This window comes from Paraburkholderia sediminicola (genome assembly GCF_046030555.1).
GTDB lineage: Bacteria > Pseudomonadota > Gammaproteobacteria > Burkholderiales > Burkholderiaceae > Paraburkholderia > Paraburkholderia sediminicola_E.
The window spans coordinates 1-57,671 of sequence record NZ_JAQQCH010000019.1 but is presented as its reverse complement, the minus strand read 5'-3'; the positions used below and the strand labels follow the sequence as shown (position 1 = coordinate 57,671).

The following is a 57,671-nucleotide window of genomic DNA, read 5'->3' as shown; positions in this document are numbered from 1 at the left end:
GCGCGTCGAGCGCTCCGGCCTCGTCGGTCCACGTTTTGCGGAAGCCGAGGCAGCGGAACACTACGCGCTCGAATGGGCACGGCAGTGGATCGACCGTGAATGCCGCACGCAGGCGGCTGCAGAGGCTGCACCCGCAGTCAACGCAGCCGCGGCGGTGGCGCGTCCGTTGCCGGCCATGCGCCATGTGCCCGAACCGGTCACGGCGAATCATGGCGGACCTTTGCACGGTCCGCTCAATGCGTTCCGTGGTCCGCTGCGCCGTTACCCAAGTGAACCGGCCGCACCCGCGACTGAAAGCAGTGCATCAGATCGTTTTCCGTCGTACCCCGAACTCATTTCCCATGCGGGATGAGTGCGGCGGCTAGTGAGGTTGTAAGCGCAGCAGCTAGAACAGCAGATAAAAAAGCAGCACCCCGCGGCCGGTAGGAGCAACCGCCGCAGGTTCCCGCTTCATCCGTGGTGAATCATTGGTGTTACCTGACTGGCGTTGAATGTCGATTGACGTTGCCAGGGCGTTGCTTTGGCGCTGATTCAAGGTTGTGCGCCGGCATCGTTCACCGGCGCTCCTCATCATCGGCGCGCGTCAGTCGCGTGCTTCATTTGCGCCCATATGTGTCGTCGAAGCGCACGATATCGTCTTCGCCGAGATACGAGCCGGACTGCACCTCGATCATTTCGAGCGGCATCTTGCCAGGGTTCTCGAGACGGTGGGTGACGCCGAGCGGAATATAAGCCGATTCGTTTTCGGAGACGATGAAGCGCTCTTCACCCCGCGTGACGAGCGCGGTGCCGCGCACGACAATCCAATGTTCCGCGCGGTGATGATGCATTTGCAACGAAAGCCGCGCACCCGGCTTCACGACAATGCGTTTCACCTGGAAGCGCTCGCCAGTGTCGACGGAATCGTAGTTGCCCCACGGGCGATGCACCTTGCGATGGTTGGCTGCTTCCAGCCCGCCATCGTTGCGAATCCGTCCGACGATCTTCTTGACGTCCTGCACGCGCGATTTATCCGCGACCAGAATTGCATCGGCCGTTTCGACCACTACGAGATCCTGCGTGCCGACGCAGGCGATCAGGCGTCCTTCCGAATGCGCGAAGGTTGAGGTCGCCCCTTCAAACATGACGCGGCCGCGGCCCACGTTCTGATCGGCGTCTTTCTCCGAGATGTCCCAGATCGCGTCCCACGAACCCACGTCCGACCAGCCCGCTTGCAGCGGTACGACTACGCCGGATGCGGCAGCCTGATCATTGCCCAGTTGCTCCATCACCGCGTAGTCAATCGAATTCGACGGCGAGGCGCTGAACGCGTCGCGTTGCAGGCGGAAGAAATCGCCGTCCGCTTTGCCGCCCGCGAACGCTGCGTCGCAGGCTTCGTAAATCGCCGGCTGGAAGTGGCGGATCGCCTTCAGCCAGGTCGATGCGCGCATGATGAAAATGCCGCTATTCCACCAGTATTCCTGCGATTCGATATAACGCCGCGCCAGTTCCAGATGCGGTTTTTCGACGAAACGATCGAGCTTGTGCGCGCCGATCTTGTCGGCTGCTTCGCCGTCTGTTTCATGCGTGTCATTAGGCGTACCAAGCGCCGCGCCGATGCGGATATAACCGTAGCCCGTTTCCGCACGCGTCGGCACGATGCCCATCGTCACGATATGGCCGGCTGCCGCATGCTGCACGCCGGCGGCCACTGCCGCATGAAAGCCGTCGATATCGGTCACCGCATGGTCGGCCGGCATCACGACCATGATGCCGTCTTCGTCCTGCGCGGCAATCGAAAGGGCGGCCACCGTCAGTGCCGGCGCCGTGTCGCGTCCCGCGGGCTCGAGAATCAGCCGGGTCGGCTTGCCGCTCGTGCGCAATTGCTCGGCGGTCGTGAAGCGCTGCTCTTCATTGGCCACCACGATCAGTTGCTCGGCGAGCGGGTGGTCGGCTTCCAGCCCGTCGAGTCGGCGGGTGGTCGATTGCAGCAGCGAGTCGGCGCCGAGCAGACCAATCAGTTGTTTCGGATGCTGCTCGCGCGACATCGGCCACAACCGTGTACCGGAGCCGCCCGCCAGAATCACGGGATGAACTTTGAGTTTGACGTTAAGTGGCATAGCTTGCGTGGACCGGGTGTCGGCGGGCGTGGCCGTAACCGGAGCTGTCATGATGGACTCCTCGAGGCTGGGGGTGAATGCGTCGAGTTTTATCACGAAGTAAGGAATCAATAAAAGCGTGTTAAATAGAAACTATATAAAACGCTTAATAAAATTATCCGTTTCGTGAAGAAAAAATGTCCGCCTGATTTTTAAAAAATAAAAATTACACGAAAAAAATCGCGGCCAATTTTTTTATCTGACGAATTGACGCAGAATGGGGACGAAAGACGAGACGTAAGCTTCGTAGGAGAACGGACAGATTGGCTCGCCGCGGCTCCCAGAAAGGCACAAAAAGGTCTTTAAAACGCCGAATTCGGTAACAATTGCCGCACAAAATTCAGAAAAAATGCCGAAACTTTGACCGATACAATTTGAGATATTTTGCGGTCTTGCGGCGCGAATTTTAATATAGCTTTATCTATACCTGTACAAGGGTATTCACTCATCCAGACACGCATTTTCCGAATCGGCCGATTGGGCAATTTTTAGTTCGGAAAGCATCAGGGCAATTAGCACCGGTTCAATCAGATTCGCGTCGCGCATTTATCTGGCAGACGCGGATACCGGCGTTGTGCGCCCGGCGGTCTGATGGGCGTGACGGAAATTCAACCAACCAATGGATGGCACTTGACTGACGAACTGAGGGGCGGCGCATGCTGAGCGTTCTATCGAGAATCATCGACATCGCCATGGTCGCGCTCGGCGCCGCCATCGCGACGGCCGTGCACAGCGGGAAATTGGTGTGGCTGGACGACGTCCAAAGCGTGTCGCTCGCGTTCGATTGCCTGTTGGTGGTGGTGTTCTTTCCTGCGCTGGGTATCTATCAGTCGTGGCGCGGCAAGCCGCTCTACGACCTGCTGTGCCGCGTCGCGGGTGGCTGGGTGATGGTGGAGGTCACCGGCATCCTGATCAGCTTCAGCCTGCACCGTTCCGACAGCCTGTCGCGTCTGTGGCTCTTCTATTGGGCGGTTGCCACGATCGTGCTGCTGATCGTCACCAAGGTGATCGTCTATTCGATCCTGCGCGGACTGCGCCGCGAAGGCTTCAATCAGCGCGCGGTAGCGATCGTGGGTGGCGCGCCGTATGGGCGCTTCCTGATCGAACAGATGCGCAGCCGTCCGGAAGCGGGCTTTAGCCCTGTCGTGGTGTTCGACGAGGACGGCACGATCAATCCGTATGAAGACCCGGATGCGAGCGACCTGATCGAAGGCGTGCCGGTCGAGCGGGATTACGCGCGGATGCTTCAGCTGGTGCGTCAGCGGGCGATTCGCGAGTTGTGGCTCGCGTTGCCGATTTCGAAGGAGAAGGCGATTCACCGCTTCGTGATGGACCTGAAGAACGACTTCGTGAACATCCGCTTCATTCCGGACGTGCGCAGCCTCACGCTTTTCAATCAACCGATGGTGGATCTGCTCGGCGTGCCGGCGATCAACCTGGCCGCCTCGCCGATTACCGATCTGCGTGTGCTGCCCAAGCGCGTCTTCGATCGTCTGTTCGCGCTGGCGGCATTGACCGCGCTGTCGCCGGTCATGCTGGTGATCGCCGTGATGGTGAAGGTGAGTTCGCCAGGCCCGGTGTTCTTCCGCCAGAAACGCAAAGGCATCGACGGCAATCAGTTCGAGATCTACAAGTTTCGCTCGATGAAGATGCACAAGGAAGAGGCCGGCAAGATCACCCAGGCCACACGGCGCGATCCGCGCATCACCGCGGTCGGCGCGTTCCTGCGGCGCACCAGCCTCGATGAATTGCCGCAATTCATCAACGTGCTGCGCGGCGAGATGTCGGTGGTGGGTCCGCGTCCCCATGCGCTCGAACACGACGATATCTACAAGGATCTGGTGAAGGGCTACATGCACCGCTACCGGATCAAGCCAGGCATCACCGGGTGGGCACAGATCAACGGTTATCGCGGCGAAACCGATCGCATCGAAAAGATGATGGGCCGCGTCAAGCTCGATCTGTACTACATGCAGCACTGGACCTTCTGGCTCGACATCAAGATCGTCGTGCTCACGCTGTGGAAGGGCTTTGCGGGCAGCAACGCTTACTGAGCGGCGTATTGAACGTTTATCGAGCCGCGGCCGCGCAACGCATCGCGTGACCGCTCTCCTGAATCAACTCCATTTTCCGAGGTGTAATACATGAACCTGACGATCATCGGTAGTGGCTACGTAGGCCTCGTGACGGGCGCTTGTCTGGCTGACATCGGCCACGACGTGTTCTGTCTCGACGTCGATCAGCGCAAGATCGACGTGCTCAACAACGGCGGCGTGCCGATCCATGAACCGGGTCTGCAGGAGATCATTGCGCGCAATCGCAAAGCGGGCCGCCTGAAATTCTCGACCGACATCGAAGCCGCGGTCGCGCACGGCGACATCCAGTTCATCGCCGTGGGCACGCCGTCCGACGAAGACGGTTCGGCCGATCTGCAATATGTGCTCGCCGCCGCGCGCAACATCGGCCGCCATATGACGGGCTTCAAGGTAATCGTCGACAAATCGACGGTGCCGGTCGGCACGGCGTCGCGCGTGCGCGACGTGATCGCCGAGGAACTCGCCGCGCGCAACGCCGGCCACATGTTCTCCGTGGTGTCGAATCCGGAGTTCCTGAAAGAAGGCGCGGCGGTGGAAGACTTCACGCGGCCCGATCGCATCGTGCTCGGCTGCGATGAAGACGTGCCGGGCGAAAAAGCGCGCGAGTTGATGAAGCGCCTCTATGCGCCGTTCAATCGCAATCGCGAACGCACGCTGCACATGGACGTGCGCTCGGCCGAGTTCACCAAGTACGCGGCCAACGCGATGCTCGCCACGCGCATCTCGTACATGAACGAGCTCGCGAATCTGGCGGACCGCGTCGGCGCGGATATCGAAGCGGTACGCCGCGGCATCGGCTCTGACCCGCGTATCGGTTACGACTTCCTGTATGCCGGTTGCGGCTACGGCGGTTCGTGCTTCCCGAAAGACGTGCAGGCGCTGATTCGCACGGCAGCCGACCACAAGGCCAATCTGCGCATTCTCGAGGCGGTGGAAGCCGTCAACGACACGCAGAAAAAGATCCTTGCGCACAAGATCGTCGATCGTCTGGGTGAAGACCTGTCGGATCGCACCTTCGGTGTGTGGGGCCTCGCATTCAAACCGAACACGGACGACATGCGCGAAGCGCCGAGCCGCCCGTTGATCGCGGAACTGCTGCGCCGCGGCGCGCGCGTGAAAGCCTATGACCCGGTCGCGATCGACGAATCGAAGCGCGTGTTCGCGCTCGATCTGAAGGACGTGCCGCAACAGCACGCGCGCCTGTCCTTCGTGAACGAGGAGATGGACGCGGCCGAAGGCGCCGATGCACTCGTGATCCTGACCGAATGGAAGGTCTTCAAGAGTCCGGATTTCGGTTCGCTCAAGGAGAGCCTCAACACGCCGCTGATTTTCGACGGCCGCAATCTGTACGAACCGGACGCGCTGCTCGAACTCGGTATCGAGTATCACGCGATCGGCCGTCAAGCCGCGTTGCGCAATGCGCCGGCGAAGGTCGGCGCGAACGGTCTGCCGGTCACGTCCGCCGCGGCGCGTTCAGCCGACGCGGTCGAGGCCGGGCAGTAAGCCGCCGCGTTGCCACGCATCGTTAAGGAGCCCGCTATGTTCGCCAACGTTCTGATCGTCTGCCACGCCAACGTGTGCCGTTCGCCCGCAGCCGAGATGCTGTTCAAGGCCCGGCAGCGCGCGCCGTCGCGGTCGTCCTCAGCGCCGATCGCGTTTCATTCGGCGGGTCTCCGTGCCGCGAACGGCCACGGCATGGACCCGGTGATGCGGCGCCTGCTCGACGAGCAGGGCGTCGCTTCCGGCATCCACTATTCACGGCGCCTCGACCGCCAGCTCGTGCGTTCCGCCGACCTGGTGCTGGTCACCGAGCGCGCGCAGGTGGGCGCGGTCGAAGCGCTCGATCCGGCTTCGCGCGGCAAGGTCTATCCACTCGGGAAATGGGAAGGCGACTCCGACGTCGCCGATCCGCACGGCCACGTGGAGTCCGACTATAGGGAGAGTCTCGTGCTCATCGAACATCTGGTCATGGGATGGCTGAAGAAAATATGCTGATGAAAAAACTCACTGCACACACTTACGCGAACCTCAACTCGACGGGTTTTAAGTCGAAATTCGCCGCCACGCTTTTGCTGACGTCCTTTCTGTCGGCCTGCGCTACCGCTCCTGGCAATTACCTGGACACATCCCGTCTGAAAGACGACGGTCAGCATCAAGGTCAACAAGCGAACGAGACCTACCCGGTCCATATGATCGACGGCCCGCTGGTTGCGGCGCAAGCGCAGGCGCAAGCCGCCGCCGCGGCGCAGCAGTCGTTGCCGACTTCGCGCTTTACCGACCCGTCGCAGTATGTGTACCGGCTCTCCCCGCAGGACATTCTCGGCATCACCGTGTGGGACCACCCTGAATTGACCACCCCGCAGGGCAGCACGCTGTCGGCGGGCGGTAACACCACCCAGTCGATCGGCGGTGCCTTGCAGCAGCCGTATACCGCCGCGCTGCCGGGTCAGGCCGACCCTTACGGCCAGACCGTTGCCGCCGACGGCACGATCTTTTTCCCGTTTGTCGGCCGCATCAGGGCCGCGGGCAAGACGGTGGGCGAGTTGCGCGATCAATTGAGCTCCGGTCTCGTGCGCTACATCCGCAATCCGCAGGTCGACGTGCGCGTGCTGTCGTATCGCGGCCAGAAAGTGCAGGTGACCGGCGACGTGAAGACGCCGGGCCCGCTCGCCATCAGCGACGTGCCGCTCACGCTGGTTGACGCGATCACCCGCTCGGGCGGCACCAACACCGACGCGGACATCCAGCGGGTGCGCCTCACGCGCAACAACAAGCTGTACGTGCTCGACGCCAACCGCATGCTCGACCAGGGCGACACCACGCAGAACGTCATGCTGCAAAACGGCGACGTGATCAACGTGCCGGATCACACCGACAGCCGCATCTTCGTGATGGGCGAGGTGAAGACACCGATCCAGGTGCCGATGCTGAAGGGTCGCCTGACGATCGCTGACGCGCTCACCCAGGCCGGCGGCATTCTCGACACGGACGCCAATCCGCGCCAGATCTTCGTGATGCGTGGCATGCGCGAACATCCGACCACGCCGGACGTGTACCGCCTCGACATGACGCAGCCTGACGCGATCATGCTGTCGTCCCAGTTCCAGTTGCAACCGATGGACGTCGTGTATGTGGGCACTGCCGCTTCGACCACGTTCAACCGTGTGTTGCAGCAAGTCCTGCCGAGCGTACAGACGCTGTTCTACCTGAAGCAGTTGACGAAATAACCATCTGAGCCGTCGACAGGCCCGCGCCGCTCTCTTAGGGCGCGGGACCGAAGCAAACGCCGAAGCAAAAGCAGCAGTCAACGCTGACGCAACCGATACGGGAAGCGAATTGTGAGCAATCAAATCACTCCACACATGGCCGGTCCGATCAAGACCGAAGAAGAGGACGTCGTCCTCGGGCAACTGGTCCAGGTGATCCTCGACGACATCTGGTGGCTGATCACGATCGCCGTGGTGATCGTCGCACTGGCCGCCGCGTACTGTTTCCTCGCCAAGCCGATCTATTCGGCCGATGCCCACGTGCGCGTCGAGCAGTCCGATAACACCTCGCAGGCGCTCACGCAGACGCAGACCGGCGCGGCGATTACCACCGGCTCGACTTCGCTGCCGACCGACGCCGAAATCGAAATCATCAAGAGCCGCGGCGTAGTCGGTCCGGTGGTTCAACAACTGAAGCTGAACTTCAGCGTCGTGCCGAAGACGATTCCGCTGCTCGGCAGCATCGCCGCGCGCATGGCGACACCGGGTCAGCCGGCGCGGCCGTGGCTGGGTTTGTCCTCGTACGCGTGGGGCGGTGAAGACGCCGAGGTCGATTCGATCGACGTGGTGCCCGCGCTGGAAGGCCAGAAACTGACGATGAAGGTGTTCGACGACCAGCACTACGAACTCTACGCAGATAACGGGTCGCTGTTGTTGCGCGGCCAGGTCGGTCAGCAGGAGCAGGGCGGCGGCGTGACGATCCTCGTCAGCAAGCTGGTGGCACGTCCGGGTGAAGAGTTCACCGTGACGCGTTTTAACGACCTCGACGCGATCACCGCGTTCCAGTCGGCGATTACCGTGCAGGAGCAGGGCAAGCAGACCGGCGTGATCCAGATCTCGCTGGAGGACAAGAGCCCTGAGCACGCCGCCTTGGTGGCCAATGCGCTCGCGCAATCGTATGTGCGTCAGCACATTTCGAACAAACAGGTCGACGCGAGCAAGATGCTCGACTTCCTGAAGAGTGAAGAGCCGCGCCTGAAGTCCGATCTCGAACGGGCTGAAGCCGCGTTGACTGCGTACCAGCGCCAGTCCGGCTCGATCAATGCGAGCGATGAAGCCAAGGTCTATCTCGAAGGCAGCGTGCAGTACGAGCAGCAGATCGCCGGTTTGCGTCTGCAGATGGCACAGCTCACCGAGCGCTATGGCGACGACCATCCGATGCTCGTGGCCGCGCGCCAGCAGATGGCCGAACTGGAAGCGCAACGCGCCAAATACGCTGACCGCTTCCGCGATCTGCCGGCAACCGAAGTGAAGGCCGTGCAGTTGCAACGCGACGCGAAGGTGGCGGAAGACATTTACGTGCTGCTGCTTAACCGCGTGCAGGAGTTGTCCGTGCAGAAGGCCGGTACCGGCGGCAACGTGCATATCGTCGACCAGGCGATGCGCCCGGGCGCGCCGGTCAAGCCGAAGAAGGTGCTGATCCTGTCGGCGGCGGTGATTCTGGGCCTGATTTGCGGCACGGGTTTCGTGTTCCTGCGCCGCAATATGTTCAAGGGTATCGACGACCCCGACCATATTGAGCGCGCGTTCCATCTGCCGGTGTACGGCCTCGTGCCGTTGAGCGCCGAACAGGCCTTGCTCGAAAGCGGTTTCGAGCGCGGCGGCGAACGCCTGCGCTCGGTGCTGGCGAATGCCCGGCCGAAGGACGTCACGATCGAAAGCCTGCGCAGCCTGCGCACCTCCATGCAGTTCACGATGATGGACGCGAAGAACCGCATCGTCATGCTGACCGGTCCGATGGCCGGCGTCGGCAAGAGCTTCCTGACGGTCAATCTGGCGGTGCTGCTTGCGAACTCAGGCAAGCGTGTGCTGATGATCGACGGCGATATGCGTCGTGGCGCGCTCGAACGTTATGTGGGTGGGGCGCAGGAAAACGGTCTGTCGGAATTGCTGAGCGGGCAGATCTCGCTCGAAGAAGCGATCCGCACCTCGAACGTCGAAGGCTTGAGCTTCATCTCGTGCGGCCGCCGTCCGCCGAATCCGTCGGAACTGCTCATGTCTCCGCGTCTGCCGCAATACCTGGACGGCCTCGCCAAACGCTACGACGTGATCCTGATCGACACGCCGCCGGTGCTGGCCGTGACCGATGCGTCGATCATCGGTGCGTATGCCGGTGCGACCTTCTTCGTGATGCGCTCGGGCGTGCACAGCGAAGGCGAGATCGCCGACGCATTGAAGCGCCTGCGCGCCGCGGGCGTGCACGTGCAGGGCGGCATCTTCAACGGGATGCCGGCGCGCGCGCGCGGTGGCTACGACCGCAGCTATGCAGCGGTCCAGGAATATCTGAGCACCTGAGTCTGAGCCGATTGTTCTAAGCCCAGCGCAAACACGATAAACAAGGACATCACGATGAAAGTGACGGTACTGGTCCCGACTTACCGCCGCCCGGCCGACCTGGCGCGCTGCCTTGCGGCGCTGCAACGGCAGTCGCGCGCGCCGGACGAAGTGGTGGTGGTCGCGCGCGCCGACGACGAAGCGACCCACGCCTGCCTGCGCGATCCCGCCGTGCCGGGCACGTTGCGGCTGTCTGTCGCGCTGGTGGAAGTGCCAGGCCAGGTCGCGGCCCTGAATCGCGGACTGGATGCGGCCAAGGGAGACGTCATCGCGATCACCGACGACGACGCCGCGCCGCACGTCGAGTGGGTCGAACGTATTGCGGCCGCATTCGAGAGCGACGCGCGCCTGGGCGCACTGGGTGGGCGCGACTGGGTGCATGAAAAAGGCCGCGTGCTTGACGGCGAGCAGCCGCTGGTCGGCAAGGTCACGGCGCACGGCAAGATCATCGGCAATCATCACCTGGGGGTCGGCGGCGCACGCGAAGTCGACATCCTGAAGGGCGCCAACATGAGCTACCGGCGCGAGGCAGTGCGCACGATCCGCTTCGATCAACGACTGCGCGGCGCGGGCGCCCAGGTCCACAACGACATGGCCTTCAGCCTGAGCGTGAAGAACGCCGGCTGGAAGCTGATGTATGACCCACGCGTGGCCGTCGACCATTTTCCGGCCGAACGTTTCGACGACGACCGGCGCGACGCGCAAACCATGACGGCGTTACGCAATGCCGCCTTCAATTTTCATCTGATCCTGCGCGACCAGTTGCCGCCGCTGCGGCGCGAAACCGCGTGGTGGTGGTGGACGCTGGTCGGCACGCGCGTCTATCCGGGCCTCACACATGCCGCGCTCGCGCTGGTGTCGAAACAGGCGAGTCTGAGGTTGTCGCGCTGGCGCGCGGTGCGCACCGGCGCGCATGAAGCGCGGCGCGCGCTGTCCCGGACCGCATGACCCTGCGTGAGCGCTGGGTGAGCCCCGCGTGACCCAATCGTCCTGCACGTTCTTGCATCGGCACTTGCGCCTGCGTGCGCACGCCGATGCTCCTTTCCACCGGCAGAGCGGAGTGTCTGCATGAGTACGAAAGTTCACGTTCATCTGTTTTACGGCGCCGACCCGCGCTTTTACCGGCCGGGCGACGACATCGGTTGTCTGTACGGCTATCACCACGCGGAGTCCGATGCGTTCGCACTGACCTATTCGGAGGACGCCCGCGAGAGCAAGCCGGTGCGTTTGCTGCGCCGCGCGCTGAAGGCGGCGCTCGGGTTCGACTTCATCCATACGTGGCGCAACCGCGCCGAGATGCTGTGCTCGGACGTGATCTGGACGCATACCGAGCAGGAATGGCTCTCCGCTGCGCTTATGCTGCTGCTGAGCGGCCGCAAGGCGGGGGCGGACGCTGCACCCCTACTGCTCGCGCAAAGCGTGTGGCTGCTCGATAAATGGCCTTCCTATGGGATTTTGCGTAGCTGGCTGTACCGCAAGCTGATGAAGCGCGCCGATCAGCTGACTACGCTCGCCAGCGAAAACGCCGAGCTGTGCCAGCGCTATTTCAACCGCGACGCGAAGCATCTCCACTACGGCCTGAACACACAGGACTTCCCCGTGAAGGCCCCGACCGAGTGGAAGCCACATACGCCGATCCGCATCGCCGCGATCGGCAACGATCGCGACCGCGACTGGGAGACCCTGATCAAAGCCTTCGGCAACGATACGCGTTACACGGTGAAGCTTGCGACACGCCGTCGCATTCCCGCGTCGCTGCGTGCGCCGAACGTCGAGATCGCGCTGTTCTCGGGCATCAAAAAGCAGCACGAACTCTACGACTGGGCCGACGTGATCGTCGTGCCGCTGCGGCCAAATTCGCACGCCTCGGGCATCACCGTGATGCTGGAAGCGGCAGCGGTCGGCAAGCCGATGGTAGTCACCAACGTCGGCGCGTTACAGGATTATTTTCCGGCGGGCGAGGCGGCTTATATCCCGCCGTTCAACCCACAGGCGTTGCGCGAGGCGGTGGACCAGCTCGCGGCCTCTCCCGCGGATGCGTTGCACCAGGCACAGGCGGCGGCTGCCGGTTTGCTGTCGCGCGATCTGACCACGCAGAACTATGCGATGCAGCACGTGAGGATTACCCAGGAGATGCTACGAGTGCGCGCAGCCGCGCGTGGACGCGTGACGGCAGGCGCGGCCGACGCCGAGGCGACAACCTCGCGCGCCGCGCCGGCCTCTGCCACGGCGAACCCGCCGGCGCGGGTCCGCGCGGGCAGCCAGGGATCGGCTCAACGTCCTGCGCGCGAATCACGCGGAGGTCTCTGAACGATGTCGACAATCACGCGAGCCGGTGGCGACGGCGCTGGGCGGACCCTGTCCGGCGCTCGCAAGGAGTGGCTGCCGGAGGCCTTACTGTGGCTGATCACGGCGATGCTGATCGGCGCGCATCAGGGCACGGTGCTCACGCTCGGATTCCCGGTGCTCGCGATCCTGACGGGCCTCTGGCTTTATTTCAGAAGTCCGGCGCGCTACATCGGTTTCATGTGGTGGCTGTGGTTTCTGAGCCCCGAAGTGCGGCGTCTCGCCGACTGGTCCAAAGGCTCGTTCACGCCGACCAGCCTGATCCAGATCGCGCCGCTCGCGGTGACGATGATCAGCGGGTTTTCCTTGCTCCGTTACTACAAGGTACTTTCGCAGCGGCGCGGCCTGCCGGTGCTGCTGATTCTGATGGGGCTTGCCTACGCGTTCATGATCGGCGTGATGTCGAGCGGGCCGCTCGCCGCGACCTATGACCTCGCGAACTGGCTCTATCCGATCCTGATCGGCTTTCACATCATGGCGCATACGCGTCAGTATCCGAAGTACCGCGACACCATCGTCAGTACCTTCATCTGGGGCATGCTGGTGATGGGCGGCTACGGCCTGATCCAGTTCTTCATCATGCCGCCGTGGGACGCGCTGTGGATGCTGGGTTCGCAGATGAATTCGCAAGGCGACGCCGTGCCGATGGGCGTACGCGTCTTCAGCACGATGAACTCGTCGGGACCGTTCGCGTTCGCGATGATGGGTGCAATGGTCTACGTGATGGCGGCGACGCACCGCGTGCGGTGGGTCGCGGCGGCGCTGGGCTTCTTTGCGTTCGCGCTGAGCCTCGTTCGTTCGACGTGGGGCGGCTGGGTGATCGCGCTTCTGATCCAGCTGGTCAAGTCGAACAACAAGGTGCGCGTGCGGATCGTGGCGAGCGCGGTGCTGCTTGCCGGCCTCTGCGTGCCGCTGCTCACGGTCGGCCCGGTCGCCGAGCGGATGCAGGCGCGCCTGAACACGCTCGTCAACCTGAGCGACGACCAGAGCTATGCCGCGCGTAACGAGTTTTACGCGACCTTCGCGAAGACCGCCTTTACCGACGTCTCCGGCGAAGGCATGGGCGCGACCGGTACCTCGACCAAGCTCTCGAACGACGGCGGTCAGCTCGGCCAGTACGGCAACTTCGACAGTGGCGTGATGAACATCCCGTTCGTGCTCGGCTGGCCCGGCACGCTGCTCTACATGTCCGGCATCGTCTGGCTGGTGGTGCGCGCGGCGCTTGCCTCGTTCAAGCTGCGCAACGACAAATTCGTTTCCGCCTGCCTGAGCCTCAGTCTCGCGACGTTCGCGATGCTGGTGTTCACCAATTCGCTGGTCGGTACCGGCGGCCTGCTGCTTTTCATGAGTGTTTTTTCGATCCTTTCCGCGGTGCACTACGAAAAGATGAACCGCAGACGCACGCTATTTCTCCACGGAGGCACTGATTGAGAGTCGCCATTGTCACGCACGTCGTGCGCCATAACGACGGCCAGGGGCGCGTCAACCACGAGATTGCGCGCGCCGCTCTCGACGAGAACATCGGCGTGACGCTGGTCGCGTCACATGTCGCGCCGGATCTTCTTGCCCATCCGAACGTTCGCTGGACACCCATCAAAATCGGCAAATGGTGGCCGACCAATCTGCTGCGTCAGCAGGTGTTCGCGTTCAAGAGCGCGATGTGGCTGCGCGCGCATCGCCGCGAATACGACGTGCTGCACGTGAACGGGTTCATCACGTGGATGCCCGCCGACGTCAACACCTCGCACTTCGTGCACAGCGGCTGGTTCGGCAGCAAGTACTACCCGTTCGGGCTGACGAAAGGCGTGTGGTCCGCGTATCAGTCGGTTTATACGCGCTGTAACGCGCTGCTCGAACGCTGGGCTTACCGGCGCTCGAAGGTCATTACGGCGGTGTCGCAAAAGGTCGCCGATGAAATTCGCGCGATCGGGTTGACGCCACATAACCGGGTCGACGTGATTTACAACGGCGTCGATACGCGAGGTTTTGCGGCCGCAACGGGCGATCGCGCGAAGTTCGGATTGTCCGCGGACGCATTTTTGCTGCTGTTCGTGGGCGATTTGCGCACGCCGCGCAAGAACCTCGGCACCGTGTTGAAGGCGCTCACGCATCTGCCCGAACACGTGCAGATCGCGGTGGCCGGGTTCCTCCCGGGCAGTCCGTATCCGGAAGAGGCCAAGGCGCTCGGCATTGCGCATCGCGTGCATTTTCTCGGTCTGGTCAAGGAAATGCCGGTACTGATGCATTCGGTCGACGCGTTCGTGTTTCCGTCGCGCTACGAGGCGATGAGCTTGTCATTGCTCGAAGCGATGGCTGCGGGCCTGCCGGTGGTCACGGCGCGCACGGCGGGCGGCGCTGAAATCATCACGCCGGAATGCGGCATCGTGCTCGACGACCCGGACGATCCCAAGGCATTGGCCGGGGCCGTCGCGCGCCTCGCCGACAACGACGACGCGCGCCGCGCGATGGGCGTCGCCGCCAACGAACTTGCGACTGGCTTCGGCTGGGCGCGTATGGCGGCGCAATACATCGCGCTATACCGGCAACTGGCGGGGCAGCAGAAAGACCGCCGACGCAGCGAATCGGAGGCCGCGGCGGTCGCCAAGACCGACGCGCTGACGCTGAACACGCTGGCCGGGCAGAAGGGTGCGGAATGAATGCGCGCCCTGACAGGGAACGACAGCGGGACCCGAATGCCGACCAAAGCGCGGACCAAAGCGCAGACCCGCAGGTGGGTCGTTTGGCGAACCGGCTGTCCGAAACATCCCGCAATCCACTACAACTCTCAGAACGCACAGGGGCAACAATCATGACGACGAGTTCCATCAAATCGCTGCAGATCGGGATGCACTGGTTTCCCGAGCGCGCGGGCGGCCTCGACCGCATGTACTACTCGCTGGTCGGCGCGCTGCCGGGCGCGGGCGTCGCGGTGCGCGGCGTGGTCGCCGGCTCGGCGAAAGTTGCAGCGGACACCGGTGGCGCGATCAACGGTTTCGGCTCCGCGGCGCAATCGCTGCCGCTGCGGCTGATGGCGGCACGCCGCGCACTGCGGCAGGAGATCCGCACCTCGCGTCCCGACGTGATTTCGTCGCACTTCGCGCTGTACACGTTTCCGGGTCTCGACGTGACGCGCGGCATTCCGCAGGTTTCGCATTTTCAGGGACCGTGGGCCGACGAGAGTCACGTGGAAGGCGCCGATTCGCTCGGCCAGCGCGCCAAGCGCTATCTGGAGCAATCGGTGTATGCGCGTTCATCGCGGCTGATCGTATTGTCCGAGGCGTTCGGCAAGATCCTGACGTCGCGCTATCGCATCGCACCGGACCGCGTGCGCGTGGTGCCGGGTTGCGTGGACGTCGAGCAATTCAATCTACCGATCACACCGGCCGAAGCGCGCCTGAGGCTGCAATTACCGCAGGACCGGCCGATCGTGCTGGCGGTGCGGCGTCTGGTGCGCCGCATGGGACTCGAAGATCTGATCGATGCGGTGAAGCTGCTCAAACGCACCGAACCCGACGTACTGCTGCTGATCGCGGGCAAGGGACGGCTCGAAGGCGAATTACAGGCGCGGATCACCGAGTCCGGCCTTGACGACAATGTGAAACTGCTGGGCTTCGTGCCCGATCAGCATCTGGCTGCGTTATATCGCGCGGCGAATATCAGCGTGGTGCCGACGGTGGCACTCGAAGGCTTCGGGCTGATTACCGTTGAATCGCTGGCTTCGGGCACGCCCGTGCTGGTGACGCCGGTGGGCGGCCTGCCGGAAGCGGTGGCGGGCTTGTCGCCGAATCTGGTGCTGGCGGAGACGGGCGCGAAGGCGATTGCGGAAGGTCTGGCAGGCGCGTTGAACGGTTCGCTGAAGTTGCCGGATGCCGATGCTTGCCGCCGCTATGCACGCGAGAACTTCGACAACTCGGTGATCGCGAAGCGCGTGGCGTCGGTGTATAGCGAGGCGATCGCGGCGGGTGGGGTGCACTGAAGGCTTTACGACGCAGTAGAAAAAAGGCCTGAATCGTAACGATCAGGCCTTTTTTGTACCGGATGGCGGCTGCGCAAACAGCCGCTACTCAGGATCAGAACGTCTCGTGATGCTCATTGCGCCCAAGGTCCGCGTGAACCATCATGTGGCACAGCTGTTCCAGCGTGGTTTCCGGCTTCCAGCCGAGCTTCTCGTGCGCCTTGTCCGCGCAACCGATCAGCAGCTCCACTTCCGCCGGGCGGTAGAACTTCGGGTTCACGCGCACCAGCGTCTTGCCGGTGGCGACGTCGATACCGGTCTCGCGCTCGTCCTTGCCCGACCATTCGATCTGGTAGCCCGCCGCGGCGAACGCCATGCGCACAAAGTCGCGTACCGTCTCGGTGCGGCCGGTGGCGAGCACGAACGTATCGGGTTCGTCGGCTTGCAACATGCGCCACATGCCCTCCACGTATTCGAGCGCGAAGCCCCAGTCGCGCTTGGCGCTCAGGTTGCCGAGTTCCAGCGCGTCCTGCTTGCCGAGCTTGATCTTCGCGACCGTGTCCGTGATCTTGCGCGTCACGAATTCGCGACCACGTAGCGGCGATTCATGATTGAACAGAATGCCGCTGCTGGCGAACAGGTTGTACGACTCGCGGTAATTGATGGTCGACCAGTGCGCGAACAGCTTGGCAACGCCGTATGGGCTGCGCGGATAGAAGGGCGTGTCCTCGCGTTGCGGCACCGCCTGCACGAGACCGAACATTTCCGATGTCGACGCCTGATAAAAACGCGTCTTCGGATTCAGAATGCGGATGCCTTCGAGCAGATTCAGCGCGCCGATGCCGGTCACTTCGGCGGTCGTCACGGGCTGGTCGAACGAGACACCCACGAAGCTCTGCGCGGCAAGGTTGTACAACTCGTCGGCCTGCGCGCCTTCGAGCAGGCGCAGCGTGGAGCCGAGGTCGGTCAGATCGTGTTCGACCAGACGCAGATTCGGATGATCGAGCACGCCAAGCTCACGAATGCGCCAGAAGTTGACCGAACTCGTGCGCCGGTAGGTGCCGGTCACGTGGTAGCCCTTGTCGAGCAGTAGTTTGGTCAGATAGGCGCCGTCCTGTCCGGATACGCCGGTAATGATCGCTTTGCGTGGTTGGCTCATAGCTTGCCTTCGATATTGGTAAAAGAAAAAAGAACTTCAGAGCGTGCCGTTCAGCAGTCGCCGCACCAGCGGATCGACGACCTGAAAATCCTGTTCAGCCTTGAGCCGGTACAAGCCCGGTTTCGGATGCGCACCATCGGACATCAGCATCTTCCAGTCCGGCAGATTGCTGATGTACGCGAACTGATCGACGAGCGGCACCTGCTGTTCGGCCGCCACGCGGCGCGTCATCGCCACCATCGCGGCGAGCCGCGCGTTGAGGCGGTTGTCGGGCATCGGGTTCGACGTCTGCAGAACCGGCTCTTTGCCGAGCGCGCGCGCGGTTTTCACGAGCGTTGTTTCGGCCGCGTAAAACTGCTCGGGCGTCTGGTTCTGCATCACTTCGTTGATGCCGTAGTTGATCAACACGATCTGCGCGGACGAAGCGGCGAGCCGTTCCTGCCACGGCAGACCGGCGGTGGGGCCGGCGCGGCGGTTGCCGGTACCGTCACGCAACTGGGTGGCCATCGTGCCGCCCACGCCGTAGTTCGTGACGCGCACCCGCTCGCCGTACCTCGCTTGCAATTCGTCCTGCAGATACGCCACGGCGTTTTGCGCCTGCGGGCCGCAATGGCCGTCGCTGCACGTAATGCCGAGCGTGGTCGAATCGCCATACGCGTCTACCAGTACCTGCGTGGCGGCACGACTGCCGGCATAGGCATCGAATGCCGGCGAAATCAGCACCGACGCAGCGACCGACATGCTCGCTGCCAGCCACGCGCGGCGCCTCATGCGCGGCTTTGCGGCGCTTGCGACGCGCCCCCTGAGACGCTACCCGCCGACGCAGGGGTTTTGCCTGCGGAGCCGAAGATCAAGCGCTTTTCGAACGCGAACCACGTGATGCTGGCGTAGGCAAGGGTGATGGCAAGCGCCAGCGCCGCCGTCAGATAGCGGTTCAGATGCAGCGGCCACAGCGTGTACAGCACGCTCAGGTGAATCAGATAGATTGTGTAGCTGATGGTGCCGATATAGACCAGCACAGGGTTGCACAGCAGCCGTTTGACGATGCCCTTGCTCTGCAGGGCGATGACCACGACGGAAGTACAAAGCACCAACGAAATGCTGTACAGCCCGGCATTCGACAGCGGCGTATTCGCCGCACGGAACCGCGGGTAATGCAGATGCAGCCATGCAAGCACGGCCAGCGCGGCAAAGAAGCCGAGCACGGCGAGGCCCTTGAACGGTTCAAGCGCGTTGCGATCGCGCCGTACGGCAACCGCGAGCAGCGCGCCGGCCGCGAGCAGATCCATGCGGAACGGCGTCAGATAATAGATCGGCCAGAACGAGTCGAACCAGGGCGTGGCGACCGCGCGCAGCACCGGCACCAGAATGATCAACGCGGCCGCCACGTAGCCGAGCACTCGCTCGGGCAGCAATAGAATCACGAACGGCCAGAAAATATAGAACTGCTCTTCAACGGCCAGCGACCACAGCACATTCAGGCTGTCGTGACCGCTCTGATTGAGCGCATCACCGATATTGGTCGCGAAGAACGCATACCACTGCCAGTGCTGTGCCCAGCCAAAGCCGAACAGAATCGACGACACCACCATCAGCAGCAGATAAGGCGGCAGGATGCGTCGCGCCCGGCGCGCATAGAAATAGCCGAAATACGACTGCTCACGCGCCTTGCGTTCAAGCAGGATGCCGGTAATCAAAAAGCCGCTCAGAACAAAAAACAGATCGACGCCCATCCATAGCGGCGCTTTCAAGGCGTGCTGGGCGAATACCGCGAGCACGGCGATGGCGCGCAAGCCATCGAGCTGCACGATGCGGCGGGAGTGAGAAGGCGCTGAGGGCAGTGCACTAGCAGTCATGAACCGTCCATGGTGTGAAGCGGATGGGCCAGGCGAAGGATCGCGCGCGCCTTCTCAAGTCAGGAACAGGGCCTGAGAAAACAGGGGCGCGCCCGTTTCGCGTCGCAACGGAAGTGCATTCGATTCTAGGGAAAATAAATTGATGAAAAAACGGGAATGAATTGGATAAGTGAATCAGATTGCAACAGGGTGTTTCGTTATCCATTCGGAATTGATTTTTATGCTTGTGCCTTGAGGCTGTCGCAATGCGTAAGAAGTGCAGCCGGCATCAGGCTGCATCGGTAAAGATGATGGGCGGAGGCGCCGCTGGGCGCACGAAACCACGTCTATTTTCATTTAATCTATTTTTAAATCATTTTCTTTCACAACGCTCAAAGCATCGAATATTTTTGAATTATTTTCGATTTTCGTTGCAGCGTTTTTTCCGCGTAATGTGACCGGTGCGGGAATCAGTCTCGTGTTCTTACGTCGCTTCTGCTTCTAGCGGCCTCTGCCGTCACTTCATTGGATTTTGCACCCGCGTGGGCCATGTGCCCAATCGCGGCACGGCCCTGATTGGAGGAATTACTTTGGTCCGTTTCACGTTCAAAACCTGGATTGCTGTACTCGCCTGTGCGGCCGGAATGACGGCGGCATCGGTCAGCTTCACGGCATCCGCGGAAACCGTGTTGAACGCGAAAAATTCCTGGATCGGCAATACCTTTGGTTTCGGCGACGGCACGTGGACGCAGATCAACATCACCGCGATCGCGGTTGCGCCGGACGGCGAGGTCTATACGAACGCACCGTGGGACGAAAGCGGCGCCGAAGCGAGCGTCTATCAGAACGGCAAGATGCTCGGCTTCGCGGGCGGCACGCACGGCTGGGGCAACGGCGGCGGCAGCGCGATTGCGGTCAATCGCAAGTACGCCTTCGTGGCGATCGCGGTCGGCAACGAAAAGGGACGTCTGGTCGAGCAGGGTGTGTGGCCGGAGAAGGGCAAGCAATGGTTCGGCATTTCGCGTCGGCAGATCGCCGATCCGAAGCGCGCCGCGCCGTTCCAGCCGGCCGCGAACAACGCTGACCCGCATGCGCAACTGGCAGCGGGCTTTTTGATGTTGAACGAAGTGCCGACCGGCACCAGTGCCGAGATTGGCGGTCTGGCGGCAAACGACACCACGCTTTACGCGGCGAACACTGCGCGCGATCGCATCGAGGTGTATGACGCGGAATCGATGCAGCAGAAAACCACATGGACGGTGCACGAACCGGGTCGCATGGCGCTTGCCCCCGATGGCACGCTCTGGGTGTTGAGCGGCACGCGCAACGACAAGGCTCCGCACGTGGAGCACTACACCGCCGCGGGCAAGCGCATCGACGAAACGTTCACGCTGCCCGCCGATACGGTTGCGGTCGATATCGCCATAGATGCACAAGGCCGCGTTCTGATCGCCGACAACGGCCCGCGTCAGCAAGTGCTGTTTTTCAGCAAGAACAACGGCCGCTACGCGGAGTCCGGCTCGCTCGGCGAACGCGGCGGCATTTTCAGCGGCGTTCCCGGCAAACCCGGCCCGCAGCGCTTCAACGGTTTGACTGGCGTGGGCGTGGATGCGCGCGGCAACGTGTACGTGTCGACCAATGGCATCGGACCACGCTATGACCCGATCGGCGCGGGTCTCGGCGCCACGCTCGAAAGCTATGCGCCCGACGGCAAACAGAACTGGCAGGTGCAAGGGTTGTTGTTCGTCGACGGTGCATGGATCGATCCGTCACGTCCGGATAGCGTCTACACCGGCAACAAGCGCTTCGAACTCGATCTGTCGAAGCCTGCGGGTCAGGACTGGAAATACGCGGGCTTTCTGTCGAACCGCTTCAAGTACCCCGACGACCCCGTCTTCCACGTAGATCAATATCCCGGCTTGCCGATTGCCCGCAAGCTCAAGGGCCACACGTTCCTGTACCTGACCGACATGTACGCGGACCACCTGAAGATCTATCGCTTCGACCCGCAGCACGACGGCGAAACGGCGATTCCTTCGGGTTTCATCGCCGGGCGCGAGCGCGCGGTCGCCAAGGTGCCGAATGCGCCGCCTGGCGGCGACTGGATCTGGCGCGACGTGAACGGCGACGGCAAGTTCAACACCGACGAATTCACGCTCAACACGAGCGGCACGAAGCTCGCGGGTGGTTGGGGCTGGTGGGTCGATACCGCCGGCGACATCTGGCGCACCCGGGATAACAAAGGCATTTACCGCTTCCGCTTCGGCGGCCTGGATGCGAAGGGCAATCCCATCTATTCGTATTCGAACATGACGCAGTACCCGGTGCCGCAACCGTTCACCGAACTGCATCGCGCGATCTACGACCCCGACACCGACACGATGTACGTGACCGGTTATACGCCCGATACACCGGTGGACCGCGGCTTCTGGAAAGAAGTGGGCCGCGTGCTGGTGCGCTACGACAAATGGTCGAGCGGCAATCCGGTGCAACGCTATTCGATCACGCTGCCGTGGACGACGCAGACCAAACCCATCGCCACGATTATCGGCCTCACCGTTGAAGGGCAATACCTCTTCGGCGTCGAGCCGGTCGGCGCGGTGCACGTGTGGGACAAGGACACGGGCAAGGAGGTCGGGGTGATTCGTCCTGGCCCGGAAGTGGGCCGCGCGTCGGGCTGGGTCGATGTACCCAACGGCATTAGCGCCGCGAAGCGCAGCAATGGCGAGTACCTGGTGTTCGTCGAAGAAGACGCGCGCGGAAAAGTGATGATGTATCGCTGGAAGCCTTGATGACGTACGTGTCGTGAAGGTTTTATTCGCAATATCAGGCAACTGAGCCAGGCAACTGATTTAACCCAAGGCATCCGATGGACAAAGGCATTCTCAAAAACGTAGCGATCAACTTTTTCGGGCTGGTGCTGCCGACTTTCGTCTCGCTCGTGACCGTGCCGTCGTATATCAAGCTGCTCGGCGTCGAGCGCTACGGCGTCATCAGTCTCGTGTGGACCTTGATCGGCTACTTCGGGATTCTCGATCTCGGCATGAGCATGGCCGCGCAGAATCACATCTCGAAGGCGCGTGCCACGGGCGACAAAAGTGAGAGCGCACGCGTGTTCTGGAGCGCGACGTGGCTCAATCTCGCGACCGGTATCGTCGGCGGGCTGATTATCTATTTCGGTGCGTTTCTGTACACCGCGTATTTCACCAAGGTGTCGCCGGAGCTGCAGCACGAGGTCTATATGGCGCTGCCGTGGCTCGCGGTGGCGATTCCGATTGCGAATGTGTCGTGGGTGTTCGCCGGGGCAATTAACGGCGCGGAACGCTTTGGTGTCTACAACACCAATCAGACCATCGGCACCTTCCTGTTCCAGTTGCTGCCGCTCGGGGCAGCATGGTGGATGGGCGCGACCCTGCAGAACGTGCTGGCCGCAGCGGTATTGGCGCGCATTCTGGCCGCGATTCTGCTGGGACGTTCCGCGCTGAAGGTGCTGGAGATTCGCAGCATTCTTCCGCCTCAGCTCGGCGTGGCGAAGGGACTCTTCAATTTCGGCGGCTGGATGCTGATTGCGAGCGTCACCAACATGATCGCCGAATCGCTCGACCGCGTGATGCTCGGCACGAGTCTCGGCGCGCGTTTTGTCACGTATTACACCGTGCCGCAGAACCTCGTGACACGTTTGAATATCGTGCCCACCGCGCTGGTGCGTACGCTGTTTCCGCGCCTGTCCGCCGTGGGCCGCGCGGATGCCGACACCATCACGCAGCAATCGCTCGAATTTCTCAATGGTGTGTTCACGCCGGTCGCGCTGGTCGCGATGCTGGTGCTCGAGCCGTTTCTGCATCTGTGGGTCGGCAACGAGATCGCCACCGTGGCGGCGCCGGTGGGCCGGATCATGATCATCGCGGTTTGGCTCGTTGGCCAGGCGAACGTCACGCGGATTCTGATCCAGTCACAGGTCAACCCGGCCACGGCCGCGCGCGTCGGTTTGTTCGAATTGCCCTTGTTTGCAGGGGCTTTGTGGCTGGCCATTACGCATTTCGGTTTGACCGGCGCGGCGATGGTCGTGGCCGGCCGGGCACTGTTCGACTACGCCGTGCTGCTGCGCCTGTCGGCGATTCGCGCCCGCCAGATCGCGCTCGACATGCTCGCCCACCTCGCGTTTCTACTGGCCAGCCTATGGCTTGCCAGTTTCCTGCCAAGTCTCGCTTTGGCGATCGTCGCCGGTCTGTTGATGGTAGGCGCGAACGTCGCCTGGTCGATCACGATGACGCCCGCTTTGCGCGATCTTGCGCGTTCACTGCTGTTGCGACTGAATCCGAGGAAAAGCGCATGAACCACGAAGTGCTTGAAGAAGCCGCGCTGCAACCCGCAACGCGCAGTGCACTGGCAGAACTCACTACTGTTCCCGGCGCTCAGGCGCCGTCCCGCCGCACGGCGATGCGCAGCGACAAGACGGTGCGTGTCGCGATCGTGCACGACTGGCTCGTCACCTATGCGGGTGCCGAGAAGGTGCTCGAGCAGATCGTCGCGTGCTTTCCGGACGCGGACCTGTTCAGCCTTGTCGATTTTCTCGACGACCGCAGCTTCCTGCGCGGCAAACCGGTTACGACCTCGTTCATCCAGACGCTGCCGCTCGCGCGCACCAAATACCGCACGTATCTGCCCTTGATGCCGCTTGCAATCGAACAGCTCGACGTGTCGGCCTACGACGTGGTGATCTCGAGCAGTCACGCGGTGGCAAAAGGGATTCTCACCGGCCCCGACCAGGTGCACATCAGCTACGTGCATTCGCCGATCCGCTATGCGTGGGATCTGCAGCACCAGTATCTGCAGCAGTCGAAGCTGACCAACGGTCCGAAATCGGCCATGGCGCGGCTGATTCTTCATTACATCCGCAACTGGGATATCCGTACGTCGAATTCGGTGGACGGCTTCGTTGCGAACTCCGACTTCATCGCGCGGCGGATCAGGAAGGTCTATCAGCGCGAAGCGCAGGTGATCTTTCCGCCGGTCGATGTCGAGGCGTTTTCGCTGTGCACCGACAAGGAAGATTTCTATCTGACCGCGTCGCGAATGGTGCCCTACAAGAAGATCGATCTGATCGTCGAGGCGTTCGCGCAGATGCCGGAGCGCAAGCTGGTGGTGATCGGCGACGGCCCCGACATGCAGAAGATCCGCGCGAAGGCGGGACCCAACGTCGAGATCATGGGCTACCAGCCGTTCAAGGTGCTCAAGGAAAAGATGAGCCGCGCGAAAGCCTTCGTGTTCGCCGCGGAAGAAGATTTTGGCATTTCCGTGGTCGAAGCGCAGGCGTGCGGTACGCCGGTGATTGCCTACGGCAAGGGCGGGGCGCTCGAAACCGTACGCGATCTGTCGGAGGCGCGGCCCACGGGCATGTTCTTCGACGATCAGAACGCCGAGTCGATCATTGCCGCGGTCGAGCGTTTCGACGACCATGTGAAGCGTTTTTCGCCAGCGGATTGCCGCGCGAACGCCGAGCAGTTCTCCGCCGCTAATTTCCGCGAGCGTTTCTTCGCTCACGTGCGGGCTTCAGTGCCAGCATTGCGCTCGGCAACACTGCCGCCGTACGCACCCTACAAAGCAGCCGTGGGTGCCAATGCGCCCCGCATTCTCGCGGTCGACCAGAGCGGTGTGCTCGGCGGCGCCGAGTTATCGCTGCTGGAGATCGTCAAAGCCCTGCGCTCGCGCATCGAAGTCGTGCTGTTCGACGACGGTCCGTTTCGCACCGCTCTGGCCAAGGCCGGCGTGACTGTCAACGTGCTGGATGCCGGCGCATTGCGCAATGTCCGTAAGCAGGGCGGTTCGTTGCCGAAGGGGCAAGCGCTCAAGGGCCTGATGTCGCTCGTGCGCGCCACTGCGAAACGCGCGCGCGATGCCGAGGTCATCTATGCCAACACGCAGCGCGCGATGGTGATCGGCGCGATTGCCGGCAAGCTTGCGAGGCGGCCGGTGGTGTGGCATCTGCGCGATATCGTGAGTCCCGAGCATTTCGGCGGCAAGCAACTGGCGATCATCAAGTGGTGTGCGCGCCTTGGCCTCACGCACGTGATCGCCAATTCCGCGGCGTCCGCTCGCGCCTTCGCGGACCTGACGCGCTTCGACAAAAAGCGTATCGACGTGGTGTTCAACGGTATTTCCGCGGCGCCGTTCGACGCCTTGCGCACGATCCCGCCAGCGACGCTGCGCCAGCGCCTGAACTTGCCGCAGGACGCATTTCTGGTCGGCTCGTTCAGCCGCCTTGCGCGCTGGAAGGGGCAACACGTGCTGCTCGAGGCGATGGTCCTCAATCCCCACATGCATGCGGTGCTGGTGGGTGCGCCGCTGTTCGGCGAAGACGCGTACGAGATCGAACTGCACGCCTTCGTCGCCGCACACAACCTCGGCGGACGGGTGCATTTCCTCGGCTTCCAGCACGACATTGCGGCTTGCATGTGCGCGGTCGATGCCGTCGTTCATACGTCGATCACGCCGGAGCCGTTCGGCCGCGTGATCGTCGAGGGCATGCTGGCGCAGCGGCCGGTGGTGGCGGCACGCGCGGGCGGCGTGCTCGAGATCATCGACGATTACGAAAACGGCGTGCTATGCACCCCCGGCGACGCACATGGTCTCGCCGACACGCTCGCCGAATTACGCTCAAACGACGACCTGCGCAACAAGCTGGTCAGGAACGGCTATCAGACGGCGTTGAGCCGGTTCGGCACTACGACCTATGTCGAGGGTGTCGAGCGGATTCTGAAGCGCGTGGCGGGGCGTTAAAGCGCTTGCGCGCGCGGTTGAACGGTGGAGTTCGAGTGGGATTCGGGTGAGGCTGAGCGGTTGAATTAACGCGAGGGGTAGGCGGGGACCTGGCCGGTTCCTGTCGTTAGCGCAGCGGAGCGAAAGTCCTAAGGACTCTCGCTCCGTTTTTTTGCGCCGCGCGCCGCTTAGGCAGCCGGGTTGTACAGCGTGGTCCCGGCGGCACGTCACGGCTTGCTTACATTGTCGAAGGAGAAACCTGTTTCTGAACTGAACATTGTGTTTCCCCGGCCTTTCTACCGCATCGCTCTCAGGCTGGCTTCACTCCACTCTTCGGTTTGAAACTCGCGGACCACTTCATCGCCGGCAGTTCGACCAGCCGGTAGAACACATACGCCACCGGCACGGCCACCAGCATGTAGCCGAATGAAGGCCAGATCGACATCTGCAGCGACGAACGGAACAGGATCGACGACAGCAGCACGAAGATCGGCAGATGGATCAGATAGAGCGAGAAGCTGAAATCGCCGAATCGTGACAGGAGGCGCACGCCCGGCGTGTCCGCATGACGGCGTTCCAGCGCCTTGTACAGGTAGAACGCGAAGCCGATCGCCCAGAACTGGAATGCGCCGTACTGGCCGAAATGGAACGCGGCGCAACCGAGTGCGATGAACGCCGCGGCGAGCACATAGAGCCAGGCCGGCGAGCGCGCGTCCGGAGCGGCATGGGCCTTCGCATCGGCGATCCACGCACCGAGCATCCACGAAAACCAATAGGACGTGAAAAACTGAATATCGTGGCGCTCGAGCACATAGGCCGACACCACGTTGATGACCGCGACGATCGCCAGCACGGAAGTCATGCCCAGACGCCGGCGCAGTGCGAATAGCAGGGGATAGATCGCATAGAACTGCACTTCGAGCGAAAGCGTCCAGAGCGCGCCGTTCGACCCATAGGTCTTGCCGGCTACGCCTTGCAGCGAAACCAGATTGACGAGGAACGCCTGCAGGCCGATCTCGCGGATCTTGTGATTGACCGGCGGCAACTGCAAGCTGACCCAGTCGAGTGCCAACGTCAGTACGAGCGCCGCCAGCAACACCGGATAAATGCGCGCGAAACGGCGTACCCAGAAATTGCCGGCGTCGAGCCGGTAGTCGGGATTTTTTGCCAGTCGCAGTGCGCCGCCGCGATGAATGCAGTAGCCACTGATCACGAAGAAAATCGGCACGCCAGCCGAGCCCCACGCAATCGGGAACGTCAGATAAGCGGCAATCGTACTCAGACTGAATGAATGGCCGACAGTTTGGTGAAAGGTCTGCATGCCGACCCATTCGACCTGGCGGCAGTGAAAATACGCGACCAGAAGCGCGGCGAAGCCGCGCATTGCGTCGATGACATGTTCCTTGCCGGCGCTGTCGGCGCGCGCTTCGCTCTGCGCGCGCGGTGCCGTGGCCGGTCGTGACGGGGAGAGGGGCAGGGATGAGCCGGCGGCATCCAGTGCTGAGTCGCTCATACGCGGTCCTTATTCTGACGGAGGAAAAAGCTTATTCCCGGGCGCCACACGCGCCCGCGATGCATGACATGCTAGTGCACCGTGGCCGCAAAAAATGGATAAAAAATTGCATGCCAATTTGAATTAAATGGCGATTTTGTGACGGATTGTAATTACGCATAAGCACTTGCTACATCGAATTATTTGCCGGTTTTGTCGTGTTAATTTAAGACACGGATTCTCTTGACCTGAGGTGAAGTCATGAACCTGCATTTACTCGCCGGCATTGCCGTGCTACTGATCCTTGTCGCCGCCTCCGCTTACCGGGAGGCCCTGCGCAACGAGCCGATCCGCCGTTTTCGCATCAACCCGGCCAAGCTGCCCCAGCTCGACGAGAACGAATGAGCGGTGCCGGAGCGTACTCAAGCGCGGCCGCGATTCGCGTCAGGACGCGCCTGGGTCGCCGACTATCCGTTTCGGCGGGTTTCGGCGGATGCGTAAAATTTTCGGAATTTCCGAAAATAATTCAATTCAGATACGTAATTGTTTCCTGGCGCATGTCACGATCCGGAATATCGAAATGGAATCGACTTATTTATTCGAATCGAGAAAATTTAACGCGTGAAATGGATTAATTTTTTGTTAGTCTTTTCGGCGACATCGAGTGGCCGCCAGGCCCGCGAACACACCAATTTCTAACCGATGTGGGAATGCCTACCATGCTGAAAGTCACCAAAGCCGTGTTTCCCGTAGCGGGCCTCGGGACACGATTCCTGCCGGCTACCAAAGCAAGCCCCAAGGAAATGCTGCCTATCGTCGACAAGCCGCTGATCCAATACGCGGTTGAAGAGGCCATTGCCGCCGGCATCACCGAGATGATCTTCGTGACGGGCCGCAGCAAGCGCGCCATCGAAGATCATTTCGACAAATCCTACGAGATCGAAGCGGAACTCGAAGCGCGCAACAAGCAGAAGCTGCTCGACCTCGTGCGCAGCATCAAGCCGGCCAACGTCGACTGCTTCTACGTCCGTCAAGCCGAAGCACTCGGTCTGGGCCACGCGGTGCTGTGCGCCGAGAAACTGGTGGGCGAGAGCCCGTTCGCCGTGATTCTGGCTGACGACTTGCTGCACAGCTCGAAGCCGGTGATGAGCCAGCTCGTCGACACATTCAACCACTATCACAGCTCGGTGATCGGCGTCGAAACCATCGCACGCGAAGACAGCCGTTCGTATGGCGTGGTGGATGGCAAGGAGTGGGAAGACAATGTGATCAAGCTGTCGGGCATCATCGAAAAACCGGCACCGGACAAGGCACCGTCGAATCTTGGCGTGGTGGGCCGCTATGTGTTGATGCCGACGATCTTCAAGCATATCCGTGCGCTCAAGCCGGGCGCCGGCGGTGAACTGCAATTGACCGACGCCGTGCAATCGCTGTTGACCGAAGAGCAGGTGCTCGCCTATCGCTACTTCGGCACACGCTTCGATTGCGGCAGCAAGCTCGGTTATCTGAAGGCGACAGTGGAATTCGCGCTGCGCCATCCAGAAGTGAAGGCGGAGTTCGAAGCGTATTTGCACTCGTATATGCAGGCGAATATGCCGGCCAGCGTGCCGGCCCAGTATACGGCTGAAGCGGCTTAACTGGGTAGGAGACCGAGGAGACAGGGCTTCCTGGGAAGCCCGACGATTTCGGGCGGCTCGAATTCAGAACACGAGCGCGTGGCGCTAATCGGCGGCACGAACATGCCGTCAGAACGCGCTGTCTGAACGCAAGGACTGGCTTCACCGCCGCAAATGTTTCACGCAGAAGCAACGCGCAGCACTACCGCGCAAATTAAAACGGGCGCCGCATCATGCGGCGCCCGTCTTTCTTTCCGGCGTGGTTCGCGGTGTAGTCCGGGCCCAGAAAATCGAGCCTTGGACCCAAGCCACGGACCAAACAGCCTTTACTGCGCCTTCTTCACTTCCAGCCGGAACTTGTGCAGCAACGGTTCCGTATAGCCGCTCGGCTGCTGGCGTCCTTCGAACACCAATGCCTGCGCGGCCTTGAATGCCAGCGTATCGAAACCCGGCGCCATCGGCTGGTAGTGCGGGTCGCCCGCGTTCTGCTCGTCGACCACCTTCGCCATGCGCTTGAAAGTCTCTTCGACGAGTTCACGCGTCACCACGCCATGATGCAACCAGTTGGCGATGTGCTGACTGGAGATACGCAGCGTCGCACGGTCTTCCATCAGGCCGACGTTGTGAATGTCCGGCACCTTCGAGCAGCCGACACCCTGATCGATCCAGCGCACCACGTAGCCGAGAATGCCCTGTACGTTGTTCTCGACTTCGCTGCGGATCTCGTCCGCGTTCCACTTCGCCTCTGCGACGACCGGGATCGTCAGCAGGCCGTCGAGCAGTTCGTCGCGCACTTTCGCGTAGTCCGTGCGTTCGAGTTCCTGCTGAACCGCTTGCACGTCGACCTGGTGATAGTGCAACGCGTGCAGCGTCGCGGCGGTCGGCGAGGGCACCCATGCAGTGTTTGCGCCAGCCTTCGGATGCGCGATCTTCTGTTCGAGCATCGCATGCATCAGGTCCGGCATCGCCCACATGCCCTTGCCGATCTGCGAGCGGCCACGCAGGCCCGCGCTCAAACCGACCAGCACGTTGCTGCGCTCGTACGCGGTGATCCATGCGCTCGACTTCATGTCGCCCTTGCGCATCATCGGACCGGCTTCCATCGCCGTGTGCATTTCGTCGCCGGTGCGGTCGAGGAAACCCGTGTTGATGAACGCGACACGTTCGGACGCTTCGCCGATACAGGCGAGCAGATTGACGGAGGTGCGGCGCTCCTCGTCCATGATGCCCATCTTGATCGTGTTGCGCGGCAGCTTCAGCAGATCTTCGACACGCGCGAACAGTTCGCTTGCGAATGCGACTTCGGCGGGGCCGTGCATTTTCGGCTTCACGATATAGATCGAGCCGGTGCGCGAATTCAGCTTGTGCTTGCGGTCGTGCAGTGCGCACAGCGTGGTGATGACGCCGTCGAGAATGCCTTCCGGAATCTCCTGACCGTCTTTGGTCAGCACCGCCGGGTTCGTCATCAAATGACCGACGTTACGAATGAACAGCAGCGAGCGGCCATGCAGCTTAACCGGCTTGCCGTCCGCGCCGGTGTACTCGCGATCGGCATTCAGACGGCGCGTGAAAGTCTTGCCGCCCTTCGTGACTTCTTCCGTCAGGTTGCCGTTCATCAGACCGAGCCAGTTGCGATAGAGCTGGACCTTGTCGTCCGCATCCACGGCGGCAACCGAGTCTTCGCAGTCGATGATCGTGCTCACCGCGGCTTCGACCAGCACATCTTTCACGTGCGCCGAATCGGTCTTGCCGATCGAATCGCTCGCGTCGATCTGGATTTCGAAGTGCAGGCCGTTGTGCTTCAACAGCACGGCCGACGGTGCGCTCGCGTCGCCCTGATAGCCGATGAACTGCACCGGCGTCTTCAGTTCGGTCTTGCCGCTCTTCTGTGTAACGATGAGCTTGCCGCCTTCGACGCTATACAGCGTGGCGTCGACGTGCGAGCCGTTCGCGAGCGGCGCGGCCTGATCGAGAAACGTGCGGGCATAAGCGATCACCGCGGCGCCGCGCGCCGGATTGAAGGCCTTCTGCTTTTCAGCGCCGTTGGTCTCGGGGATCGCATCGGTGCCGTACAGCGCGTCGTACAGGCTGCCCCAGCGTGCGTTGGCAGCGTTCAGCGCATAGCGCTGATTCGACAGCGGCACCACGAGTTGCGGGCCGGCCTGTTCGGCGATTTCGGTGTCCACGTGGTCGGTCGTGGCTTTGACGCTTGCCGGCGACGGCACGATGTAGCCGATGCCTTCGAGGAAGGCGCGGTACGCGTGCAGATCGCGCACCGGACCCGGATTGGCGCGATGCCAGGTGTCGAGTTCGGTTTGCAGGCGGTCGCGCTCGGCCAGCAGCGCACGGTTCTTGGGCGCCAGCTCGTGCACGAGGGCGTCGAAACCCGACCAGAATGCGGCGCTGTCGATACCGGTGCCGGGCAGGGCTTCGGTTTCGACGAACTGGTCGAGGTTGGCGGCGACTTGCAGTCCACCGCGCGGGTTCATCTGAGTCATCGACTGCTCCATCTCTGAATGGGACCGATGTGGGGGCACCGGTCCCTGTTGTGCTTCTTGCTTTTATTGATGCCGCTTTGAACGCATCCGAACGGATGTCGAACTTAAGCGGCGATCGCTTGAATACCCGCCTTGGCGATTTGCGCGTCCTGATCCGACTTGACGCCCGAGACGCCGACCGCGCCAACCACCTGGCCGTCGACGATCACCGGCACGCCGCCTTCCAGCGTGCCTTGCAACGGCGCGCTCAGGAATGCCGTGCGGCCGTTGTTGATCATGTCTTCGTACACCTTGGTTTCGCGGCGGCCGATCGCCGACGTGCGGGCCTTTTCCGTCGCGATGTACGAGCTGGCCGGCGCGCTGCCGTCCAGACGCAGCATGCCGAGTGGGTGGCCACCGTCGTCGACCACCACGATAGCGACGGCCCACTGGTTCTTCTCAGCTTCCGCGCGGGCGGCTTCGAGGATTCGGGTCGTTTCGGCAACGGTCAAAACGGGTTTGCTCAGCATAATGAATTTCCTGTTTCGTTTATGGTAGGGATGCTTCTACAAGTTCTATCCAGTGGCGCACCGGGGTGCGCCCGGCGCCGTCCAGATGCGTCTGGCAACCGATGTTGGCCGTGGCGATCACCTCCGGTTTGCCGCTTTCCAGCGCGTCGAGCCTGCTGTTCCGTAATCTTTCCGCAAGCTCCGGCTGGGTGATCGAATACGTGCCCGCCGATCCGCAACACAGATGGGCGTCGGGCACGGCGGTGAGATCGAAACCGAGCCGTTGCAGGACCGATTCGACCGCGCCGCCCAGCTTCTGCGCATGCTGCAACGTGCAGGGGCAGTGAAACGCGATTTTCCGCCGCGTGTCATTTGGCAACCGCGCTGGCAACTGCGTTGGCACCTGCGCTGGCCCCTGCGTGGGCAACTGCGCCGGCGATTGACTCGCCTGCAACTGATCGAGCGGCTCGTTAGCCAATACCTCCACGAGGTCTCGCGCCAGTTCGCTGACCCGCTGCGCTTTTGACGCATAGCCAGGGTCGTTGCGCAACAGATGCCCGTACTCCTTGACGAACGCGCCGCAGCCGCTTGCGGTTTGCACGATCGCCTCGGCGCCGGCCTCGATGGCGGGCCACCACGCGTCGATATTGCGCCGGGCCCGCGCAAGGCCTGCCTCTTGCGCATTCAGATGATAATCGGTCGCCCCACAGCAACCGGCCCGCCTGGCATCCACGATGCTGATGCCCAGCCGGTCCAGCACGCGCGCGGCGGCCGCGTTGGTGTTCGGCGACAGCGCGGGTTGCACGCAGCCTTCCAGCATCAGCATTGTGCGCGGATGCCGCGACGCCGGCCTCGGTTTTGTCCCAGCGTTTGCCCGAGCGCTTCGCTTGGGGATTTTACGTCCAAGCGCGGCCGGAAGAAACGGCCGCATGGCCTGGCCGGTTTCAAGCAGCACGCGGAATACGGCGGAATTCGGGATCACGCGGCGCAAACCCTCGCGCAGCAGGCGCTCCGAAGCAGGGCGAACAATCCGCCGTTCCAGTTCCGCGCGGCCGATATCGAGCAGCGCATGATAGGTGACACCCGACGGGCAGGTGGTTTCACAGTTGCGGCAACTCAGGCAGCGGTCGAGGTGCAACTGGGTTTTCTGCGTGACCGGCTCGCCTTCCAGCATCTGTTTGATCAGATAAATGCGGCCGCGCGGGCCGTCGAGTTCGTTGCCGAGCAGCTGATAGGTCGGGCAGGTCGCATTGCAGAAGCCGCAATGCACGCACGAGCGCAGGATCTGTTCGGCTTCGTCGGCGCGTGACAGGGTTTTGGCGGCGTCGCTGAGATTGGTTTGCATGATGTCGTTTGCCTTCAGGGCTTCACAGGCCGATGTTCACAGACCCGCATTCACAGGCCGGCATAAAGGCGGCCGGGGTTGAAGAGGCCGCGCGGATCGAGTTGCTGCTTTAACTGCTGGTGAAAGCGCAGCAGCGCTTCAGGCAGCGGTGTGAACGGCTCGGCGTCCGCGCGTGGCGTGAAGCAGGTTGCGTGGCCGCCCGCGGCGTGCGCAATCTGGCGGATCGTCGCGGCCGGCGCATCGCTTTTCAGCCAGCGCTGCGCGCCGGCCCAGTCGAGCAGCGTGTCGCCGGGCAAGCGGGTCAGCGGCGAAGCGTTCGGCAGCGAGAGGCGCCACAACGGGCGCGGGTCGTCGAAAAATGCCAGACGGTGTTCACGCAGCGCGTCCCAGAACTGCGCATCGAGTTCGGAGCCGCCGATCCGATCCACGGCCGAAGCCACCGACCCCGTGCCGCCTTCGAGCCGCACATGCAGGCGTCCGTCGACGTGACAGGCGCCGCTGACCGGTAATGCCGCCTTGCGCCACGCGGACAGTTCGCGCAGCGCTTCGGCTGCGTCGAGATCGAGCGTGAGACTGCCGGTCGCGCGCGGCTTCGGCAACACCTTGAGCGACACTTCGGTGATCAGGCCGAGGCAGCCGAAGCTGCCGGCCAGCAGGCGCGAGACGTCATAGCCCGCGACGTTCTTCATGACTTCACCGCCGAAGCGCAACTGTTTGCCGCTACCTGTAATGACGCGGCATCCCAGCACGAAGTCGCGTACCGAACCGGACCACGGCCGGCGCGGACCGGCGAGACCGGCGGCAACCATCCCGCCGACGGTGGCCGTGCCGTCGAAGGCCGGCGGTTCGCAAGGCAGCATCTGACCGGCCGCGTCGAGCGCGGCGTTCAGTTCAGCGACGGGTGTCCCGGCACGCGCCGTGATCACGAGTTCGGTCGGGTCGTAGCTGACAATGCCGCGATGCGAGCGCGTGTCAATTGGCGTGCCTGGCACCAGGCGTCCGAGAAAAGCCTTGCTGTTGCCGCCGCGAATTTTCAGCGGCGAACCGCTGGCCCATGCTTGCGAGACTTCGGCGACGAGCCGCTCGCAATCGTCCATCGATACCGGTTCGATCAGCATCAGAAACGCTCCAGTTCAGGAAAGGGCAGTGCGCCGTGGTGGACATGCATCGAACCGAATTCGGCGCAGCGATGCAGGGTCGGCACATTCTTGCCGGGGTTCAGGAGGCCGCTCGGGTCGAAGGCGGCTTTAAGCGCGTGGAAGAAGCTCAGTTCGTCGCTATTGAACTGCGCGCACATCTGGTTGATCTTTTCGCGACCCACGCCGTGTTCGCCGGTGATGCTGCCACCCACCGCCACGCAGAGTTCGAGTATCTTCGCGCCGAGGGTTTCGGCGCGTTCGGTTTCGCCGGGTGCGTTCGCATCGAACAGGATCAGCGGATGCATGTTGCCGTCGCCTGCATGAAACACGTTGGCCACGCGCAGGCCATATTCGTTCGACAGGTCTTCGATGCCTTTGAGCACACGCGGCAATTCGCGGCGCGGGATCGTGCCGTCCATGCAGTAGTAATCCGGCGAGATGCGGCCCACTGCAGGGAATGCGTTCTTGCGGCCCGCCCAGAAACGCTGGCGTTCGGCTTCATCTTTCGCAAGCCGGATGTCGGTTGCGCCCGCCGCGCGCAGGAGCGCCTCGACCCGCTCCACGTCTTCCTGCACGTCGCTTTCCGCGCCGTCGACTTCGCACAGCAGGATCGCTTCGGCGTCGACGGGATAGCCTGCGTGGATAAAGTCTTCCGCGGCGCGAATCGCGAGGTTGTCCATCATTTCGAGGCCGCCCGGGATCACGCCTGCGCCGATGATCTGCGCGACCGCCGCGCCGGCTTTCTCGACGTCGTCGAAACTGGCGAGCAGCACCTTGGCGCTTTGCGGCTTGGTGAGCAGCTTCACGGTGACTTCGGTGACGATGCCGAGCATGCCTTCCGAGCCGGTGAAGAGTGCGAGGAAATCGAATCCGGGCGCGTCCAGCGCATCGGAGCCGAGCGTGATGCGCTTACCGTCGATCGTGAGAATCTCGAGCTTCAGGATGTTGTTGACGGTCAGTCCGTACTTCAGGCAGTGCACGCCACCTGCGTTTTCCGCGACGTTGCCGCCGATCGAGCAGGCAATCTGCGACGACGGGTCCGGCGCGTAATACATACCATGGGGTGCGGCGGCTTGCGAGATCGCGAGATTGCGCACACCGGGTTGCACGCGGGCAATGCCGGCCTCGGGATCGACGTCGAGAATCCGGTTAAAGCGTGCCATGACCAGCAGAATGCCTTTGTCCAACGGCAGCGCGCCGCCCGACAAACCGGTACCGGCGCCGCGCGCGACCACTGGAATCTTTTTGGCATTGGCGAATTTCAGCAACGCTTCGACCTGTTCGACCTTGTCGGGGAGCGCGACCAGCATCGGCGTCGCGCGATAGGCGGCGAGGCCGTCGCATTCGAACGGACGTAGATCTTCCTGTTCATGGAGGACGTGCAGATCGGGGATCAACGCTTGCAGTTGCGCGACGACAGTGGCTTTGTCGTGTGTCGCAAGCGCGCCGTCGATGCGCTCGTCGTAGTGATAGCTCATGTGGGAGTCTCCTGATGCCGCGCGAACCTGGCGGTCATACCCGTGGGCACGGGCGCGCGAACGTGTCTCAGGCGGGATTGTTGCGGCTACGGGCGTTGATGTCGACCGGTTGCGCAAGTGGTCGTACCAGTTTTTGATTTCGCATTTTTAAAGCGGATGCGCTGGATGATTTACTACATATAGGGATCAGCGGATAAACCAGACTCAGACGTGTTAGCATTTCAAGGTGGTCATACCAGTTGGAATTACAATGCGGACAGCGGATCAGGAAAGCTCGCGGCTGGTGGCGGACGTCGTCGCCGAGCGTATTGAACGATTGATCGTTGATGGCGTGCTGAAAACGGGGCAGGTGCTGCCGTCCGAGCGGCGTCTCACCGACAAGCTCGGCGTGTCGCGCACGGCGCTGCGCGAAGGGCTCAAGCTCTTGCGGGCACGTGGCATCATCGAGACCTCACACGGCAAAGGCTCGTTCGTCGCGAGCCTCACCGCGCAACCCACGCTCACGCCGATGATGCATCTGCTCGGTTCGCAGCCGCGCACGCTCTACGATCTGTTCGAAGTGCGCGCCTTGCTCGAAGCGGAGTCCGCGCGGCTTGCCGCGTTGCGCGGCACGGCCGCCGACTTCGTGCTGATCACGCGACGCTACGAAGAAATGCTCGCGGCGCATGGCAAGGAGACGAGTGCGTCGACCCACGCGCGACTCGATCATGCATTTCACCTCGCGATTTGCGAGGCATCGCATAACCCGGTGCTGGTGCATACCTTGAGCACGCTGACCGATCTGCTACTGAGTTCGGTGTTCGCGTCGGTGAACAATCTTTATCACCGCGAGCCGCAAAAGCGGGTAATCGATCGCCAGCATGCACGGCTCTACAACGCGGTCACCGGCAAGCTGCCCGAACAGGCGCGTAAGGCCGCAGCCGATCATATCGACAGCGTGTGTGCGAACCTGCGGGAAATCGAACAGGAAGAGCAGCGGCTCGTGCGCGCAACGTTGCGGCTGGAAGGCTGGGAATAGTAGGGCACAGCGATTTCCACTTCAAGGCATGAAGTCATTGGCGCAGCGTTTTCAGCGCAGGTGGTGCGCATGGGATGCAGACGGGCGCTATGACGTCGCCGAGATGGCGCGCCCTAAGCGCTTTGCAATCCGCTTTACAATCGGGTATTAACACAAGAAATCGCGTGTTCCCCACGCGCCATATCATGCCTACGATCAGCGAGCTGTTTGTCTATCCAATCAAATCCTGCGCCGGCATTGCGCTCAATCAGGCACGCCTGCTCGCCACCGGCCTCGAATACGATCGATGCTGGATGGTCACCGACCCGAGCGGCGCGATGCTCACGCAGCGTGCGTACCCACGCATGGCGCTGATTCAGGTCGAACTCGGCGAACACGAACTCGTGATGCGCGCGCCGGGCATGAGCGAATTGCGCACGCCGCTCGACGCCGCCGCACTAGGCGCACCACAAAAGGTGCAAACCGAGGTATGGCGCGACGCGGCCTACGGGCTCGACACTGGCGAAGAGAGCGCCACCTGGTTTTCAGCGTTTCTCGGCGTGCCGGCACGCCTTCTGCGCTTCAATCCCGAGCGCGAGCGAATCGTCGACCCGGACTACACCGGCAGCGTCGGCGGCGCCACCACGCATTTCGCCGATGGTTTTCCGCTGCTGGTGATCGGCCAGGCTTCGCTCGACGATCTGAATGTGCGCCTCAACAGTAAGGGCGCGCCGTCGATTCCGATCAACCGGTTTCGCCCCAACGTCGTGCTCGCGGGACTCGATGCATACGAAGAGGATTACGTCGAGAGCCTGAGCGTCGAAGGCGTCGAGGATGTGGCCGTGCAATTGCAACTGGTCAAATTGTGCTCGCGCTGTCCAATGCCGACCATCGATCAGGCGAAGGGCGCGCCCGATCCTGACTGGCCGAACGAACCCACCGACACGATGAGTGTTTACCGGGCGAACCCGCAACGAGACGGGGCATTGACGTTCGGCAACAATGCAATCGTCGCGCGGGGAGCGGGGGCGTGGCTAAGGGTTGGGCAAGCGGTCGAAGCCGAATTGGGTTTTGGCGATTAGACCGCGGTTCGGGGCGGAATTGAGTTGAGCGTCTGGCGCGTGGAGCGCCACGGCGCCTGGCGTCTCACCCCTTCACCGAGGCATGTTGTGCCCAGCTAATGCCGATCACGCCCGATCAGCACTGCGAGGATCACCTGCATCGACACGGGTTTGACGAAATGATGGTTGAATCCGGAGCGTAACGATTCGTTCCTGTCCTCGTCGCGCGCGAGGCCGGTCACGGCGACGAGCGTGGGCGCCGGCGTGTCGGCTACGCAGCGGATGCGCCGGGCGACCGCGCGCCCGTCGAGACGCGGCATTTCGACGTCGAGCAGTGCGGCTGCCGGGTGCCATGCGCAATACTGCGCGAGCGCGTCGAGGCCGTTACGCGCGGTCCGGACGTCGAAACCATGCGCGCTGAAAAAGAGGACGTAGGCGGCCAGCAGATTCGGATCGTCGTCCGCGATCAGGAGGCGTGCGGCATCGTCAGTGGACATCCGGTTTCTCCAGGTTGCGTTCCTTGTATTGAGCAATTTGAAGTCCCGATAGATTCGACGCTCGCTGTTTTGTTTTCTTCGATCACTCCGGCGAGGCATCAGGCACCGCTTTCGCGCCGCGCGTGCGTCGATCGTGATCGACAATTCCGGAAACGATCCGGTTTATAAAGACCATCGCACAGCGCAGATCTACACGTTGAGCAGTTACATTTCCGTACCGATTTGGCCGATCGGCGCTTGAGTTCACGCGGCACCACGCTCGATTGCCTCGTCTGCGACGAACGTTTCAGCAGGCATGGCCGCCAGGTCGCCGAGTGATTCTTTGCTTCCCTTACTCCCGCGTTTGACACGCTCTCCGCGCGCACGCGTACAGTGCTGCGTCGCACCATCCCTGTGCTTCGCTGCATCAAACCGTGCCGTGCCCCCTGCCGCGAGCATGCCTCTGCCATTTGCCCTCAAGCCAGGCGCCACGGCGCTTCAGCGGATATTTCGCGCAATTGGCACAGCCTTTGCGTTAAGCGTTGCCAGCGGATCAACGTAGATCCGTCGTGAGTGCGACAACAACGTACTCACTGCGGTACAGGTCAGGACAACGGCGTCCCCCGAATTCAGTCATCGACTGGGTTCGCGGGACGCCGTTTTTATTTCCGGAATCTCTTTCGTCCGATGCCCCACGTCAGCGATCGAAGCACAGCACATTGAGGAAGCCGCGGTCATGAAAATCATCGTTATCGGTCACGGGATGGTAGGCCACAAACTGGTCGAATGCCTGGCACAGGACGCGGCGCATGGCCTCGACATCACTGTGCTGTGCGAAGAATCCCGGCCGGCATACGATCGCGTGCACCTGTCCGAATTCTTCGCGGGCAAGACGGCCGACGATCTGTCGCTCGTCGAGCCGGGCTTCTTCGAACGCCAGAACGTCTTGTTGAAGCTGAGTGCGAAAGCGGTGGCGATCGATCGCGACGCGCGCAGCGTGACGGTATCGACCGGTGAGACATTGCCGTACGACAAGCTGGTGTTCGCCACGGGCTCCTATCCGTTCGTGCCGCCCGTGCAGGGCCGCGAGCGGGCCGACTGCTTCGTCTACCGCACCATTGAGGATCTCGAAGCCATGCAGGAATGCGGCGCGCGTTCGAAGACCGGTACGGTGGTCGGCGGCGGTCTGCTTGGCCTCGAATGCGCGAAGGCATTGCGCGACATGGGTCTGGAAACGCACGTGGTCGAATTCGCGCCGCGCCTGATGGCGGTGCAGGTGGATGACGGCGGCGGCCGCGTGCTGCGCACCAGGATTGAAGAACTCGGCCTGACGGTCCACACACAGAAGAACACCTCGGCGATTGTGGACGGCGAGAACGGTACGCACCGCATGCAATTCGCCGACGGCAGCTTCCTCGACACCGACATGATCGTTTTCTCAGCGGGCATTCGGCCGCGTGACGACCTCGCACGCGAAAGCGGCCTGGCGCTCGGGCAACGTGGCGGCATTGTGATCGATAACGCATGCCGCACCAGCGACCCGCACATCTACGCAATCGGCGAGTGTGCGCTGTGGAACGGGCAACTGTTCGGCCTCGTCGCGCCCGGTTATGACATGGCGCGCACGGTGGCGAAGCAACTGCTCGGCGATTCGGCGGAATTCGCCGGCGCCGATATGAGCACCAAACTGAAACTGATGGGCGTGGATGTTGCCAGCATCGGCGATGCGCACGGCAACACGCCGGGCAGCCGCACCTATCAGTTCAGCGACGAACGTAAGCAGGTCTACAAGAAGCTGGTGGTGTCCGATTGCGGCAAGTATCTGCTCGGCAGCGTGATGGTGGGCGACGCGAGCGAGTACGGCACGCTGCTGCAGATGATGCTGAACCGGATCGAGTTGCCGGCGTCGCCCGAATTCCTGATCCTGCCGTCGTCCGACGGTCAGGCAAAGCCGGCGCTCGGTGTCGAGGCGTTGCCCGCCGCCGCGCAGATCTGCTCGTGCAACAACGTCTCGAAGGGCGACCTGTGCGCGGCCGTCTGCGCGGGCGCGACCGACATCGGCGCGTTGAAGTGCGCGACTCAGGCGGGCACCTCGTGCGGCGGTTGCGTGCCACTCGTCACGCAGGTGATGAAGGCCGAGATGAAGAAGCAGGGCCTCGCGGTCAACAACCACGTCTGCGAGCACTTCCCGTATTCACGCCAGGAGTTGTATCACCTCGTGCGCGTGGAAGGCATGCGTAGTTTCGGCGAATTGCTGGCGAAGCATGGGCACGGCTTCGGCTGCGATATCTGCAAGCCGGCCGTGGCAAGCATCCTCGCGTCATGCTGGAACGAATTCGTGCTGAAGAAGGAGCACGCCTCGCTGCAGGACACCAACGACTACTACCTCGCCAACATCCAGCGCGACGGCACCTATTCGGTGGTGCCGCGCATGGCAGGCGGCGAGGTGACGCCTGACGGTTTGATCGCGGTCGGCCAGGTGGCGAAGAAATACGGCCTCTACACGAAGATCACCGGCGGCCAGCGGGTCGACCTGTTCGGCGCGCGGGTCGAGCAACTGCCGTTCATCTGGGAAGAGCTGATCGCGGCCGGGTTCGAATCGGGTCATGCGTACGGAAAATCGCTGCGCACGGTGAAGTCGTGCGTCGGTTCGACGTGGTGCCGCTACGGCGTCGGTGATTCGGTGGGCCTCGCGGTCGAACTCGAGAATCGCTACAAGGGTCTGCGCACGCCGCACAAGATCAAGTTCGGCGTATCCGGCTGCACGCGCGAATGCGCGGAAGCACAAGGCAAGGACGTCGGCATCATCGCGACCGAGAAGGGCTGGAACCTCTACGTCTGCGGCAACGGTGGCATGAAACCGCGCCATGCCGAACTGCTCGCCTCGGACCTCGATAAGGAAACGCTGGTGCGCTACATCGACCGCTTCCTGATGTTCTACGTGCGCACGGCGGACCGTTTGCAACGCACCAGCGTGTGGCGCGACAACCTCGAAGGCGGCCTCGACTATCTGGTCGGCGTGGTCGTCAACGATCGTCTGGGTGTGGCCGCGGAACTCGAAGTCGAAATGCAGCACGTGGTGGACACCTACGAATGCGAATGGAAGAAAGCCGTCACCGATCCTGAAACGCGCAAGCGCTTCCGTCACTTCGTCAACAGCGGCGAGCCGGACAGCCATATCACCTTTGTCGAGGAACGCGGCCAGATCCGGCCGGCGACAGTGGCCGAGCGGCGATCGACGCTCGCTTCGATTCCTGTGATTGTCGAAACCGTTTGATTCTTTCTTGCGTCAGTCACCGAGGACCTCCGCCATGAACCATGACCGCCTTCCGCTTACCTGGATACCAGTTTGCCCGCTCGACGAGATCGTTCCCAACACGGGCGTGTGCGCGCTCGTCAACGGTGAACAGGTCGCGGTATTTCATGTGGACAACGGCAACGCGGACAGCGTCGTGTATGCGATCGAAAACTACGATCCGGGCTCGCAAGCGGCGGTGCTCTCGCGCGGCCTGATCGGCAGTCTCGGCGAGCGTCTCGTGGTCGCCTCGCCGATCTACAAGCATCACTTCGATCTGCGCACCGGCGAGTGCCTCGAAACACCGGTGTATTCCGTCAGCGCGTTCGCCGCGCGAGTGGAAAGTGGGCAAGTGTGGGTCGCGATGTGAGTCGCTGATTGTTGTCAACTTTATCGAGCGATGCCGCCTGCCATGTCCTCCAATAGCGTAAAAACGGTGTGCCCCTACTGCGGCGTCGGCTGCGGCATGATGCTGCACGTCGAGGACGGGCAGGTCGTGAAAATCTCCGGCGATAAGGAGCATCCGGCTAACTTCGGACGGCTTTGCACGAAGGGCCAGTCGGCGCACGTCGCGTTGCGCAAGTCGGGGCGCCTGGAAGGCGCGTTCGTGCGTCATGCACGTGACCAGGATCCGGTGCCGCTGCCGATGGCGCAGGCAATCAGCGACACAGCAGCGCGTTTGCGCGGCCTGCTCGACGAACATGGGCCGGACGCGCTCTCGTTTTATGTGTCCGGGCAGATGTCGATCGAGGCGCAGTATCTCGTCAACAAGCTCGCAAAGGGTTTTGTCGGCACCAATAATATCGAATCGAATTCGCGTCTTTGCATGGCGAGCGCGGGCAGCGGCTATAAGCTCTCCCTCGGTGCGGATGGCCCGCCGGGGTCGTATGAAGACATCGATCACGCCGATCTGTTCTTCGTGATCGGCGCGAATATGGCCGACTGTCACCCGATTCTGTTCCTGCGCATGATGGATCGCGTGAAAGCCGGCGCAAAACTGATCGTGGTCGATCCGCGCCGCAATACGACAGCTGACAAGGCCGATCTCTTTCTGCAGATCAAGCCGGGGGCCGATCTGGCTTTGCTCAATGGCCTGCTGCATCTTTTGCACGAAAACGGCCATACGGACGCGTCTTTTATCGCCGATGCTACCCAGGGCTGGGACGCGATGCCCGCTTTTCTCGCGGACTATACGCCCGAGAAAGTCGCGGAGATCACGGGCCTCGCAGTGGAGGACATTCGCCAGGCCGCACAGATGATCGGCGCCGCGCCGGAGTGGATGAGTTGCTGGACCATGGGGCTCAATCAAAGCACGCACGGCACGTGGCACACCAACGCGATCTGCAATCTGCATCTCGCTACCGGCAAGATCTGCCGCCGCGGCAGCGGCCCGTTCTCATTGACGGGGCAACCCAACGCGATGGGCGGCCGTGAAATGGGCTACATGGGCCCAGGTTTGCCGGGACAGCGTTCGGTACTGGTCGAAGAAGACCGCGCATTTATCGAAGAGCTTTGGGGCATTCCGAAGGGCACGCTGAAGACGGAAGTCGGCAGCGGTACGATCGATATGTTCACCCGTATGGCCGCGGGCGAGATCAAGGCGTGCTGGATCATCTGCACTAATCCGGTGGCGAGTGTCGCGAATCGTCAGAACGCCATTGCTGGATTGCGCGCGGCGGATCTCGTGATTTCGCAGGACGCGTTCCTCGACACCGAGACCAACCGTTACGCCGACGTGCTGTTGCCCGGCGCATTGTGGGCCGAAGCCGAAGGCGTGATGATCAACTCGGAGCGCAACCTCACGCTGATGCAGAAGGGCATCGAGCCACCGGGTGCCGCCTTGCCGGACTGGCAGATCATCGCGCGTGTTGCCTGTGAAATGGGTTTCGCCGATGCGTTCACCTATGCGAGCGCCGAAGAAGTTTTCGCGGAAATTACCCGCGTGTCGAATCCGAAAACCGGCTACGACTTGCGCGGCGCGAGCCATCGCCGTCTGAAAGACACATCGTTGCAATGGCCGCTTGCCACTGACAACACGACTGACCGCAATCCGATTCGCTATATCAACGACGGCGTCAGCCAGACGCTGAAGGAACTCGCCGACGGTAGCCGTCCGCGACTGGTGTTTCCGACCGCGAGCGGCAAAGCGGTGTTCTTCGCTCGTGCCTTTGCGGCCCCGGCCGAATTGCCCGATCGGGAATTTCCAATCGTGTTGAATACGGGCCGCTTGCAGCATCAATGGCACACCATGACCAAGACCGGCAAGGTCGCGATGCTCAACAAGCTGAACCCTGGTCCGTTCGTCGAGATTCATCCCGAAGATGCGGCCACGCTCGGCATCAAGGCTAAAGATCCGGTCGAGATCCGCTCGCGGCGCGGACGCGCCGTGTTGCCGGCGGTCGTCACGGAGCGCGTGCAGGCAGGGAACTGTTTTGCGCCGATGCACTGGAACGATGTCTTTGGCGACGACCTGTGCATCAACGCAGTCACCAGCGACGCAATCGATCCGATCTCGCAGCAACCCGAACTCAAGTTCTGTGCGGTCGCACTGAGTCCCGTTGCGGTCGACGCCATCGCGCCGATTTCGATTCCCGATGACGAGATGCTTACCGACGAGCCTGCCGTGGCAGCCGGCGCTATGCCGGCGAGCGCTATATCGGCGAACGCCGAGGAACAGGACATGCCCCGTATCGAAGCACTTTCCCGTCTGTTGCAACTTCCGCGGACACCCGCACCGTCGTTCACGGAGACCGAGCGGACCTATCTGAGCGGTTTCGTCAGCGGCCTGCGTTCGGCCGAAGCACAGGGCATCGTCAGCGTGCCGGTCTTGCCGGGCAGCGCCCCGTTTGAGCGGACCCATCGTCTGTATGTGAACGGCCTGCTGGCCGGACTTTATAGCCACAGCGGAACGAGTGCGACTGCGCCTGCGGGGACACTTGCGGCGCCGCAGCCCGATGCCCTCGCTTCCGGCGTACGTATCGTGCGCGTACGGCCTAAAGTCACGCTGCTGTGGGCCTCGCAAACTGGCAACACCGAATCGCTGACGGAATGCTATGCCACGCGTCTGATGGAGTCGCGCTTCGAAATCCGCACGTCATGCATGGCGGACTATCAGGTCTCGGCACTCGCGAAATCGCAATATGTGCTGCTCATGACAAGCACGTTCGGCGACGGCGATCCGCCCGACAACGGACAAAGTTTCTGGTCCCAGCTGAGTAGCGATGCAGCGCCTCGTCTCGAGGGCGTGCGCTACGCGGTGCTCGCACTGGGCGATCGCAACTACGATCAGTTTTGCGGCCACGGCCGCAGGCTTGATGAACGTCTTGCCGATCAAGGCGCGGTGCGTCTGATGGATCGCGTCGATTGCGACAGCGAGTATCAGGAAAACGCTGACGCGTGGCTTGAACGCATCATCGTGCGCATCAACGAAGAAGATGCGGCGCTGCATGCCGTGCCGCCGGGCGGCATGATCAACGCCGTGGTGCCTGGCACCGTGCCGACCAAAACGCGGCCGGCCGCATCGCGGCTCGTCAGGAACCTGCACCTGAACAAGCGGGGTGCGGCGAAGGATACGCGCTACTTCTCGTTGAGCGCGGGCGACTCGGGCATCGAATATGAAGCGGGCGATGCGCTGGGCGTATGGCCGAGCAATTGCCCCGAACTGGTCGACGAATTGATCAGCTTGAGCGGCCTGAGCGCCGACGCCGCGGTCAACGTGTCAGGTGTGGGCGAAATGCGTCTCGCCGACGCACTCGGCAAGCACTATGAAATCGCGCGTCCCAGCCCGGATTCGCTCGCGTTTATCGCTGCGCGCAGCACCAATAGTTCGCTGCGCGATCTGCTGATACCGGAGCGCAAGTCCGATCTCAAACAATGGCTATGGGGCCAACAACTCGCCGACGTGCTCCACGAATTTCCAGTGACGCTGACGGCCACTGAATTGACCGGCATGCTCAAACGCCTGCAACCGCGTTTGTACTCGATTGCATCGAGTCCGAAGGCGCATCCCGGCGAAGTACATCTGACGGTTTCCGCGGTTCGTTACAGCAATGGCCGGCGCCATCGCAAGGGTGTCTCGTCGACGTTTCTCGCCGATCGCGCCGGCGACGTCAGCGTGCCGGTATTCGTGCAGAAATCCGCACACTTTCGGCCTCCTCACGTTTCGGATACACCGATCATCATGGTCGGCCCCGGCACCGGCGTTGCACCGTTTCGCGGCTTTCTGCACGAGCGGCGTGCACGCGGCGACAAGGGGCGTAACTGGCTGTTCTTCGGCGAACAACATGCAGCCACTGATTTCTACTATCGCGACGAACTTGAAGCGATGCGCGACAGCGGCGTATTGACCCGGCTCGATGTCGCTTTCTCGCGCGATCAAACGGAAAAGATCTATGTGCAGGACCGCATGCGCGAGCAGGGTGCGCAACTGTGGGCATGGCTCGAAGAAGGTGCGCATTTCTATGTCTGCGGCGATGCAAGCCGGATGGCGAGAGACGTCGACGCAACACTCAAGCATGTGGTCGCCCAGCACGGTGGCATGAACGAAGAAAAGGCCGCCGATTATGTGACCCGTTTGGCGCAGGAAAAGCGCTACGTACGCGACGTTTATTGAAATTTGAAACCAGCGGCACCCGTGCGGCGTCATGGTTCTAGAAGGTATGCAGTAACGCTTCAGTAGATGGGCCCGGATGGCATGGAGATTGCATATTAAATCCGGTATTCAATATCGTAACTGTTTCGGTGCGCCGTACCAGACGCAGTGCACTCGGTGATCGAGCAATCAGCATATGTGAGGATGTCTAATGAAAAACGTGATGAGCTCCCTGAAGAGCGGGGATTGGCGAGCGCTAGTGGCGTGCTTTCTCTATTTCGACACTGGCTTCACCGTTTGGGTGCTGTACGGGCCGCTCGCGCCATTCATCAGCAAGAGCATTGCGATGACACCCGCTCAACAGGGTTTGCTGGTCGCCGTGCCGGTGCTGTCGGCGGCAATTCTGCGCGTGACGCTCGGCAACCTGTATCAATCGGCACACGGCAAGCGCATCGCGTTGATGGGCGTATTGCTCTCTGCCGTGCCGACGATCGTGCTGCCGCTGATGCCGTCCGTACCGTCGTACACCGTGCTGCTGGTACTCGGTGTGTTCCTCGGCGTGGGCGGTGCGAGCTTCGCCGTGGCGCTGCCGATGGCGGGAAGCAACTATCCGCCGAAGGTGCAGGGTCTGGTACTCGGTCTTGCCGCAGCCGGCAACATCGGCGCGGTGCTCGACGGCTTCATGTTCCCGCAACTGGCCACCCACTACGGCTGGCAAATGGCGACTGCCGGCGCACTGCCGTTGCTCGCGATTGCCGCGATCACGCTGTATTTCTGGGCCAACGATTCCGGTATCAAATCGGGCAGCGTGCTGCGCGCCTTCGGCAGCTTTGCGCTTACGCTCGTCGGTTTGATCGTGCTCGTGCTGCTGGTCGAAGCGGGCCTGTTCGGCTCAGGCAAGACCGGCGTGCTGCTGTTGCCGGTGATTGGCGCGCTGCTGGCGATTGCGGTGCTGCCCAAGCGCTATCGCACCGTGCTGGGCGAGCGCGACACATGGGTGATCATGCTGGTGTACAGCATCACCTTCGGTGGTTTTGTCGGTATGTCCTCGTATGTTTCGCTGCTGCTGACCAACCTGTATCAACTGTCGAAGATCGACGCGGGTCTGTTCATGGCGCTGCTTGCCGCGACCGGCGCGATCGTGCGGCCGTTCGGTGGTTTGATCGCCGACAAGGTGTCAGGCGTGCGTGCGTTGACCTTCCTGCTGGCGATCATTTCGCTGTGTGACTTTGTGTTCGCCGCTGCCATGCCTTCGATGGTGGGCGGGATTGCGCTGCTGCTGTGTCTGTACGTGGCCTTCGGTCTCGGCAACGGCGCGACCTTCCAGCTGGTACCGCATCGTTGGGCCGGCCGCACCGGATTGATGTCGGGCATCGTCGGCGCTGCGGGCGGCATCGGTGGCTTCTATCTGCCGGTCGTGATGGGCATCGCGAAGGAAAGCACAGGCAGCTATCAGATGGGCTTTGCGACCTTCGGCGCGCTGGCCGCTTGCGCATTCGTCGCGATCGTAGCACTGCGCCGTCCGTGGATGGCGTGGTCCATGCACGCCAACGTGATGCATGCGCACGCAACGGAGTAATGCAATTCGGCATCCGCGCCGATGCGTATCCGCCGATGGCGCTCACGCGGCGCGGATGCCGGCTAGCGCGACGGAGCGTGAGGTGTCGATCACATATTCGAGTTGGCGGGCGGCGATAACCTCGGCGCTTCGGTGCGCGCGCTGCGTCAGGGCGGCCGCATTTCGCTGATCGGTTGAAACGGGTGCGAATCGGGCGAGCCGGAAAATATGCAGGCAAATACTTGCATGTCGGCGATTGCCAGCCTAATATGCAGTCAGGAGGCTGCATATGAATCCATCGTCTGACTCATCAACCGATCGCATCGAAAAACAGATTCTGCTGAAGGCGCCGCGCTCGCGCGTGTGGCGCGCGGTGTCCAATGCCGAGGAATTCGGTAAATGGTTTCGCGTGGATTTCAACGGCAAACAGTTTGTCGCCGGCCAGTCCGTGCAAGGCAACATCACGTATCCGGGTTATGAACATCTTGTGATGGACGTGCTGGTCGAGCGGGTCGAGCCGGAACATCATCTGTCGTTTCGCTGGCATCCGGCCGCGGTGGATATTTCGATCGACTATTCACCTGAGCCAACCACACTGGTGGTGTTCGAGCTCACCGAGGTCGACTCCGGCACCTTGCTACGCGTGATCGAATCGGGCTTCGACCGGATTCCAGCCGCACGGCGTAAAGAGGCATTCCGCCTGAATAGCGGCGGCTGGGAACGGCAGTTGGTCAACGTCGAAAAGTATGTCGCCGAGAGATAAGCCGGCTGCTGGTCATGCACGTCTGAAGGCGGCCATGCTGCGAAGCTCCGCGCAGATTTTTGCGGCGCTCGGTGACGAAACGCGCCTGCGTCTGATTGCTCTGCTGTGCGCGGGCAGTGCGATGTCGATCGCGCAGTTGACTGCCGGAACGGAGATTACGCGGCAGTCGGTCACGCAGCATTTGCAGGTGCTGGCCAATGCGGGACTCGTGCGCGACGTCAAGGTGGGCCGTGAACGCTTATGGGCGTTCGAACCGGCACACCTCGACGAAGCGCGGCGCGCGCTGGAATCGATTTCGCAGCAGTGGGATCACGCGCTGCTGAGGCTGAAGGCGGCGGTGGAGGAGTGAGAGACGCTCAGAACTTGTGGCGCAGCGCGACTCGCACGGCGACCTGATTTCCCGTTGATGACGGCGCCTGCACACCCGGAATGAACGCGTTGTCGAGGATCGAGTGGGTCGAGTCGCCCGCGACCTTCTGGTACTCGCTCTGCACGTACACGTCCGTGCGTTTGGACAGGTTGTAATCCGCCATCAAACCGACCGAATGAATCTTCGGCTTCACGCTCCCCGTCGACGCATCGTAGCTTTCCATCGTGTACACATACTGCGCGCCAATGAAGAAAGCCGGCGTGAACTGGTATTTGCCGTTCACTTCGAAATTCTGGTACTTCAGCGTATTCAACCTGACACCGGACGCCGCCAGCGGGATGCCGATATAGCCGTTGCCGGTCGGATCCTTATAGTTTGAGTTGGTGTAAGCAAAACCAGCGGTCGCCGCACCGAACGTGTAGTTGATGCCGCCGCCGAACACCCGCATACGTCCGGCGATGAAGCTCGCGTCGTTCGCGGTGATCGCGCCGGTCGAACCCGCCCCCGGATTGTTCGCCTGCAGGTACGCGGCGGCGATCAGCAGGCCGCCGTTGGCGTACTGGCCGCCAAAGCTGTAGGCGCGGTTGTTCGCGAAGTTCGTGTCGTTGCTGAAGCTGTACACCCCGCCGAACTGGAAGCCCGCGATTTCCGGGCTCGCGTACTTCACGCTATTGCCGAGGCGGAACGAGTTGTCCGTATTGTCGTTGTCGTACGGATGCGCGAACAGGTAGCCGGCCCAGTTGCCGTTGGCGGTGGTTTGCGCGAGATAGTCGACCACCGAGTCGTACTGCCGTCCGAGCGTGACCGTGCCGAACCGATCGTCGCTCAAGCCTACGTAGGCCCGGCGGCCGAACATGCGACCACCCTGGCCAAGCCGCCCCGAGCTCACGTCGAAGCCGTTTTCCAGCTGGAACACGGCCTTCATGCCACCGCCCAGGTCTTCCGAACCCTTCATGCCCCAGCGGCTGCCTTGGGCATAGCCGCTCGCCATTTCCCAGACCGCGCCGCGCCCGGCGTTGTTGGTGTAGTCGATGCCTTCATCCAGCACGCCGTACAGGGTGACGCTGCTTTGCGCGAAGGCGGACGGGGCCGCCAGCGAGGCGAGGGCGGTGATTGCCGCGGTGGCGATGACATTCTTTTTCATTGTGAGCTCCAGACGTTGGTAGTGAGCGGCCCCAATGGTTCGAAACGGGGTTCGACCGCGTGCAAAGGCCGCTGCTTATGGCAAAGCCCGGATTCTGCTATTCGAGATGGGATTCGCGTATGAGGCACATCCCTGGATAAACGTGATTTTTTAGAATGTTTGTCCCGCGAATTATTCGCTTGTGGGGCGCCGTGCCCCGGAGAAAAATTCCGTTCATGCACCTTTGGCATGAAGGCGATAGCCGAAGGCAATGCGCCACCGCACCAGGTTTTTCAGGAGACGACATGCGACTCGATCGGAATTTTGCTAACGGCCGCTTTATCGATGCGGCAAGCGACGAGCTCATCGCCGTCACCAACCCCGCCACTGGAGCCGTGATTGCCCACGTCACGGGCGCTACCGAAGCCGAGGCCATCGCCGCGGTCGACGCCGCAGCAGCCGCTCAGAAGGGCTGGCGCAAGCTGCCTTCGGCCGAGCGTGCGGTCTATCTGCACAAGCTCGCCGACGCGCTCACTGAATGCGCGCCCGCCATTGGCGCGGCGCTCGCGCTGGAGTCGGGCAAGAGCGTTGCCGACGCCACCAACGAAGCGATCTACGCCGGCCAGATCACCCGCTACCACGCCGAATGGGCGCGCCGCATCGAAGGCGAGGTGATTCCGAGTGACACGCCTGACGAAAACCTCGTGCTGCATCGCGAGCCGATCGGTGTGGTCGCGTGCCTGATCCCGTTCAATTACCCGGTCTATACGTTCATGCGCAAGGTGGCGCCCGCGCTGATCGCCGGCAACACCGTAGTGGTGCGCCCGAGCAATAACACGCCGAGCTCCGCGTTCGAGATCGCCAAGGCGGTTGAGAAGGCCGGGCTGCCAGCCGGCGTCGTGAACATTCTCGCAATGAACCATGCGACTGCCGAGGCGCTCTGCACGCACCCCAAGGTCGGCATGATCACGCTGACCGGCAGCGTCGGCGCAGGCCGCAAGGTACTCGAATACTGCAAGGCGAACATCGCCAAGCCGTCACTTGAACTGGGTGGCAAGACGCCCGCGATCATCGAGGCGGATGCCGATCTGGAGAAAGCCGCGCGCGATCTGGTCGCCTCCAAAACCACCCACTGTGGCCAGCTTTGCACGGCGATCGAACGCGTCTATGTGCAGGAAAGCGTGCATGACAGTTTCGTCGCGCTGCTGAAGAAGCACATGAGCGCCGTGGAGAGCGGCGATCGCAGCGAACAGCCGTCGTTGATGGGGCCGCTCGTCAACGAGGCGTCTCGTCAATCGATTCACGGCATGGTTGAGCGCGCGATTGCGGCCGGCGCCACGCTCGAAACCGGCGGCAGGCTGCCGCAAGGCAAGGGCTTCTTCTATCCGGCCACGTTGCTGTCGAATTGCCGTCAGGACATGGAAATCATCCAGGAAGAAACCTTCGGTCCGATCATGCCGGTCGTCAAATACCGCACGCTCGACGAAGCGCTGGAGATGGCCAACGACCATCAGTTCGGCTTGTCGTCCGTGCTTTACACCGAGAACTACCGCGGCGCGATGAAGATCGCCAACGGCATCGAAGCCGGCGAGTTGTATGTGAACCGCACGCCGGCCGATCCGTACCAAGGTTTCCACGCGGGCTGGAAACGCTCGGGTCTCGGCGGCGACGACGGCAAGCACGGCATGCTCGAATTCACGCAGACGCGCCTTGTGGTCATGAAGTACTGAAGCTGAAACTGGCGCGTGCCGTGCGATTCGGAGTAGACGGCACGCGTCGCCCTGAAACCCGCGGAAGCGCAGCAAACCCGCTGCACTAATAAAAAAATTTGGAGATCCGGCAGACCGGTGGGACCGGTGCTGTGTCTCTCAGGAGCGCTCACGTGTCAACGCAACCCGTTCAAACTGCTGCCTCGCTCGCGTTAAGCGACGAAGCCCTACTGCAAAAAAGCAAGGCCCAACGCTATGTCCAGCTCATGTTGCTGGTGCTGGCGGCTGGTGCGATTTACCCGATTCTGTATCTTCGGCAGGTTTATCAGCCGACGATGCTCGAAGTGTTTCACATCACCGATAGCCAGCTCGGCTATCTGTATTCGTCGCTTGGCACGATCTTTCTGCTGAGCTACCTGCCGAGCGGCTGGCTCGCCGACCGGATCGCACCGCGCATGTTGATCTGCTTTTCGCTGATCGCGACCGGCGTGCTCGGCCTGTGGTATTCGACCGCGCCGTCCTTCAATGTGCTGATGCTGATCTTCGGCGGCTGGGGACTGTCGACCGGGTTGACGTTCTGGGCTGCTGTCATCAAGCGCGTGACGATGATCGCCGGCACGCACGAGCAAGGCCGCTTCTTCGGCTTGCTCGACGGCGGACGCGGATTGATCGAAGCGATGCTCGCGACCGTCGCGATCACGCTGTTCGCCTGGTTCACGCAGACCAAAGGCGAACCCGTCACGGCTGGCTTCAGGCTGGTCGTCTACATGTACGCGTTTCTGTGCATCGCGCTTGGCGTGGTGCTCGCACTCGTCAAAGACCCGCAAGGTACTGAAGACGCGGCCGCCAACCGTGCCGCGAAGAAACGCAGCAACATACTGGTCGATCTGAAAACTCTCGCCTCGATTCCCGAGTTGTGGCTGGTCGCGGCCATTGTGTTCTGCGGCTATCAGGTGTTCTGGGCCACCTACAGCTTCTCCGCCTATCTGCATGAAGGCGAGATCGGTTTGACGGTGGTGATGGCCGGCACGATCACCACGCTCAAGTTGTGGATGCGGCCGATCGGCGGCATCGGCGGCGGCTTTCTCGGTGACCGTTATTCGAAGGTCTCGGTGCTGGTGATCGCGCTCTTCCTCGCTGCACTGTCGTTGCTGGGTCTGATGGCGGCGCCGCGCATCTCGAGCCACGTGCTGCTGGTGTTCCTCGTGCTCTTCATCGGCATTCTGACTTACGCGATTCGCGGACTGTACTGGTCGCTGCTGGATCGCTGCAATATCCCGGTCGAAACGATGGGTCTTGCTATCGGCCTGATCTCCGTACTTGGCTATTCGCCCGATGTGTTCCTGCCGTTGATCAACGGCTATCTGACGCAGAACTTCCCGGGCGTCTTCGGTTACCAGCTTTACTTCGGCTATGTGGCCGGAATGGCGGCGCTCGGCGGTTTTGCCGGTCTTGCGTTGAGAAACATGCTTAACACGAAAGGGGTTGCGTAAATGAAAGTCGTCTCGCTCGAAACGCATATCGTCGCCGTACCGCCGCCGCATGTGGGCGGCATGTACTGGATTTTCGTCAAGCTGAAGACTGACTGCGGTATTGAAGGCGTCGGCGAAATCTATTCGGCGACGTTTCACCCGAAGGCGATGACTCACATCATCGACGATGTATTCGGCCGCTACCTGCTCGATAAGGATCCGCACCATATCGAGCGGCTCTGGCGCGAAGCGTATTCGAGTGGCTTCACGCAACGCCCCGATCTGACGATGATGGGCGTGGTCAGCGGGCTGGAAATGGCGTGCTGGGACATCATCGGCAAGGCGGCGAACAAGCCGGTGTATGAACTGCTCGGCGGCATGGTGAACTCGCGTCTGCGCTCGTACACGTACCTGTATCCGAAGAACAGCAAGGGCGAATACGACTACGACGATCCCGATCTCGCCGCCGAATGCGCCGTTGAGAACGTGAAGCGCGGCTTTACCGCGGTGAAGTTCGATCCGGCGGGGCCGTACACGGCCTATTCGGGTCATCAATTGTCGATGGATGTGCTCGACCGTTGCGAGACGTTCTGCAAGCGTGTGCGCGAAGCCGTCGGCAGCAAGGCCGATCTGCTGTTCGGCACGCATGGGCAGATGGTGCCCTCGTCGGCCATCCGGCTTGCCAAACGCCTCGAGAAATACGATCCGTTGTGGTTCGAAGAACCGGTGCCGCCGGGGCAGGAAGGCGCAATGGCGCAAGTCGCGCAGCACACGAGTATTCCGATTGCTGCGGGCGAGCGCCTCACCACCAAGTATGAATTTTTCAAGCTGCTCGAAGCAGGTGCGGCGTCGATCCTGCAACTGAACGTGGCACGCGTGGGTGGCCTGCTCGAAGCGAAGAAAGTCGCGGCGATCGCCGAGGTGTATTACGCGCAGATCGCCCCGCATCTGTACAACGGGCCGATCGGCGCGGCCGCTAGCATTCAGCTCGCAACCTGCACGCCGAATTTTCTGATTCAGGAAAGCATCGGCACGTGGGACGGCTTCCATGCGGCGGTGTTGAAGAAGCCGATTCAATGGGAAGACGGCTACATCATTCCTTCGCAGGAGCCGGGCCTGGGCGTGGAGTTGAATATGGATGTCGTCAGACAGCACACGCCGTACACCGGCGAGCGTCTGCACCTGCAAATGGCCGCACAACCCGCCGACGTGAAAGACCTCGCACCGGCCAGGGGTTGAACCTGGATTGAACCGGCGGGTTTGAGTTGTGGGTTTTAACCTGCGGGTTGAAATCTGCTAATTGAAACCTGCCGGTTTTAACCTGCTTTACGCATTCAATGGATTGGGCGCCGTCTGGCGACATAGAGCATGAACTACGATTACATCATCGTCGGTGCGGGTTCGGCGGGCTGCATTCTCGCCAATCGCCTTTCGGCGTCGGGCCAATATTCGGTGCTGCTGCTCGAAGCAGGCGGCAAGGATAGCTCGTTCTGGTTCAAGATCCCGGTGGGTTTCACCAAGACGTACTACAACGAAACCTACAACTGGATGTACTACAGCGAGCCTGAAAAGGAACTCGACAACCGGCCGATCTATTGTCCGCGCGGCAAAGTGCAGGGCGGTTCCGGTTCGATCAACGCGATGATCTACGTACGCGGCCAGCCGCACGATTTCGACGATTGGGCCGCCGCGGGCAACAAGGGCTGGGCGTTTCGCGACGTGTTGCCGTATTTCCGCAAGCTCGAATCGCATCCGCTCGGCAACACCGAATATCACGGCGCGGATGGTCCGATTCGCATCTCGCCAATGAAGGACGCCGTGCACCCGATTTGCCGCGTGTTCCTGAAAGGCTGCGACCAGGCCGGCTACAAACGCAGCGACGACTTCAACGGTGCGCAATTCGAAGGTGCCGGCATCTACGACGTGAATACGCGCAATGGACAGCGTTCGTCAAGCAGCTTCGAATATCTGCATCCGGTGCTCACGCGCAGGAACCTGACGGTCGAACGTGACGTGCTGGCTAGCCGCGTGCTATTCGACGGCAACCAACGGGCAATTGGCGTGAGCGTGACACAGAACGGCGCTACACGGCAGTTCATGGCGACCGGTGAGGTGATCCTGTCGGCGGGCGCGGTCGATTCGCCCAAGCTGCTGCAACTCTCGGGCGTAGGCGATAGCGCATTGCTGGCAAAGCATCGCATTGCGATGGTCAAGGAATTGCCTGCAGTGGGGCAGAATCTGCAGGACCATCTGTGCGTGAGTTTCTACTATCGCGCGAACGTGAAGACGCTGAACGACGAGATGCGCCCGTTGCTTGGCAAGCTTAAGCTCGGTCTGCAGTATCTGCTGACGCGCAAGGGGCCGCTCGCGATGAGCGTGAACCAGTCGGGCGGATTCTTCAGAGGCAGCGATCACGAAGCGCAGCCGAATTTGCAGTTGTACTTCAATCCGCTGTCGTACCGGATTCCGAAGAGCAGCAAGGCGAATCTCGAACCCGAGCCGTATTCGGGCTTCCTGCTGGCGTTCAACCCGTGCCGGCCAACAAGCCGGGGGTCGATCGAGATCGCATCGAATCGCGCGGGAGACGCCGCGAAAATCCGCATCAACGCGCTGACGACACAGAAGGATATCGACGAAGTGATTCAGGGCTGCGAGCTGGTGCGCAAGGTGATGGCATCGCCGGCGCTGAAAGAGATCACAGTCGAAGAGATCTCGCCGGGGCCGCAGGTGAATACGCGTGAAGGCTTCCTGCAGTATTTCCGTGAGCAATCGGGGTCGATCTATCACCTGTGCGGTTCGTGCGCGATGGGCGACGACCCGCGCACCTCCGTGGTCGATGCGCGTTTGCGGGTGCATGGTGTTGCCGGCTTGCGTGTGGTCGACGCGTCGATTTTCCCGAACATCACCTCCGGCAACATCAATGCGCCGACGATGATGGTGGCGGAGAAGGGCGCCGAGATGATTCTCGAAGACGCCGCCACGGAAGCCGGCTTTAGAGCCGAAGCAGCGGAGCTGGCTGCTGCTGCCTGACCGATGGAAATTCACCGCTAGCGGTGTAGCGGAAAAAACGCGCCGATGCGATGCAATCGGCGCGTTTTTTTTGCGTCACATAACGCGTCAAAGCGGTGGCTCGAGTGAACCTGTGTCGCTCAGCCGTTTGAACTCAGACGAATTTCGTTCGATTCAACTGGCTTCGCCCAGCTGTGCTGACTCCGACGAGTCGAGCGCGCGCTCGGTCAACCAGATTTCCTGCTGCAGCCAGTCGCGAAATAGCGCGACGTGTGGCAACTCGTCCTGTTCGGCGCGCGTGACGAGCCAGTACGACTGATGCCCGTCAACGTGCACGTTGAGCACTTTTACCAACTGCCCCTCGGCCAGCTCACGCGCGATCATGTGGCGATCGGCGATCGTCACGCCCAGCCCGTCGATAGCCGCGCGGATAGCGTGATCGAGCAGATCGAATTCATAGCCGCCGCGGGTGTCGACGTTTTCAATGCCGGCGGCCTTCAGCCAATGCTGCCACGTCAGATAGCGTTGATCGGCGCTCGCGAGCACATGCAATAGCGTGAACTGATTCAGATCGATGGCGGCGCGGCCTGCCTGGCGCGCGAGCAACGCAGGCGCGCAGACGGCGATATGCCGCTCGTTCATCAGCAGACGGTTGTCGACGCCTTCCCACTCGCCGTTGCCGAAACGGATGGCGCAGTCGAGCACGCCGGATTCGGCGAGGTTGTCGTCGACGCGAGTCGACAGGCTGAGTTCGAGATGTGGGTGCGCGTCGCGCAGGCGTCCGAGGCGCGGCATCAGCCAGCGGCTTGTGAAGGTGGGCGGCGCGTTGATACGCAGACGGTTGCGGTGGGTTTTTTCTTGCAGGCTGCGGACGGTGAGTTCGATCCGGTCGAACGACTGTTGCAGTGCTTGCAGGAGGATACGGCCGGCGGCCGAGAGCTCGAGGTGGTGATGGTGACGCTGGAGCAACGTCTCGCCGAGCTGGGCTTCGAGTTGCCGGACCTGCCGGCTGACCGCGCTTTGCGTCACGTTCAGCAATTCCGCTGCGCGGGTGAAGCTGCCCGTGCGGCCGGCGACTTCGAAGGCTTTCAGCGCGTTCAGCGCGGGCATTTTGCGTTTCAAGGTCTGATACCGAAGGGGCTGGTGCGCGGCAGCGCGGGTGCTGGATATTTTATCTGGTTGTCCGTGGTGTTGGTTGTTACTTGAATTGGTTGCCTGTTTGGCGCTTTGTTGTCTGGTTGCCTACGGTGTTGAGCTTTGCCTGTTTGTTGCCTCGCAGCGCTTCCTCGTCTGATTTGCCTGA

41 protein-coding genes (1 of these 41 running past the window's edge) are annotated in these 57,671 nt (G+C 61.9%); 28 read left to right on the top strand and 13 right to left on the bottom strand.

Translation table 11 applies throughout. The features are described 5' to 3' along the window. On the top strand, positions 1-352 hold the final stretch of the coding sequence (locus PQQ52_RS24710) for a DUF6566 family protein (protein WP_408217025.1). Its footprint begins 803 nt before the window's first position; the window shows 352 of its 1,155 coding nt (coding positions 804-1,155); its start codon lies beyond the left edge, outside the window; it ends in the stop codon at positions 350-352. A gap of 244 nt (positions 353-596) precedes the next feature. Here the strand turns inward: PQQ52_RS24710 and PQQ52_RS24705 are convergent, their stop codons facing one another. Beyond that, positions 597-2,150 (bottom strand): mannose-1-phosphate guanylyltransferase/mannose-6-phosphate isomerase, encoded by a 1,554-nt coding sequence (locus tag PQQ52_RS24705; protein WP_408217023.1) that lies wholly within the window; start codon positions 2,148-2,150, stop codon positions 597-599. Between the two features lie 644 nt (positions 2,151-2,794). Here PQQ52_RS24705 and PQQ52_RS24700 point away from each other — a divergent pair. The 10 genes from PQQ52_RS24700 to PQQ52_RS24655 all read left to right on the top strand — a co-directional run bounded on the left by PQQ52_RS24700 (position 2,795) and on the right by PQQ52_RS24655 (position 16,156). After that, positions 2,795-4,192, top strand: a complete 1,398-nt coding sequence (locus PQQ52_RS24700; RefSeq protein WP_408217021.1) for an undecaprenyl-phosphate glucose phosphotransferase — start codon at positions 2,795-2,797, stop codon at positions 4,190-4,192. A 90-nt stretch (positions 4,193-4,282) separates the two neighbouring features. Further along, positions 4,283-5,737 (top strand): UDP-glucose dehydrogenase family protein, encoded by a 1,455-nt coding sequence (locus PQQ52_RS24695; protein ID WP_408217019.1) that lies wholly within the window; start codon positions 4,283-4,285, stop codon positions 5,735-5,737. Positions 5,738-5,773: 36 nt separating this feature from the next. Then, complete coding sequence (locus PQQ52_RS24690; protein WP_408217017.1) at positions 5,774-6,229, top strand: arsenate reductase/protein-tyrosine-phosphatase family protein; 456 nt, start codon at positions 5,774-5,776, stop codon at positions 6,227-6,229. Continuing rightward, the gene (locus PQQ52_RS24685; protein ID WP_408217014.1) at positions 6,223-7,461 is read left to right on the top strand and encodes a polysaccharide biosynthesis/export family protein; all 1,239 of its coding nucleotides are present in this window, start codon (positions 6,223-6,225) and stop codon (positions 7,459-7,461) included. Before PQQ52_RS24690 ends, PQQ52_RS24685 begins: the two co-directional genes overlap by 7 nt. Positions 7,462-7,596: 135 nt before the next feature. After that, positions 7,597-9,795, top strand: a complete 2,199-nt coding sequence (locus tag PQQ52_RS24680) for a polysaccharide biosynthesis tyrosine autokinase (RefSeq protein ID WP_408217230.1) — start codon at positions 7,597-7,599, stop codon at positions 9,793-9,795. 54 nt (positions 9,796-9,849) lie between these two features. Continuing rightward, on the top strand, positions 9,850-10,782 hold the full coding sequence (locus PQQ52_RS24675; protein WP_408217011.1) for a glycosyltransferase family 2 protein: 933 nt from the start codon (positions 9,850-9,852) through the stop codon (positions 10,780-10,782). A gap of 120 nt (positions 10,783-10,902) precedes the next feature. Further along, on the top strand, positions 10,903-12,144 hold the full coding sequence (locus PQQ52_RS24670) for a glycosyltransferase (protein WP_408217008.1): 1,242 nt from the start codon (positions 10,903-10,905) through the stop codon (positions 12,142-12,144). A 3-nt stretch (positions 12,145-12,147) separates the two neighbouring features. After that, positions 12,148-13,611 (top strand): glucose-6-phosphate isomerase, encoded by a 1,464-nt coding sequence (locus PQQ52_RS24665; RefSeq protein WP_408217005.1) that lies wholly within the window; start codon positions 12,148-12,150, stop codon positions 13,609-13,611. Next, entirely contained in the window at positions 13,608-14,837 is a 1,230-nt protein-coding gene (locus PQQ52_RS24660) for a glycosyltransferase family 4 protein (RefSeq protein WP_408217003.1), read from the top strand. Before PQQ52_RS24665 ends, PQQ52_RS24660 begins: the two co-directional genes overlap by 4 nt. A gap of 152 nt (positions 14,838-14,989) precedes the next feature. Next, on the top strand, positions 14,990-16,156 hold the full coding sequence (locus tag PQQ52_RS24655) for a glycosyltransferase family 4 protein (RefSeq protein WP_408217000.1): 1,167 nt from the start codon (positions 14,990-14,992) through the stop codon (positions 16,154-16,156). A 94-nt stretch (positions 16,157-16,250) separates the two neighbouring features. Here the strand turns inward: PQQ52_RS24655 and gmd are convergent, their stop codons facing one another. The 3 genes from gmd to PQQ52_RS24640 are packed head-to-tail and all read right to left on the bottom strand — an operon-like array spanning position 16,251 to position 19,150. Then, on the bottom strand, positions 16,251-17,294 hold the full coding sequence (gene gmd, locus PQQ52_RS24650) for a GDP-mannose 4,6-dehydratase (RefSeq protein WP_408216998.1): 1,044 nt from the start codon (positions 17,292-17,294) through the stop codon (positions 16,251-16,253). A gap of 36 nt (positions 17,295-17,330) precedes the next feature. Further along, positions 17,331-18,065 (bottom strand): SGNH/GDSL hydrolase family protein, encoded by a 735-nt coding sequence (locus PQQ52_RS24645; protein WP_408216995.1) that lies wholly within the window; start codon positions 18,063-18,065, stop codon positions 17,331-17,333. Next, positions 18,062-19,150, bottom strand: coding sequence for an acyltransferase family protein (locus PQQ52_RS24640; RefSeq protein ID WP_408216992.1), 1,089 nt, complete (start codon positions 19,148-19,150; stop codon positions 18,062-18,064). Before PQQ52_RS24640 ends, PQQ52_RS24645 begins: the two co-directional genes overlap by 4 nt. 569 nt (positions 19,151-19,719) lie before the next feature. On the opposite strand from PQQ52_RS24640, the gene PQQ52_RS24635 reads away from it, so the two are divergent. The 3 genes from PQQ52_RS24635 (at position 19,720) to PQQ52_RS24625 (ending at position 25,909) form a co-directional block, all read left to right on the top strand. Next, positions 19,720-21,921: an NHL repeat-containing protein gene (locus tag PQQ52_RS24635; protein WP_408216989.1), complete on the top strand. Its 2,202-nt coding sequence runs from the start codon at positions 19,720-19,722 to the stop codon at positions 21,919-21,921. A gap of 77 nt (positions 21,922-21,998) precedes the next feature. Next, a complete protein-coding gene (locus PQQ52_RS24630) occupies positions 21,999-23,465 on the top strand; it encodes a flippase (protein ID WP_408216986.1) in 1,467 nt (488 codons plus the stop codon). Continuing rightward, positions 23,462-25,909, top strand: a complete 2,448-nt coding sequence (locus tag PQQ52_RS24625; protein WP_408216984.1) for a glycosyltransferase family 4 protein — start codon at positions 23,462-23,464, stop codon at positions 25,907-25,909. The genes PQQ52_RS24630 and PQQ52_RS24625 overlap by 4 nt, the downstream gene beginning before the upstream one ends. 289 nt (positions 25,910-26,198) lie before the next feature. Here the strand turns inward: PQQ52_RS24625 and PQQ52_RS24620 are convergent, their stop codons facing one another. Next, a complete protein-coding gene (locus tag PQQ52_RS24620; protein WP_408216981.1) occupies positions 26,199-27,401 on the bottom strand; it encodes an acyltransferase family protein in 1,203 nt (400 codons plus the stop codon). A 240-nt stretch (positions 27,402-27,641) separates the two neighbouring features. Between PQQ52_RS24620 and PQQ52_RS24615 the strand changes: the two genes are divergently transcribed. Beyond that, a complete protein-coding gene (locus PQQ52_RS24615) occupies positions 27,642-27,785 on the top strand; it encodes a hypothetical protein (RefSeq protein WP_325043959.1) in 144 nt (47 codons plus the stop codon). Positions 27,786-28,099: 314 nt separating this feature from the next. Continuing rightward, entirely contained in the window at positions 28,100-29,017 is a 918-nt protein-coding gene (galU, locus tag PQQ52_RS24610) for a UTP--glucose-1-phosphate uridylyltransferase GalU (RefSeq protein WP_408216979.1), read from the top strand. Between the two features lie 305 nt (positions 29,018-29,322). On the opposite strand, the gene PQQ52_RS24605 is transcribed toward galU, so the two are convergent. From PQQ52_RS24605 to glcD, 5 genes are all read right to left on the bottom strand, one after another. Beyond that, on the bottom strand, positions 29,323-31,494 hold the full coding sequence (locus PQQ52_RS24605; RefSeq protein WP_408216977.1) for a malate synthase G: 2,172 nt from the start codon (positions 31,492-31,494) through the stop codon (positions 29,323-29,325). A 104-nt stretch (positions 31,495-31,598) separates the two neighbouring features. Next, positions 31,599-32,003: a heme-binding protein gene (locus PQQ52_RS24600; RefSeq protein WP_120291848.1), complete on the bottom strand. Its 405-nt coding sequence runs from the start codon at positions 32,001-32,003 to the stop codon at positions 31,599-31,601. A 19-nt stretch (positions 32,004-32,022) separates the two neighbouring features. Further along, entirely contained in the window at positions 32,023-33,327 is a 1,305-nt protein-coding gene (gene glcF, locus PQQ52_RS24595; protein WP_408216975.1) for a glycolate oxidase subunit GlcF, read from the bottom strand. A 50-nt stretch (positions 33,328-33,377) separates the two neighbouring features. Then, positions 33,378-34,445: a glycolate oxidase subunit GlcE gene (gene glcE, locus PQQ52_RS24590; RefSeq protein WP_408216973.1), complete on the bottom strand. Its 1,068-nt coding sequence runs from the start codon at positions 34,443-34,445 to the stop codon at positions 33,378-33,380. Next, on the bottom strand, positions 34,445-35,944 hold the full coding sequence (gene glcD / locus PQQ52_RS24585) for a glycolate oxidase subunit GlcD (protein WP_408216971.1): 1,500 nt from the start codon (positions 35,942-35,944) through the stop codon (positions 34,445-34,447). The genes glcE and glcD overlap by 1 nt, the downstream gene beginning before the upstream one ends. Before the next feature lie 250 nt (positions 35,945-36,194). Between glcD and glcC the strand changes: the two genes are divergently transcribed. Both glcC and PQQ52_RS24575 read left to right on the top strand, forming a co-directional pair. Further along, on the top strand, positions 36,195-36,962 hold the full coding sequence (gene glcC, locus PQQ52_RS24580) for a transcriptional regulator GlcC (RefSeq protein WP_408216968.1): 768 nt from the start codon (positions 36,195-36,197) through the stop codon (positions 36,960-36,962). 185 nt (positions 36,963-37,147) lie between these two features. Beyond that, complete coding sequence (locus tag PQQ52_RS24575; protein ID WP_408216966.1) at positions 37,148-38,023, top strand: MOSC domain-containing protein; 876 nt, start codon at positions 37,148-37,150, stop codon at positions 38,021-38,023. 95 nt (positions 38,024-38,118) lie between these two features. On the opposite strand, the gene PQQ52_RS24570 is transcribed toward PQQ52_RS24575, so the two are convergent. Next, positions 38,119-38,499 carry a response regulator gene (locus PQQ52_RS24570; RefSeq protein WP_408216964.1) on the bottom strand — a complete coding sequence of 127 codons (381 nt, stop codon included), beginning with the start codon at positions 38,497-38,499 and terminating at the stop codon, positions 38,119-38,121. Between the two features lie 715 nt (positions 38,500-39,214). Here PQQ52_RS24570 and nirB point away from each other — a divergent pair. From nirB to PQQ52_RS24540, 6 genes are all read left to right on the top strand, one after another. Further along, entirely contained in the window at positions 39,215-41,755 is a 2,541-nt protein-coding gene (nirB, locus tag PQQ52_RS24565; protein ID WP_408216963.1) for a nitrite reductase large subunit NirB, read from the top strand. A 34-nt stretch (positions 41,756-41,789) separates the two neighbouring features. Then, positions 41,790-42,143: a nitrite reductase small subunit NirD gene (nirD, locus tag PQQ52_RS24560; protein WP_408216960.1), complete on the top strand. Its 354-nt coding sequence runs from the start codon at positions 41,790-41,792 to the stop codon at positions 42,141-42,143. A gap of 42 nt (positions 42,144-42,185) precedes the next feature. Continuing rightward, positions 42,186-46,385, top strand: a complete 4,200-nt coding sequence (locus PQQ52_RS24555) for a bifunctional nitrate reductase/sulfite reductase flavoprotein subunit alpha (protein WP_408216958.1) — start codon at positions 42,186-42,188, stop codon at positions 46,383-46,385. Between the two features lie 190 nt (positions 46,386-46,575). Then, positions 46,576-47,943 (top strand): MFS transporter, encoded by a 1,368-nt coding sequence (locus PQQ52_RS24550; protein ID WP_408216955.1) that lies wholly within the window; start codon positions 46,576-46,578, stop codon positions 47,941-47,943. Between the two features lie 268 nt (positions 47,944-48,211). After that, positions 48,212-48,685 (top strand): SRPBCC family protein, encoded by a 474-nt coding sequence (locus PQQ52_RS24545; protein ID WP_408216952.1) that lies wholly within the window; start codon positions 48,212-48,214, stop codon positions 48,683-48,685. Beyond that, positions 48,669-49,034, top strand: a complete 366-nt coding sequence (locus tag PQQ52_RS24540) for an ArsR/SmtB family transcription factor (protein WP_408216950.1) — start codon at positions 48,669-48,671, stop codon at positions 49,032-49,034. Before PQQ52_RS24545 ends, PQQ52_RS24540 begins: the two co-directional genes overlap by 17 nt. 7 nt (positions 49,035-49,041) lie before the next feature. Here PQQ52_RS24540 and PQQ52_RS24535 read toward each other — a convergent pair whose 3' ends face one another. Beyond that, the gene (locus PQQ52_RS24535; RefSeq protein ID WP_408216947.1) at positions 49,042-50,199 is read right to left on the bottom strand and encodes a porin; all 1,158 of its coding nucleotides are present in this window, start codon (positions 50,197-50,199) and stop codon (positions 49,042-49,044) included. Positions 50,200-50,483: 284 nt separating this feature from the next. Between PQQ52_RS24535 and aldA the strand changes: the two genes are divergently transcribed. The 4 genes from aldA to PQQ52_RS24515 all read left to right on the top strand — a co-directional run bounded on the left by aldA (position 50,484) and on the right by PQQ52_RS24515 (position 56,389). Continuing rightward, the gene (gene aldA / locus PQQ52_RS24530; RefSeq protein WP_408216944.1) at positions 50,484-51,908 is read left to right on the top strand and encodes an aldehyde dehydrogenase; all 1,425 of its coding nucleotides are present in this window, start codon (positions 50,484-50,486) and stop codon (positions 51,906-51,908) included. A 152-nt stretch (positions 51,909-52,060) separates the two neighbouring features. After that, positions 52,061-53,380: an MFS transporter gene (locus PQQ52_RS24525; RefSeq protein WP_408216941.1), complete on the top strand. Its 1,320-nt coding sequence runs from the start codon at positions 52,061-52,063 to the stop codon at positions 53,378-53,380. Continuing rightward, a complete protein-coding gene (locus tag PQQ52_RS24520; RefSeq protein WP_408216938.1) occupies positions 53,381-54,598 on the top strand; it encodes a mandelate racemase/muconate lactonizing enzyme family protein in 1,218 nt (405 codons plus the stop codon). It begins immediately after the preceding gene. 129 nt (positions 54,599-54,727) lie between these two features. Continuing rightward, positions 54,728-56,389: a GMC family oxidoreductase gene (locus PQQ52_RS24515; protein ID WP_408216936.1), complete on the top strand. Its 1,662-nt coding sequence runs from the start codon at positions 54,728-54,730 to the stop codon at positions 56,387-56,389. 153 nt (positions 56,390-56,542) lie between these two features. On the opposite strand, the gene PQQ52_RS24510 is transcribed toward PQQ52_RS24515, so the two are convergent. After that, positions 56,543-57,478 (bottom strand): LysR substrate-binding domain-containing protein, encoded by a 936-nt coding sequence (locus PQQ52_RS24510; protein WP_408216934.1) that lies wholly within the window; start codon positions 57,476-57,478, stop codon positions 56,543-56,545. Between the last annotated feature and the right edge of the window lie 193 nt (positions 57,479-57,671).

Bases quoted from the DNA above. Each gene is read 5' to 3' on its own strand.
- PQQ52_RS24570 (WP_408216964.1), bottom strand. From the start codon at position 38,499: ATGTCCACTGACGATGCCGCACGCCTCCTGATCGCGGACGACGATCCG.
- PQQ52_RS24630 (WP_408216986.1), top strand. From the start codon at position 21,999: ATGGACAAAGGCATTCTCAAAAACGTAGCGATCAACTTTTTCGGGCTG.
- aldA (WP_408216944.1), top strand. From the start codon at position 50,484: ATGCGACTCGATCGGAATTTTGCTAACGGCCGCTTTATCGATGCGGCA.
- glcC (WP_408216968.1), top strand. From the start codon at position 36,195: ATGCGGACAGCGGATCAGGAAAGCTCGCGGCTGGTGGCGGACGTCGTC.
- nirB (WP_408216963.1), top strand. From the start codon at position 39,215: ATGAAAATCATCGTTATCGGTCACGGGATGGTAGGCCACAAACTGGTC.
- PQQ52_RS24680 (WP_408217230.1), top strand. From the start codon at position 7,597: ATGGCCGGTCCGATCAAGACCGAAGAAGAGGACGTCGTCCTCGGGCAA.
- nirD (WP_408216960.1), top strand. From the start codon at position 41,790: ATGAACCATGACCGCCTTCCGCTTACCTGGATACCAGTTTGCCCGCTC.
- PQQ52_RS24515 (WP_408216936.1), top strand. From the start codon at position 54,728: ATGAACTACGATTACATCATCGTCGGTGCGGGTTCGGCGGGCTGCATT.
- PQQ52_RS24545 (WP_408216952.1), top strand. From the start codon at position 48,212: ATGAATCCATCGTCTGACTCATCAACCGATCGCATCGAAAAACAGATT.
- PQQ52_RS24700 (WP_408217021.1), top strand. From the start codon at position 2,795: ATGCTGAGCGTTCTATCGAGAATCATCGACATCGCCATGGTCGCGCTC.
- gmd (WP_408216998.1), bottom strand. From the start codon at position 17,294: ATGAGCCAACCACGCAAAGCGATCATTACCGGCGTATCCGGACAGGAC.
- PQQ52_RS24695 (WP_408217019.1), top strand. From the start codon at position 4,283: ATGAACCTGACGATCATCGGTAGTGGCTACGTAGGCCTCGTGACGGGC.
- PQQ52_RS24510 (WP_408216934.1), bottom strand. From the start codon at position 57,478: ATGCCCGCGCTGAACGCGCTGAAAGCCTTCGAAGTCGCCGGCCGCACG.
- PQQ52_RS24670 (WP_408217008.1), top strand. From the start codon at position 10,903: ATGAGTACGAAAGTTCACGTTCATCTGTTTTACGGCGCCGACCCGCGC.
- glcE (WP_408216973.1), bottom strand. From the start codon at position 34,445: ATGCTGATCGAACCGGTATCGATGGACGATTGCGAGCGGCTCGTCGCC.
- PQQ52_RS24555 (WP_408216958.1), top strand. From the start codon at position 42,186: ATGTCCTCCAATAGCGTAAAAACGGTGTGCCCCTACTGCGGCGTCGGC.
- PQQ52_RS24620 (WP_408216981.1), bottom strand. From the start codon at position 27,401: ATGAGCGACTCAGCACTGGATGCCGCCGGCTCATCCCTGCCCCTCTCC.
- PQQ52_RS24685 (WP_408217014.1), top strand. From the start codon at position 6,223: ATGCTGATGAAAAAACTCACTGCACACACTTACGCGAACCTCAACTCG.
- PQQ52_RS24605 (WP_408216977.1), bottom strand. From the start codon at position 31,494: ATGACTCAGATGAACCCGCGCGGTGGACTGCAAGTCGCCGCCAACCTC.
- galU (WP_408216979.1), top strand. From the start codon at position 28,100: ATGCTGAAAGTCACCAAAGCCGTGTTTCCCGTAGCGGGCCTCGGGACA.
- PQQ52_RS24645 (WP_408216995.1), bottom strand. From the start codon at position 18,065: ATGAGGCGCCGCGCGTGGCTGGCAGCGAGCATGTCGGTCGCTGCGTCG.
- PQQ52_RS24665 (WP_408217005.1), top strand. From the start codon at position 12,148: ATGTCGACAATCACGCGAGCCGGTGGCGACGGCGCTGGGCGGACCCTG.
- PQQ52_RS24520 (WP_408216938.1), top strand. From the start codon at position 53,381: ATGAAAGTCGTCTCGCTCGAAACGCATATCGTCGCCGTACCGCCGCCG.
- PQQ52_RS24550 (WP_408216955.1), top strand. From the start codon at position 46,576: ATGAAAAACGTGATGAGCTCCCTGAAGAGCGGGGATTGGCGAGCGCTA.
- glcF (WP_408216975.1), bottom strand. From the start codon at position 33,327: ATGCAAACCAATCTCAGCGACGCCGCCAAAACCCTGTCACGCGCCGAC.
- PQQ52_RS24675 (WP_408217011.1), top strand. From the start codon at position 9,850: ATGAAAGTGACGGTACTGGTCCCGACTTACCGCCGCCCGGCCGACCTG.
- PQQ52_RS24575 (WP_408216966.1), top strand. From the start codon at position 37,148: ATGCCTACGATCAGCGAGCTGTTTGTCTATCCAATCAAATCCTGCGCC.
- PQQ52_RS24625 (WP_408216984.1), top strand. From the start codon at position 23,462: ATGAACCACGAAGTGCTTGAAGAAGCCGCGCTGCAACCCGCAACGCGC.
- PQQ52_RS24705 (WP_408217023.1), bottom strand. From the start codon at position 2,150: ATGACAGCTCCGGTTACGGCCACGCCCGCCGACACCCGGTCCACGCAA.
- PQQ52_RS24640 (WP_408216992.1), bottom strand. From the start codon at position 19,150: ATGACTGCTAGTGCACTGCCCTCAGCGCCTTCTCACTCCCGCCGCATC.
- PQQ52_RS24690 (WP_408217017.1), top strand. From the start codon at position 5,774: ATGTTCGCCAACGTTCTGATCGTCTGCCACGCCAACGTGTGCCGTTCG.
- PQQ52_RS24535 (WP_408216947.1), bottom strand. From the start codon at position 50,199: ATGAAAAAGAATGTCATCGCCACCGCGGCAATCACCGCCCTCGCCTCG.
- PQQ52_RS24540 (WP_408216950.1), top strand. From the start codon at position 48,669: ATGTCGCCGAGAGATAAGCCGGCTGCTGGTCATGCACGTCTGAAGGCG.
- PQQ52_RS24655 (WP_408217000.1), top strand. From the start codon at position 14,990: ATGACGACGAGTTCCATCAAATCGCTGCAGATCGGGATGCACTGGTTT.
- PQQ52_RS24615 (WP_325043959.1), top strand. From the start codon at position 27,642: ATGAACCTGCATTTACTCGCCGGCATTGCCGTGCTACTGATCCTTGTC.
- PQQ52_RS24600 (WP_120291848.1), bottom strand. From the start codon at position 32,003: ATGCTGAGCAAACCCGTTTTGACCGTTGCCGAAACGACCCGAATCCTC.
- glcD (WP_408216971.1), bottom strand. From the start codon at position 35,944: ATGAGCTATCACTACGACGAGCGCATCGACGGCGCGCTTGCGACACAC.